This window comes from Bizionia paragorgiae (assembly GCF_900107625.1).
Taxonomy (GTDB): Bacteria; Bacteroidota; Bacteroidia; order Flavobacteriales; family Flavobacteriaceae; genus Bizionia; species Bizionia paragorgiae.
On the sequence record NZ_FNQK01000023.1, the window covers coordinates 1 to 50,939 of the forward strand.

At 35.5% G+C, this 50,939-nt stretch carries 52 protein-coding genes and 1 tRNA gene; 36 read left to right on the forward strand and 17 right to left on the reverse strand.

Annotated features, from left to right (window positions below; all coding sequences use genetic code 11):
• Nucleotides 1–277: transposase (locus BLV64_RS13355; protein WP_245705918.1), on the forward strand; the 277-nt coding region annotated here is incomplete at its 5' end.
• A 258-nt stretch (nt 278–535) separates the two neighbouring features.
• On the opposite strand, the gene BLV64_RS13360 is transcribed toward BLV64_RS13355, so the two are convergent.
• Nucleotides 536–610, reverse strand: a tRNA-Pro gene (locus BLV64_RS13360).
• 115 nt (nt 611–725) lie between these two features.
• Here BLV64_RS13360 and BLV64_RS13365 point away from each other — a divergent pair.
• The 9 genes from BLV64_RS13365 (at nt 726) to BLV64_RS13405 (ending at nt 9,827) form a co-directional block, all read left to right on the forward strand.
• Nucleotides 726–1,835, forward strand: coding sequence for a PQQ-dependent sugar dehydrogenase (locus tag BLV64_RS13365; protein ID WP_092136404.1), 1,110 nt, complete (start codon nt 726–728; stop codon nt 1,833–1,835).
• A 359-nt stretch (nt 1,836–2,194) separates the two neighbouring features.
• The gene (gene udk / locus BLV64_RS13370) at nt 2,195–2,809 is read left to right on the forward strand and encodes a uridine kinase (protein WP_092136406.1); all 615 of its coding nucleotides are present in this window, start codon (nt 2,195–2,197) and stop codon (nt 2,807–2,809) included.
• Entirely contained in the window at nt 2,802–3,104 is a 303-nt protein-coding gene (locus BLV64_RS13375; RefSeq protein ID WP_092136408.1) for an FtsB family cell division protein, read from the forward strand. Before udk ends, BLV64_RS13375 begins: the two co-directional genes overlap by 8 nt.
• On the forward strand, nt 3,097–4,446 hold the full coding sequence (locus BLV64_RS13380) for a methylmalonyl-CoA mutase subunit beta (RefSeq protein ID WP_092136410.1): 1,350 nt from the start codon (nt 3,097–3,099) through the stop codon (nt 4,444–4,446). Before BLV64_RS13375 ends, BLV64_RS13380 begins: the two co-directional genes overlap by 8 nt.
• The gene (locus tag BLV64_RS13385) at nt 4,446–5,144 is read left to right on the forward strand and encodes a hypothetical protein (RefSeq protein WP_092136412.1); all 699 of its coding nucleotides are present in this window, start codon (nt 4,446–4,448) and stop codon (nt 5,142–5,144) included. Before BLV64_RS13380 ends, BLV64_RS13385 begins: the two co-directional genes overlap by 1 nt.
• Complete coding sequence (gene scpA, locus BLV64_RS13390; protein ID WP_092136414.1) at nt 5,144–7,264, forward strand: methylmalonyl-CoA mutase; 2,121 nt, start codon at nt 5,144–5,146, stop codon at nt 7,262–7,264. The genes BLV64_RS13385 and scpA overlap by 1 nt, the downstream gene beginning before the upstream one ends.
• Before the next feature lie 178 nt (nt 7,265–7,442).
• On the forward strand, nt 7,443–8,180 hold the full coding sequence (gene ric, locus BLV64_RS13395; protein ID WP_092136416.1) for an iron-sulfur cluster repair di-iron protein: 738 nt from the start codon (nt 7,443–7,445) through the stop codon (nt 8,178–8,180).
• Nucleotides 8,181–8,239: 59 nt separating this feature from the next.
• Complete coding sequence (locus BLV64_RS13400; protein WP_245705919.1) at nt 8,240–9,394, forward strand: hypothetical protein; 1,155 nt, start codon at nt 8,240–8,242, stop codon at nt 9,392–9,394.
• A complete protein-coding gene (locus BLV64_RS13405; RefSeq protein WP_092136420.1) occupies nt 9,366–9,827 on the forward strand; it encodes a hemerythrin domain-containing protein in 462 nt (153 codons plus the stop codon). The genes BLV64_RS13400 and BLV64_RS13405 overlap by 29 nt, the downstream gene beginning before the upstream one ends.
• A gap of 23 nt (nt 9,828–9,850) precedes the next feature.
• Here BLV64_RS13405 and BLV64_RS13410 read toward each other — a convergent pair whose 3' ends face one another.
• Genes BLV64_RS13410 through nirK form a run of 4 tightly spaced genes read right to left on the reverse strand, consistent with a single transcriptional unit; the run spans nt 9,851 to nt 14,060 of the window.
• Nucleotides 9,851–11,113, reverse strand: coding sequence for an alginate export family protein (locus BLV64_RS13410; RefSeq protein WP_092136422.1), 1,263 nt, complete (start codon nt 11,111–11,113; stop codon nt 9,851–9,853).
• Nucleotides 11,114–11,147: 34 nt separating this feature from the next.
• Complete coding sequence (locus BLV64_RS13415; RefSeq protein ID WP_092136424.1) at nt 11,148–11,864, reverse strand: SCO family protein; 717 nt, start codon at nt 11,862–11,864, stop codon at nt 11,148–11,150.
• Nucleotides 11,865–11,871: 7 nt separating this feature from the next.
• Nucleotides 11,872–12,651, reverse strand: coding sequence for a formylglycine-generating enzyme family protein (locus tag BLV64_RS13420; protein ID WP_092136426.1), 780 nt, complete (start codon nt 12,649–12,651; stop codon nt 11,872–11,874).
• 11 nt (nt 12,652–12,662) lie between these two features.
• The gene (nirK, locus tag BLV64_RS13425) at nt 12,663–14,060 is read right to left on the reverse strand and encodes a copper-containing nitrite reductase (protein ID WP_394332352.1); all 1,398 of its coding nucleotides are present in this window, start codon (nt 14,058–14,060) and stop codon (nt 12,663–12,665) included.
• A gap of 443 nt (nt 14,061–14,503) precedes the next feature.
• Here nirK and BLV64_RS13430 point away from each other — a divergent pair, with 443 nt between their 5' ends.
• The 7 genes from BLV64_RS13430 to BLV64_RS13460 all read left to right on the forward strand — a co-directional run bounded on the left by BLV64_RS13430 (nt 14,504) and on the right by BLV64_RS13460 (nt 20,360).
• Entirely contained in the window at nt 14,504–15,268 is a 765-nt protein-coding gene (locus BLV64_RS13430; protein WP_092136429.1) for a ParA family protein, read from the forward strand.
• A 3-nt stretch (nt 15,269–15,271) separates the two neighbouring features.
• On the forward strand, nt 15,272–16,180 hold the full coding sequence (locus tag BLV64_RS13435; RefSeq protein WP_092136431.1) for a ParB/RepB/Spo0J family partition protein: 909 nt from the start codon (nt 15,272–15,274) through the stop codon (nt 16,178–16,180).
• On the forward strand, nt 16,170–16,772 hold the full coding sequence (locus BLV64_RS13440) for a DUF5683 domain-containing protein (RefSeq protein ID WP_092136433.1): 603 nt from the start codon (nt 16,170–16,172) through the stop codon (nt 16,770–16,772). Before BLV64_RS13435 ends, BLV64_RS13440 begins: the two co-directional genes overlap by 11 nt.
• A 32-nt stretch (nt 16,773–16,804) precedes the next feature.
• A complete protein-coding gene (gene dapB, locus BLV64_RS13445) occupies nt 16,805–17,506 on the forward strand; it encodes a 4-hydroxy-tetrahydrodipicolinate reductase (RefSeq protein ID WP_092136435.1) in 702 nt (233 codons plus the stop codon).
• 89 nt (nt 17,507–17,595) lie between these two features.
• A complete protein-coding gene (lepB, locus tag BLV64_RS13450; RefSeq protein WP_092136437.1) occupies nt 17,596–19,320 on the forward strand; it encodes a signal peptidase I in 1,725 nt (574 codons plus the stop codon).
• Between the two features lie 111 nt (nt 19,321–19,431).
• Nucleotides 19,432–20,052 (forward strand): WbqC family protein, encoded by a 621-nt coding sequence (locus tag BLV64_RS13455; RefSeq protein ID WP_092136439.1) that lies wholly within the window; start codon nt 19,432–19,434, stop codon nt 20,050–20,052.
• The gene (locus BLV64_RS13460) at nt 20,052–20,360 is read left to right on the forward strand and encodes a DUF6122 family protein (RefSeq protein ID WP_092136441.1); all 309 of its coding nucleotides are present in this window, start codon (nt 20,052–20,054) and stop codon (nt 20,358–20,360) included. The genes BLV64_RS13455 and BLV64_RS13460 overlap by 1 nt, the downstream gene beginning before the upstream one ends.
• Nucleotides 20,361–20,370: 10 nt before the next feature.
• Here the strand turns inward: BLV64_RS13460 and BLV64_RS13465 are convergent, their stop codons facing one another.
• The 8 genes from BLV64_RS13465 to BLV64_RS13495 all read right to left on the reverse strand — a co-directional run bounded on the left by BLV64_RS13465 (nt 20,371) and on the right by BLV64_RS13495 (nt 26,905).
• Nucleotides 20,371–21,405, reverse strand: coding sequence for an endonuclease/exonuclease/phosphatase family protein (locus tag BLV64_RS13465; RefSeq protein WP_092136443.1), 1,035 nt, complete (start codon nt 21,403–21,405; stop codon nt 20,371–20,373).
• A 3-nt stretch (nt 21,406–21,408) separates the two neighbouring features.
• Nucleotides 21,409–22,266, reverse strand: a complete 858-nt coding sequence (locus BLV64_RS13470; RefSeq protein ID WP_092136445.1) for a rhomboid family protein — start codon at nt 22,264–22,266, stop codon at nt 21,409–21,411.
• 29 nt (nt 22,267–22,295) lie between these two features.
• Nucleotides 22,296–23,051 carry a rhomboid family intramembrane serine protease gene (locus tag BLV64_RS13475; protein ID WP_092136448.1) on the reverse strand — a complete coding sequence of 252 codons (756 nt, stop codon included), beginning with the start codon at nt 23,049–23,051 and terminating at the stop codon, nt 22,296–22,298.
• Between the two features lie 24 nt (nt 23,052–23,075).
• Nucleotides 23,076–24,932 (reverse strand): DNA mismatch repair endonuclease MutL, encoded by a 1,857-nt coding sequence (gene mutL, locus BLV64_RS13480; protein WP_092136451.1) that lies wholly within the window; start codon nt 24,930–24,932, stop codon nt 23,076–23,078.
• 3 nt (nt 24,933–24,935) lie between these two features.
• Nucleotides 24,936–25,220 carry a riboflavin synthase subunit beta gene (locus BLV64_RS13485; RefSeq protein WP_092136453.1) on the reverse strand — a complete coding sequence of 95 codons (285 nt, stop codon included), beginning with the start codon at nt 25,218–25,220 and terminating at the stop codon, nt 24,936–24,938.
• Between the two features lie 14 nt (nt 25,221–25,234).
• Entirely contained in the window at nt 25,235–25,465 is a 231-nt protein-coding gene (locus BLV64_RS14480; RefSeq protein WP_143034175.1) for a hypothetical protein, read from the reverse strand.
• Between the two features lie 148 nt (nt 25,466–25,613).
• On the reverse strand, nt 25,614–26,099 hold the full coding sequence (gene ribH, locus BLV64_RS13490) for a 6,7-dimethyl-8-ribityllumazine synthase (protein ID WP_092136455.1): 486 nt from the start codon (nt 26,097–26,099) through the stop codon (nt 25,614–25,616).
• 32 nt (nt 26,100–26,131) lie between these two features.
• Nucleotides 26,132–26,905: a tetratricopeptide repeat protein gene (locus BLV64_RS13495; RefSeq protein WP_092136457.1), complete on the reverse strand. Its 774-nt coding sequence runs from the start codon at nt 26,903–26,905 to the stop codon at nt 26,132–26,134.
• Between the two features lie 134 nt (nt 26,906–27,039).
• On the opposite strand from BLV64_RS13495, the gene recF reads away from it, so the two are divergent.
• The 5 genes from recF to BLV64_RS13520 all read left to right on the forward strand — a co-directional run bounded on the left by recF (nt 27,040) and on the right by BLV64_RS13520 (nt 29,717).
• Nucleotides 27,040–28,119, forward strand: coding sequence for a DNA replication/repair protein RecF (gene recF / locus BLV64_RS13500; RefSeq protein ID WP_092136459.1), 1,080 nt, complete (start codon nt 27,040–27,042; stop codon nt 28,117–28,119).
• 124 nt (nt 28,120–28,243) lie between these two features.
• Nucleotides 28,244–28,666: a hypothetical protein gene (locus BLV64_RS13505; RefSeq protein ID WP_092136461.1), complete on the forward strand. Its 423-nt coding sequence runs from the start codon at nt 28,244–28,246 to the stop codon at nt 28,664–28,666.
• A gap of 3 nt (nt 28,667–28,669) precedes the next feature.
• Nucleotides 28,670–28,966, forward strand: a complete 297-nt coding sequence (locus BLV64_RS13510; RefSeq protein ID WP_092136463.1) for a DciA family protein — start codon at nt 28,670–28,672, stop codon at nt 28,964–28,966.
• 217 nt (nt 28,967–29,183) lie between these two features.
• Nucleotides 29,184–29,375, forward strand: a complete 192-nt coding sequence (locus tag BLV64_RS13515) for a cold-shock protein (protein ID WP_028281616.1) — start codon at nt 29,184–29,186, stop codon at nt 29,373–29,375.
• Nucleotides 29,376–29,525: 150 nt separating this feature from the next.
• Nucleotides 29,526–29,717 carry a cold-shock protein gene (locus BLV64_RS13520; RefSeq protein ID WP_092136465.1) on the forward strand — a complete coding sequence of 64 codons (192 nt, stop codon included), beginning with the start codon at nt 29,526–29,528 and terminating at the stop codon, nt 29,715–29,717.
• Between the two features lie 143 nt (nt 29,718–29,860).
• On the opposite strand, the gene BLV64_RS13525 is transcribed toward BLV64_RS13520, so the two are convergent.
• Nucleotides 29,861–32,419 carry a M4 family metallopeptidase gene (locus BLV64_RS13525; RefSeq protein WP_092136467.1) on the reverse strand — a complete coding sequence of 853 codons (2,559 nt, stop codon included), beginning with the start codon at nt 32,417–32,419 and terminating at the stop codon, nt 29,861–29,863.
• A gap of 103 nt (nt 32,420–32,522) precedes the next feature.
• The gene (locus BLV64_RS13530; RefSeq protein ID WP_092136469.1) at nt 32,523–32,942 is read right to left on the reverse strand and encodes a nucleoside-diphosphate kinase; all 420 of its coding nucleotides are present in this window, start codon (nt 32,940–32,942) and stop codon (nt 32,523–32,525) included.
• Nucleotides 32,943–33,029: 87 nt separating this feature from the next.
• On the opposite strand from BLV64_RS13530, the gene BLV64_RS13535 reads away from it, so the two are divergent.
• From BLV64_RS13535 to BLV64_RS13545, 3 genes are read left to right on the forward strand one after another with little or no spacing between them, the layout of a single operon-like run.
• Nucleotides 33,030–34,049 carry a DHH family phosphoesterase gene (locus BLV64_RS13535; RefSeq protein ID WP_092136471.1) on the forward strand — a complete coding sequence of 340 codons (1,020 nt, stop codon included), beginning with the start codon at nt 33,030–33,032 and terminating at the stop codon, nt 34,047–34,049.
• Nucleotides 34,042–34,578, forward strand: a complete 537-nt coding sequence (gene gldI / locus BLV64_RS13540; protein WP_092136473.1) for a gliding motility-associated peptidyl-prolyl isomerase GldI — start codon at nt 34,042–34,044, stop codon at nt 34,576–34,578. Before BLV64_RS13535 ends, gldI begins: the two co-directional genes overlap by 8 nt.
• 7 nt (nt 34,579–34,585) lie before the next feature.
• Nucleotides 34,586–35,722 carry a peptidylprolyl isomerase gene (locus BLV64_RS13545; protein WP_245705920.1) on the forward strand — a complete coding sequence of 379 codons (1,137 nt, stop codon included), beginning with the start codon at nt 34,586–34,588 and terminating at the stop codon, nt 35,720–35,722.
• 172 nt (nt 35,723–35,894) lie between these two features.
• On the opposite strand, the gene BLV64_RS13550 is transcribed toward BLV64_RS13545, so the two are convergent.
• The gene (locus tag BLV64_RS13550; protein WP_092136475.1) at nt 35,895–37,355 is read right to left on the reverse strand and encodes an aminoacyl-histidine dipeptidase; all 1,461 of its coding nucleotides are present in this window, start codon (nt 37,353–37,355) and stop codon (nt 35,895–35,897) included.
• 74 nt (nt 37,356–37,429) lie between these two features.
• Between BLV64_RS13550 and BLV64_RS13555 the strand changes: the two genes are divergently transcribed.
• The 5 genes from BLV64_RS13555 (at nt 37,430) to BLV64_RS13575 (ending at nt 45,140) form a co-directional block, all read left to right on the forward strand.
• Entirely contained in the window at nt 37,430–38,497 is a 1,068-nt protein-coding gene (locus tag BLV64_RS13555; protein WP_092136477.1) for a DUF3810 domain-containing protein, read from the forward strand.
• 96 nt (nt 38,498–38,593) lie between these two features.
• Nucleotides 38,594–41,602 (forward strand): amidohydrolase family protein, encoded by a 3,009-nt coding sequence (locus BLV64_RS13560; RefSeq protein ID WP_092136479.1) that lies wholly within the window; start codon nt 38,594–38,596, stop codon nt 41,600–41,602.
• Between the two features lie 33 nt (nt 41,603–41,635).
• The gene (locus BLV64_RS13565) at nt 41,636–42,934 is read left to right on the forward strand and encodes an amidohydrolase family protein (protein ID WP_092136481.1); all 1,299 of its coding nucleotides are present in this window, start codon (nt 41,636–41,638) and stop codon (nt 42,932–42,934) included.
• Between the two features lie 156 nt (nt 42,935–43,090).
• The gene (locus BLV64_RS13570) at nt 43,091–43,891 is read left to right on the forward strand and encodes a TrmH family RNA methyltransferase (RefSeq protein ID WP_092136503.1); all 801 of its coding nucleotides are present in this window, start codon (nt 43,091–43,093) and stop codon (nt 43,889–43,891) included.
• Between the two features lie 16 nt (nt 43,892–43,907).
• Nucleotides 43,908–45,140, forward strand: a complete 1,233-nt coding sequence (locus BLV64_RS13575; protein ID WP_092136483.1) for a M48 family metallopeptidase — start codon at nt 43,908–43,910, stop codon at nt 45,138–45,140.
• Between the two features lie 26 nt (nt 45,141–45,166).
• Here the strand turns inward: BLV64_RS13575 and BLV64_RS13580 are convergent, their stop codons facing one another.
• Nucleotides 45,167–45,832 carry a M15 family metallopeptidase gene (locus BLV64_RS13580; protein WP_092136485.1) on the reverse strand — a complete coding sequence of 222 codons (666 nt, stop codon included), beginning with the start codon at nt 45,830–45,832 and terminating at the stop codon, nt 45,167–45,169.
• 43 nt (nt 45,833–45,875) lie between these two features.
• Here BLV64_RS13580 and BLV64_RS13585 point away from each other — a divergent pair, with 43 nt between their 5' ends.
• The 6 genes from BLV64_RS13585 to BLV64_RS13610 form a co-directional block, all read left to right on the forward strand.
• A complete protein-coding gene (locus tag BLV64_RS13585; RefSeq protein WP_092136487.1) occupies nt 45,876–46,235 on the forward strand; it encodes a DoxX family protein in 360 nt (119 codons plus the stop codon).
• A gap of 6 nt (nt 46,236–46,241) precedes the next feature.
• The gene (locus tag BLV64_RS13590) at nt 46,242–46,838 is read left to right on the forward strand and encodes an alpha-ketoglutarate-dependent dioxygenase AlkB family protein (RefSeq protein WP_092136489.1); all 597 of its coding nucleotides are present in this window, start codon (nt 46,242–46,244) and stop codon (nt 46,836–46,838) included.
• A gap of 378 nt (nt 46,839–47,216) precedes the next feature.
• Nucleotides 47,217–48,140, forward strand: a complete 924-nt coding sequence (locus BLV64_RS13595) for an alpha/beta hydrolase (RefSeq protein WP_092136491.1) — start codon at nt 47,217–47,219, stop codon at nt 48,138–48,140.
• Between the two features lie 368 nt (nt 48,141–48,508).
• The gene (locus BLV64_RS13600; RefSeq protein ID WP_092136493.1) at nt 48,509–49,774 is read left to right on the forward strand and encodes a DUF819 family protein; all 1,266 of its coding nucleotides are present in this window, start codon (nt 48,509–48,511) and stop codon (nt 49,772–49,774) included.
• A gap of 54 nt (nt 49,775–49,828) precedes the next feature.
• Nucleotides 49,829–50,524 carry a DUF4369 domain-containing protein gene (locus tag BLV64_RS13605; RefSeq protein ID WP_092136495.1) on the forward strand — a complete coding sequence of 232 codons (696 nt, stop codon included), beginning with the start codon at nt 49,829–49,831 and terminating at the stop codon, nt 50,522–50,524.
• A gap of 164 nt (nt 50,525–50,688) precedes the next feature.
• The coding region (locus BLV64_RS13610) for an ISAon1 family transposase N-terminal region protein (protein ID WP_092136497.1) at nt 50,689–50,939 on the forward strand (251 nt) is incomplete at its 3' end.

Below are 50,939 nucleotides of genomic sequence, written 5' to 3' on the forward strand. Positions count from 1 at the left end.
CAGAAATATATTCAATAAGACAACTTCTATACAAATAGCATACACAAAAATGGCACATTGGTACAAAGACGTTGAAAACACCGGCTTCAGGTCATTCAATACAATTGCCAACACTATATCCCTCAATTATAAATCGATCCTAAACTATTTTATAAATAGAAGCACAAACGCATCCGCTGAATCATTTAATGCTAAAATAAAAGCTTTTAGAGCTCAGTTCAGAGGTGTGAAAAATGTAGAATTCTTCCTTTATAGACTGACCACAATTTTTGCATAAACACAACATTTAGGAATGATCCCAGAATTCTTCCCTCTCTTGCATAACGCAACTATAAGAGTAACTATTCAAAAGCTCAGGAAATGGCCTTGATCCTTCAAAAATATAGAATTCTTCCTTTATAGATTGACCACAATTTTTGCCTAAACACAACATTTAGGAATGATCCTTGATCCCCTTCATCCTACATTTTAAAACATTTAGGAATGATCCATAAAAAAAGCCTAAAATCAAATTAGATTTTAGGCTTAATTTCTGTCGGGGTGGCAGGATTCGAACCTGCGACCTCCGCGTCCCAAACGCGGCGCGATAACCGGGCTACGCTACACCCCGAAGTGGTTATCTACAATCTCAAAACGTATCGTTTTTTTTAATTGTGGTGCAAATATAACATAATTCTTAAATATGAACCTATAAATATCGTAAATTGTAAAAACTTTTTTTCAAGATGCTTTTTAATTTCAAAATCCCAGTTTTATATTTTGCTCTTTTTTGTATTGTAACCTCCTGTGCTCAAGACAAAAACCCTATAAACCCAAATACCGATTACGAAATAATCGTACCGGAATTAAATAACCCTTGGGGCTTTGTTTTTTTACCTGACGGCTCTATTTTGATAACTGAAAAGGAAGGAAAACTCATTCATTATAAAAATAAAGTCAAAACAGAAGTGACCGGACTGCCAGAAATAGACGTCCGCGGGCAAGGTGGTCTTTTAGATATCGTATTACATCCCGACTACCACAATACGGGATGGATTTATCTCTCTTACGCCTCACCAAAAGGTAGTGGAGACGGTAGTAATACCGCCATTATACGCGCTAAACTAATGAATAACACCTTAAAAGACGTACAATTACTATATAAAGCTGAACCCAATACAACAAAAGGTCAGCATTTTGGATCGCGGATTGTTTTCGACCAAAACAATTATCTCTACTTTTCTATTGGCGATCGTGGTGAAAGAGACAGCAACCCTCAAGACTTAACACGCGATGGTGGCAAGATTTACAGATTACACGACAACGGCAGCATCCCAAAAGACAACCCCTTTGTTTCTACACCCCATGCCATCACTGCTATTTACTCCTACGGACACCGAAATCCTCAAGGCATGGAACTGCATCCCGAAACAGGTGCACTCTGGTCTCATGAACACGGCCCGAAAGGCGGTGATGAACTAAATGAAATTCAGTCCGGTAAAAATTATGGGTGGCCAAAAGTTACCTTTGGTAAAAACTACTCCGGTACCAGTATTACTAAAAGTGCCACTAAAGAAGGCATGGAACCCCCACTCCACCATTGGACACCCTCCATAGCACCTAGTGGTATGGCCTTTATCACATCAAATGCCTATGGTGATTGGAAAGGCAGTTTATTAGTAGGGTCTCTAAAATTTCAATATTTAAATCGCTGTGTCCTCAAAAATAATAAAGTCATTAAAGAAGAGCGCTTGCTAAATGGAATTGGACGTGTACGCTCTATAAACCAGGGACCTGATGGTATGATCTATGTCGGTGTTGAGCAACTTGGAATAGTAAAATTGAAGCGGTTATAAGGAACATAATGAAACCTAGGAACTTTAATAATACAAGCTACTCGCCTACCATATACCTCAGCTTATTAAACCATTAGAAATGAATCAAAAATATATCCTATTTTAGATTGTTCCTAAGACTAATAAACCTGATAAAGCGGGTTTAGGAAACATAGGAAGTGTTTCCACTAGGTAATTGCTCTAAGGAACAGATGTAACTAAGAACATGCAGACTATGAAGTCACTATCTAAAGATTTATATTACAATCAATTGAAAAAATACAAGCACAAATAATAGTATAAGTCAAGAAGTTTCAATAATTCGGCAATAAAGATTTCTAAAAATACTTAAATTTGCACTCTAATAAACTAATACATTTATGTTAATAATAGGAATAGCAGGCGGAACAGGATGCGGTAAAACAACCGTTGTAAACCAAATACTTAATGAATTACCAGAAGGAGAGGTTGGTATAATTTCGCAAGACTCCTATTATATGGACACGACCCACTTGCCTTACGAAGAACGCGTAAAAATAAATTTTGACCACCCGCGCTCTATAGATTTCGATTTATTAGGCGAGCATTTAAAAGATTTAAAAAACGGTAAAGCAATAGACCAACCTGTATATTCGTTTGTAAAACACAACAGAACTGGCGATACGATAAAAACACTCCCTAGAGAAGTCATGATTGTAGAAGGGATTTTAATTTTAACACATCCGGAAATCCGTAAAATGTTCGATATTAAAATCTATGTACATGCCGATAGTGACGAACGTTTAATAAGACGTTTAAAAAGAGATATTGCCGACCGAGGCCGTGATTTAGACGAGGTGTTAACACGTTACCAAACCACATTAAAACCCATGCACCAACAGTTTATTGAACCTACAAAAGAATACGCAGATATTATTATACCAACAAACAAATACAACACCGTTGCTGTCAATATTGTAAGAACAATAATCAACGAGAAACTCGCAAATGCTTAAGTATTTTAAAAATATATTTGTATTAATTACATTAGGTTTTATTATTTGGATGTTGTTTCTAGATAGCAATTCGCTATTAATTCACAATGACTTAAACGAAGAAATTGAAGAACTAGAAAACGAAAAGGAATACTATCGCAAAGAAATTGTAAAAGACAACAAAGCAATCAAGGAGCTTAAAAAAGAAGATGGTTTAGAGAAGTTTGCTCGAGAAGCCTATTATATGAAGCGCGAAAATGAGGACATTTACATTATTGAATATGTAGATAGCTTAAAAAACAAAAACAATGACTAAAAAATTATTTGAAGACTTTGAAGCTGTAACTTCTAAAGCTTGGAAACAAAAAATACACGTCGATTTAAAGGGTGCTGACTATAATGACACGTTAATTTGGTCCACTAACGAAGATATTAACGTCAAGCCTTTTTATCATCAAGATGACTTGGAGGCCGAAAAACCACTACCTGTAACTTCAAATCCTTGGACGATTTGCCAAACTATATTTGTAGCAGATACTAAACTATCGAATAAAAAAGCCCTCGATGCCATAACCCGTGGAGCCGAAAGCATAACGTTTATTATTCCTAATAAAGATGTTTCGATTAGTAGTTTACTACAAAACATTACTGTTTCGGCTATCCCTCTACATTTTAAATTGCAGTTTTTAGATACCGATTATGTTTCTGAGCTCTATACTATTTCACCTAATCATATTACGGTACATACCGATATTATAGGTAATCTAGCTAAAACCGGAAACTGGTTCTCTAACCATGAGTCCGATGTTAAAGCTTTAGAAACCATTATAAACACCAACCCATCAGCGCTAAGTGTACATGCTGATTTATATCAAAATGCTGGCGCTAATAGTGTACAGCAGCTCGCCTATGCTATAGCTCATGCTAACGAATACCTTAATAGCTTTGGCCATAAACTTACGGCACCAATAACGTTTAATATAGCTGTTGGTACCAATTATTTTTTCGAAATAGCAAAACTCCGAGCGTTGCGAGTGCTTTGGAAAACACTAGCCAAAGAATATGGTGCTAACACCGACTGTCATATTTACGTAACGCCATCAAAACGCAATAAAACCATTTACGATTACAACACCAATATGTTGCGTACGACTACGGAGTGCATGAGTGCTATTTTGGGAGGAGCAAATACAATTTGTAATTTAGCCTACGATGCCATTTACCATAAAGACAACGAATTTGGTGAGCGTATAGCAAGAAATCAACTTCTTATTTTAAAACACGAAAGTTATTTTGACGCCGTAGAAAATGCATCCGATGGAAGTTACTATATAGAAAACCTAACTACGCAACTTGCAGAAAAAGCTCTAAACCTATTTAAAACCATAGAAGATAACGGCGGATTTTTAAGCGGATTGCATTCTGGATCTATTCAGAAAAAAATAAAAGAAAACGCACAAAAAGAATTGGAGCAATTCAATTCAAAAGCACTTATTTTATTAGGAACTAATAAACACCCAAATCCTAATGATAAAATGAAAAGTGAATTGGAGTTATACCCGTTCTTAAAAATGAATACTCGCAAAACACTTATCGAACCTATAATAGAAAAGCGTATTGCAGAAACTGCCGAACAAAATCGATTAAATCAAGAATAATGAAGACTCTCTTGTTTAAAAGTACATTAATACTATTAACGTTAAGCTTATTAGGTTGCCAAAACGAAAGTCGTATCACCTATAAATATACCGAGCAACCCGATTTTATATTATGTGAAATTGACAATAAAAACCTCTATAACGAAGCTATTCATTCATTTGAAGCGGACATCTTTAAATATTTCGACAAATCGAACCGTGCCCCTTTAAGAGCCTATAAGAAATTCACTTCTTTTGCTCTTAACGGAAAACTAAACATTGAAGACATTGCAAGTGAACATAGTTTGTACTTAGCAAAACAATTAAAAAAAGAGGCCCAATTATGGCATAAAACCAAGGCTTCACGAACTCTAAATTATTCAGGAATCTTAATGGAGTGTATTGTGAATAATATTATAGACAAGGATTTAAAAACTACATTTAATGCATTACTATCAACTAATAGCATTCAACGAAACACCATTTTAACTCCTATTAAAAACAATTCCTTTCAACTCCTTACAGATAGTAGTCTAAAGGCTTTTGTAGCTTTTGAATATTATTATTCTGCCTTAATGGATATAGAAGCCTCACAACTTACTGTCAAGGATAAGTCTAATACAGATAGCACTTCAGGTGATTTTAATCATAAGCCCACCCTGGAGTTAAAACAAGAGCCTCATTTAAAAGATATTCACGAAGGACATAATCACGACTAATGCAAAGAAAAAATCTTAAACATATAGAATTATACTCGGAAGAAAAACAGAGAGAAAAAGATGTCAAATCTACACTAACTGCCGAGGATATTACTGTAAAATCACATTACAGCAAAGCTGATTTAGAGCCTGTAGAACACCTTGATTTTGTAGCGGGAATTGCTCCAAATTTACGTGGTCCTTACAGTACGATGTACGTAAGACGACCGTGGACCATTCGCCAATATGCCGGATTTTCTACTGCGGAAGAAAGTAATGCTTTTTACAGGCGTAATTTAGAAGCAGGACAAAAAGGGCTATCGGTTGCATTTGATTTAGCAACACATCGGGGATACGACAGCGATCATGAGCGTGTTGTTGGTGATGTTGGTAAAGCCGGAGTGGCTATTGATAGTGTTGAGGATATGAAAATATTATTCGACCAAATTCCGCTAGATAAAATGTCGGTATCAATGACCATGAATGGCGCCGTATTACCAATTATGGCCTTTTATATTGTGGCTGCCGAAGAACAAGGCGTAAAACCCGAACACTTAGCAGGAACCATTCAAAATGATATTCTTAAGGAATTTATGGTGCGTAACACTTACATCTACCCACCAACGCCATCGATGAAAATTATTTCTGATATTTTTGAATATACGAGTAAAAACATGCCGAAATTCAACAGTATTAGTATTTCGGGATATCATATGCAAGAAGCTGGAGCCACCTGTGATATTGAATTGGCCTACACTTTAGCCGACGGTTTGGAATACATAAGAAAAGGATTAGATGCCGGTATGGATATTGACACCTTTGCGCCTCGCCTATCTTTCTTTTGGGCTATTGGAATGAACCATTTTATGGAAATTGCAAAAATGAGAGCGGCGAGAATGTTATGGGCGAAATTGGTTAAACAATTTAATCCTAAAAATGAAAAGTCATTGTCATTGCGAACACACTGCCAAACATCAGGTTGGAGTTTAACAGAGCAAGACCCGTTTAACAATGTGGCAAGAACTACTATTGAAGCGGCAGCAGCAGCTTTTGGTGGTACGCAAAGTTTACATACCAACGCCCTTGATGAAGCGATTGCTCTCCCAACCGATTTTTCGGCAAGAATAGCACGTAATACACAACTTTTTTTACAAGACGAAACCCAAATCACAAAAACAGTAGATCCTTGGGCAGGAAGTTATTATGTAGAAAAACTAACTCATGATATTGCTCAAAAAGCATGGGCACTTATTGAAGAAGTAGAAGAACTTGGCGGTATGACCAAAGCCATAGAATCTGGAGTGCCTAAGCTAAGAATTGAAGAAGCTGCTGCGAGAAAACAAGCGCGAATAGATTCTAATCAAGATATTATTGTAGGAATTAATAAATATAAGTTAGAAGCCGAGGCTCCTTTACATATTTTAGAAGTTGATAACCAAACGGTACGCAAACAACAACTAGAACAGTTAGCGAAACTTAAAGCGGAAAGAGACACAGATAAAGTTCAACAAACTCTAGCTAATTTAACAGAAGCCGCTAAAACAGGAAAAGAAAATTTATTAGCTTTAGCTGTTGAAGCCGCTCGTGAAAGAGCTACTTTAGGCGAAATAAGTGATGCCCTTGAAGCTGTTTACGGCCGCTATAAGGCACAAATTAAATCTTTTTCAGGCGTGTATAGTAAAGAAATTAAAAATGATGAAAGCTTTAAAAAAGCAAGAGCATTAGCCGATACCTTTGCCGAGCAAGATGGTAGACGACCGCGTATTATGATTGCTAAAATGGGGCAAGACGGTCACGATCGTGGTGCCAAGGTAGTCGCTACAGGTTATGCCGATGTAGGTTTTGATGTCGATATTGGTCCGCTATTTCAAACTCCAGAAGAAGCAGCAAAACAAGCGGTTGAAAATGATGTTCATATTTTAGGTGTATCGTCATTAGCTGCAGGACATAAAACATTAGTCCCACAGGTTATTGAAGCATTAAAGAAATATGGTCGTGAAGATATTATGGTAATTGTTGGAGGGGTGATCCCAAAGCAAGATTACCAATATTTATTCGACGCCGGTGCCGTTGCTGTTTTTGGTCCCGGAACAAAAATTAGTGATGCTGCTATTACAATATTAGATATTTTAATAGACTAATTCATATCTAGTTACCCCGCTAATTTATTTTACAAATTCCATAACGGACAATAGTGTCTTTTATGGAATTTTTGTTTATATTTGTTACAGTCAATACAACACTACTAATATCAATATAAACCGGTTAAAACCTCTGTCAAATTAAAGGACAATTTTATCCGATACTAAATCACTTACTATGGAAACACAAACTAGAAAATCACAACAACCAATTGGCCAATTTGTGGCAGACGATTTTAGAACGGCAGCCGTATTTTACTCTTATGGTATAGACTTTTGCTGCAAGGGAGACCGGACATTAGACGAGGAATGTACTAAAAACAATTTAGATACGGACGAATTATTGTATAAACTAGAAGAGATACACAACCTAAATAATACAAATACGGTAGATTATAAAACGTGGTCCTTAGACGTTTTAGCGCATCATATAGAAAAAACTCATCACCGTTATGTTGAAGAAAAAACGGCTATACTCCTACCGTTTTTAAACAAACTCTGTAAGGTACATGGAGCAAGTCACCCCGAACTATTTACGATAACCGAATTGTTTACAGCTTCAAGCAAGGAGTTAGCATCACACATGAAAAAAGAAGAACTCATTTTATTTCCATTCATAAAAAAAATGGTAACGGCACAAAACACACAAGAAAAAATTGATGCCGCTCATTTTGGAACGGTTAAAAACCCCATCGCTACAATGATGGCTGAGCACGATAATGAAGGTGAACGTTTTAGAGAAATTGAAAAACTAACCAATAATTACACACCGCCTTCTGATGCTTGTAATACGTATAAAGTCACATTTTCTATGCTCGATGCATTTGAGAAAGAGTTACATTTACATATTCATTTAGAAAATAATATATTATTTCCTAAAGCCGCTGAATTAGAAAAAGAACTATTTGACCTTTAATATCTATGTTAAAACACCGTGTTACAACGTGTTTAATTAATTTTTTTATTGCCGCTTTAATGGGATTACTTTTACGGTACACCTTTATAGGCGGCAGTATATTTAATTATCGTTTTTTAACCCATGCGCATTCTCATGTTGCCATGTTGGGCTGGGTTTATTTAATGCTTTTCACATTCTATGTTCATTATTTTGTTCCCGAAAAATCAAAATATTACTCAAGGTTATTCTGGATCACTCAACTAGCGGTTGTAGGTATGATGCTTAGTTTTCCGCTTCAAGGTTATGCTGCCGTTTCCATAAGCTTTTCTACACTGCATATTTTTTGCAGCTACGCCTTTGTATACAGCATTTGGCGAGATATGTCTATTAAAAATCCCACTACAAAAATACTAGTTAAGACCTCTTTAGTATTTATGGTAATTTCCACTCTAGGCGTTTGGTGTTTAGGGCCTGCTGTTGGACTTTTGGGGCAAGCCTCGGCTTTTTACCAAATCGCCATTCAGTTTTTCTTACATTTTCAATTTAACGGTTGGTTCTTAATAGCCGCCATCGCCATATTATTTCATAAACTAAGTATAACGCCTTCTAAACAAACAAAGCTATTTATACGTTTACTTATAAGCTCTACTGTTATAACAATGGCTCTACCCATACACTGGTTTGCCAATCATCCCCTGCTATATTGGTTTAATTTAATCGGAGTCGTTCTTCAGTTAATGGCACTATACTATTTTATTATACTCATTAAATCCCCATTAAAAACTCGGGTAACTCAACACAAATTAAGTTTGAAAATAATCTTTGCTTTCGCCTTGTGTTGTTTCGTATTAAAAATAATACTACAATCCATTTCGCTAATACCTGAATTTGCGGCAACCTTGCATAACCACCACAACTTTGTAATAGGTTTTATTCACCTCACCATGTTGGGTGTTATTAGCGGCTTTCTATTTGCTTTTTTATTTCAATCGAAACTTATCAGAGACAGCAATCTATCAAAAACTGGTGTTTATATTTTCCTATTTGGAATTGTGAGTACCGAAATTATTTTATTTGCTCAAGGGGCTTCCTTATATTTACAACAGGGTTCGCTCCCTCACTATTACATCATTTTATTTATAGCAAGTATTTTATTGCCTTTAGGTATTTTACTTCTTCTAATAAGTTTTAAAACACAACAACATGACCTTAAAACCTTTAAAACGCCATGAGGCTCTAAAACCCCTAAGTCGCGAACACCATCACGGCTTATTATTAGCATGGAAAATAAGATCTGGATTAAGTAAAAACATCCCTTTAGAACGTATAAAAACCTATGCCGATTGGTTTTATAAAAACCATTTAATTCCGCATTTTGAGTTAGAAGAAACTGAGATTTTCACGATTTTAGCCCCTAATCACGACCTTGTTCAAAAGGCATTAGAAGACCATAAAAGAATCCATCACCTATTTTCAAAGGCAGCTGATTTAGATAGCGCTTTACCGGCTATAGAAAAAGCGGTGAATGATCATATTCGATTTGAAGAACGCATTCTGTTTCCAGAAATACAAAACCATGCTACTGAAGCTCAAATGGCTCATATAGAAAAAATTCATCAACCAGAAGATTTTAAAGACAATCTGGATGATGAATTTTGGAAATAAAATAGCACGCTCTGTGTTACTTATTACTGTTTTAATGACGACTTAAACAAACTAGGTTTTACTGTTACCATAGCCCAAGCCCAATTGGTCGTTGCCTTGTGATTACCTCCTTTTAAAACCTGTAATGATTCGGTGCCAAATAACTGAGAGTATCCCACTTGAAAACTAACGTCTTTTTGCCAATTATAAGTCAGCTGTAAATCTATTTCGGTCCCTAAGTAATCGTCCATAACTTGATTACTAGAATTTACAACCTGTGCTGCCGACCAAAACATATGAGGTATAAGGTTGACTTTTAGTTTATTTTTCTGATACTTTAAATTAACATAAGCATCAAGCAATCCTACAGAATTAGAATGGTTACCCACATAAAAATAATCCATAGCGCCATTAAATTTATGATTGGTTCCAAACCACGGTGTAAAAGACACCATATCAGAAGATGTGGTATTCATATCGGTACCCGATAAATACTCTGCCCCAAGACCAGTAGTAAAATGAGCATTTAGTTTATAGTTAAATTGTGCAGCTATATTAACAGCATGTACATCTCTATTTGCAATTTTACCCGTTTGATAATACAACCACCCTTCAGCTTCTAAATTGTTTTCAGAAAATGACAGTTGTGTACCTAGTGTTTGATTATAAGCAACCTCTTCCTTTTGAGGTTCGGCATAGTAAGTTAATCCGTTGTTTAAAACTAAGAAACTAAGTCCTAAATTATTAACTGCCGTATGGTACCACAGGTATTGAAAAGTTTTATAATTATTTAGTGTATAATCCAGCCGTGATAAAGATTCGGAAGATGCATTTAGCGCTAACCCCAATTCAAAATGGTGGTTAGTATTGGGTTTATAAATAGCTAAAACAGCATCATGACTTCTCGCTTGTTGTGCCCATCCCACGCTTCCAAATAGCCGCTGATTGTCGTAAACTATTTCTTGACGTCCCAATTTAAGATCGAATTGCGGTGTTAACCTTAATTTCGCCCAAGCTTCATGAATACTTAGCCCGTTTTTATCGGCGCTGTTTAAAGTAGGTACATCTCCCCAAACACGCACGTCTTGAACACTCAAATACCCCTCGAAATAGGTGTTTTTATAATCAAAATTTAATCGCGTACGCTGTGAAATAAAGGCTGCAGCATCTAAAGAATCTACAGGCAAGGTTTTATATCCATTTCTATATTCAAACCGTGGTCTTAATTCGGCCGACACCCCAAAATCTTGAGCAGACATCCATTGGCTGATAGCTAAGAATAAAAATACTACAACATAATTTTTCATACTATGGTATTTAATAAATATTACTGATGTTTGCTTACGGAGTTACTTCCAAAATAGAAGCAATAGTCTCTTTGTTATTTACTCCTAATCCTTCTTGTTGATGCATTAACTCCCCCTCGGCATTAAAAACCGATATAATGTTAGAGTGTGAAAAATCTATAGGTGATATCTCTTTGTATTTTACCGATAATACGTTGGCAAACTCTCGTACACCCCCTACTGTACCTTGTAAAAATGTCCAATGAGAATCGTCCATTTGATTTTCGATAGCAAAGTCCTTTAAACGCTCAGGTGTATCTACTTCGGGATCGATACTCACCAAAACGAAATCAATGTTTTTTAATTTATCTTTAGGAATTTGAGCTTCAATATTACGCATATCGGCAACTAATCTAGGGCAAGCTGCTTTACACGAGGTGTAAATCATGACCATCACTAAGGTTTTTCCTTTTAATGCTTTCAGCTGAAACTCTTCACCTTCTTCATTACGCCAGGTGGAGGTTAAGTTAAAAATAGACTCCTCAGAAATCTCATCATTATCAGCTTTCACTTTTGCTTCCGTCGATTCTACCTGTTTTAAATCCATTTTACACACAGGGCAAGTCCCTTCTGAATTATAGACTTTATCACCTTCACAAAGCATAGGGCATTGGTACTCAACGGCCATGGCCTGATCTTTTGAATCTGACTTACAACTCTGAAAAGCGACCATAGTGAAGATTAATACTATAGTATATTGTAATATTTTCATTGGATTTTTATTTAGTTACGGGTTTTACACATCTAAACCCTAAGTTTTTCATTGAATACTTTGCTTTTAAGCTACCACGAGTGGCGTAACGCATAAAAGCAGCGTAATTCATTAAATCGGTGGCATTTACCGCCGCACTACCACAAAACAAATCAGTGTCTTTATCCACATCTTTTCTAGATTCTCCAGTAATTAAAACCGAATTAAAATCTAAAGTCCATTCCCAAACTAATCCGTGTAAATCATGTACACCCCAGGCATTTTTAGCATTCATACCAATAGTATTTTCATTAGATCGTGGCGATTCATACCAAGCTAAAATTTGCTTATTATATTCTGGTTTTACACGGGCATCCTTGGTTGTTTCGTCTGCCATAGCCGCGTATTCCCATTCATCTACTGTAGGTAATCGTTTACCTTGATCTTCACAATACGCTTTAGCTGCAAACCAAGACACGTAAGTTACAGGGCTATTGGGCTTGGCTGAAGGCTTAATAGTCTGGTCACTTTCCCAATTGGACAAATACATTTTATCGGTAAACAATTTTAAAGCTTTCGATTTTTGCCAATTCGGGTTCTCTTTAAGAAAATCGCTATATTCTGCATTCGAAACCGGATAAATATCCATTTCAAAATCTTTGATTTCTACGACTGTAGAATCGCGACCATACAACGGAATATAGCGACTACCAGTTATGTAAACCATACCTTCAGACTGTGCAAATAAATTGCTATGCAGCACTAAAGCCATACTAAAAATGAACAGTTTAAAGGTGAGGTCTTTCATTATTATAACTCTTATTTTTGATTTTTAACTTTTTGCACCATCTCTCTTGTAATGACTTTACCAGAGTTCCCCCAACTATTATAAACGTAGGTTAACACATTAGCAACTTCATCAGGAGATAACATTTGACGCGTCATAACACTATTATATTTAACGCCATTTACTGTGATTTCTCCCGTTAAACCATTCACCACAGCACTAATTGCACGATCAACATCTGCGTTTAAGTAATCTGATTTTGCCAATGGAGGGAATGCATTTGGCACACCTTGTCCTTCAGATTGGTGACAAGCGAAACAGTTTTGCATGTAAACTTGTTTTCCAAATTCCATTTGCTCATCAAATGATTTTGCTGGAATATCTGCTTCAACAATCTCATCGGTTGTCGGCATATTTTGTATCCCTGGACCTTCTGGTAAATAGATACCTTCACGGATTTCACCTGAATAGATTTTCTTATTTTCTTCTCCTTCAACTTTTAGCATTCCTAGCGCACCTTTATTAAACGCTCTAAAAATAGAGTGATCTACTAAAACTAAGGTACCGGGAACATCTACTCTAAATTCTACGATTGCAGCACCACCGGCAGGAATTAAAGTCGTTTGAATGTTTTCATTAATTAAATCACCACCTTCAACATAAACTTTGTCAAAGATTTCACCAATGACGTGAAAAGAAGATACTAAGTTTGGACCTCCATTTCCAACAAACAGTCTTACCGTTTCTCCCACTTTAGCAGTAATAGCATTATCTCCTGTTAACGCACCTACACTACCATTAAAAACAACGTAATCTGCATTTTCATCAACAGCTTTCTGCATATCGAAAGGCTGTAAACCACGCTCTCCATTTTTACCTTTAGTATAAAAATCCCCTTGCATGATATAGTATTCTTTATCTACTTCTGGTAAACCACCTTCTGGTTCTACAAGAATAAGTCCGTACATTCCATTAGCGATATGCATTCCTACTGGAGCGGTAGCACAATGGTACACGTAAAGTCCTGGATTTAGTGTTTTAAATGAGAATGTTTTCTCATGTCCCGGTGCTACAAAAGAAGACTCTGCTCCTCCCCCAGGTCCCGTAACGGCATGTAAATCGATATTGTGAGGTAGCTTGTTATCGGGGTGGTTAGACAGTGTGAATTCCACCTCGTCACCAACACGAGTTCTAATAAAACTTCCTGGAACAGAACCACCAAAGGTCCAGTAATTATAAGTTGTTCCATCGGTCATTGTTCCTACTTGCTCTAAGATTTCCATATTAACAACAAGTTTCTTTGCCTTACGACGACCTATAGGAGTTGGAACGTGTGGCGGCGCTGTAAGTTCTGCAAGCATTTCTTGATTTACTGCAATCTCAGCAGGCGCTTTTTCGCTTGTTTCTTTTTCGTTAAAACAAGACACCATTAGTAATGTCGACATAAAAAAGACGGTGCTTTTTATGGCCATTTTCGGGTTTAAATTTAATTTTACTGATTTCATATTGTATTCGAGTTAGTTTAAAGTTATAACTTTTTGATAGTGTAAAATTAAAGGATATCGAGCTCCTTTAATATGACAATTATCATCTTTCTTAAAATTATCTTAAATAATTTTTTAATACTGATGAAACCACGAGGAATTTGGATTAAAACAGATAATTTCAGGATTGTATAGTGCGCTAAATTGCTTGGTGGTGATAAAAAAACATGCTATAAAAAAACTAATATACCCGTTAACCATCAGTGAGTAGGAACTTTAACACGATATCTTCATCGTCTATTTCCCTATTTAAGCACTTGTTAACAAGTTCAATTTTTATTAGTCGTAAATAATTGTATTTTTACGCGTACTAAAATCTAAATAATTTAATGGGTAAAATCATTGCAATTGCCAATCAAAAAGGGGGAGTCGGTAAAACGACAACGTCTGTAAACTTAGCAGCCTCGTTAGGTGTGCTAGAGAAAAAAGTCCTTTTAATAGATGCCGACCCTCAGGCTAACTCGACTTCTGGTTTAGGAATTGATGTTGAAACTGTCGAGATCGGAACCTATCAACTATTAGAACATACCAACAGTGCCCGCGACGCAATAATAAATACCAGCACGCCCAATTTAGATATTATTCCTGCACATATTGACTTAGTGGCTATAGAAATAGAACTTGTTGATAAGGAAAACCGCGAGTATATGTTAAAGAAAGCGCTTGAAGAAATAGTAGACGATTACGATTACATTTTAATTGACTGTGCCCCTTCTTTAGGCTTATTAACTTTAAATGCATTAACGGCTGCTCACTCGGTAATTATTCCAATTCAGTGTGAATATTTTGCATTGGAAGGTTTAGGGAAATTATTAAACACGATAAAAAGTGTTCAAAAAATACACAATACAAATTTAGATATTGAAGGCTTACTACTTACCATGTACGATTCGCGTTTGCGTTTATCTAACCAAGTGGTAGAAGAAGTACAAAAGCATTTTAACGATATGGTATTTCAAACCATCATACAGCGAAATGTGCGTTTAAGCGAAGCCCCTAGTTACGGTGAAAGTATTATTAATTATGATGCTAGTAGTAAAGGAGCGGTAAATTATTTAAGTTTAGCTAAGGAAATCATTAACAAAAACTCCTAAACAATGGCGAAGGCAACGAAGAAACAGGCATTAGGAAGAGGACTTTCGGCCCTATTAAAAGATCCGAGTAATGACATACAATCTGTACAAGATAAAAATGCAGATAAAGTAATTGGTAATATTGTTGATTTAGAATTAGCTTCTATTGAAGTCAATCCCTTTCAACCACGTACAAATTTTAACGAAGAGTCTTTACGTGAATTGGCATCTTCAATAAAAGAGTTGGGTGTTATACAACCTATTACAGTACGTAAATTAGGATTTGAAAAATACCAATTAGTTTCTGGAGAGCGTCGTTTTAGAGCTTCAAAATTAATTGGATTAGAAACTATTCCTGCCTACATCCGTATTGCAAACGACCAAGAGAGTCTAGAAATGGCCTTGGTAGAAAACATACAGCGACAGGATTTAGACCCTATAGAAATTGCTTTATCTTACCAACGCTTAATTGATGAGATTCAATTAACCCAAGAGCAAATGAGTGATCGTGTAGGTAAAAAACGCTCTACGATTGCCAATTATTTGCGTTTGTTAAAACTAGACCCGATTATTCAAACAGGTATGCGCGATGGCTTTTTATCTATGGGTCATGGTCGTGCTATTATTAATATAGAAGACCAAAGCATACAATTAGATATTTACGAAAAAATTATAGCCAATAAATTATCGGTTAGAGAGACTGAGGCTTTAGTTAAAAACTATAATGAAACGAGCCAAGTCGTTGTTCCTAAAAAGAAACCGACTCAAGAGCTCCCTGTATATATTAAAAAGGGAATTAAAGATTTCTCTGAATACTTTGGCAATAAAATTGACGTTAAAGTTTCTAGTAATGGAAAGGGTAAAATCTCTATCCCCTTTCATTCTGAAGAGGATTTTAATCGCATAAAAAAGTTAGTTGAGAGTGCTAAATAAAACCATAATAGCTTGTGTACTTTGTATTGCTTGTACTTTTTCCGCTTTAGCGCAAACAAAAAAAGGCAGTGACAGTACAGCTACAAAAAGTATGGCCGAGCCACTAACGGTAGCTTTAGATTCGACTCAAGTGCGTCATAAAATTAATCCGTTAGCCCCCTCTCGCGCCGCTTTTTACTCCGCTATTTTACCTGGCTTAGGACAGGCTTACAATAAGAAATATTGGAAAATCCCTATTGTTTACGCTGCCATTGGTACTGGAATCTATTTTTATATTGATAATAATAATGAATATAAAAAAGTGCGAAATGCTTACAAGCGCAGATTAGCTGGTTTTAATGACGACCAATTTCAGGGCCGGTTAACCGATGATGGTCTTAGAGAAGCACAAAAAACATTACGCCGAAACAAAGAACTTTCTCTATTGGTTACCGTTGGCTTATACGCCTTAAATATTATTGATGCCAACGTAGATGCGCATTTACTACAATATAATATTGACGATAATTTATCTTTCAAACCGCATTATAAAATTGATGCGTTTGATAACAGTGGGAGTTTAGGTCTTACTTTTAATCTAAAATTAGATTAACATCTTAAAATGTTATAAATCCTTTTATTATAATGAAAATAGCCTTACTAGGATACGGAAAAATGGGTAAAACAATTGAAGCTTTAGCCATTAAACGCGGGCATACCATTGTTTTAAAATGCGATAACGCTAGCGACATTGATTTTAAAGATGCCGATATCGCTATAGACTTTAGTGTTCCTGGAGCTGCTTTTAATAATATAACCACCTGTTTTAAAAATAACATCCCTGTTGTTTCCGGTACAACAGGTTGGTTAGAGCGCTACAATGACGCCGTTACATTATGCCAAGCTAACCATGGTGCTTTTATTTACGCTTCGAATTTTAGCCTTGGGGTTAATGTGTTTTTCGAACTGAATAAAACCTTAGCCAAAATGATGTCGAATTTAAAGGCTTATAATGTAGAGTTAGAAGAAATACATCACACTCAAAAACTAGACGCCCCTAGCGGAACGGCTATTACACTCGCTGAAGGTATTATTGCAAATCACCAAAATTATACACAATGGGAATTAGATACGGCTGGTGCAAACACCCTTCCTATTCGTGCAAAACGAATTGATGCTGTCCCTGGCACGCATAGCATTGCCTATATGAGCGATGTAGATCGTATCGAAATTAAGCACACAGCCCATAGTCGTGAAGGCTTTGCCTTGGGAGCCTTGGTTGCTGCAGAGTGGCTTTTAGATAAAAAAGGTGTATTTACCATGAAAGATGTATTAAATATTGGTTAACAGCCAATAAAAATGTAACATTATAGCATTCATTATTACAAATAGAATTAGTTAAACGTCTAACAGACAATTGTCTTTAAAAATATATTATGAGTTTTACACAATTATTAATTTTCTTCCTAATCATTCAAGTCATACACGGGTTAGCGACTTGGAAATTATATATAAAAGCTGGAAAACAAGCTTGGCAGGCCTTTATTCCTGTATACAACGCTGTTGTATTAATGAAAATTATTAACAGGCCTTGGTGGTGGACTATCCTATTATTTCTACCTATAGTAAATCTAATTATGTTTCCTGTTATTTGGGTAGAGACGGCAAGAAGTTTTGGTAAAAACTCAAATTTAGATACCCTTTTGGCTATTGTATCGTTAGGCTTTTACAACTTTTACTTAAATTATGTAGCCGACGTTACTTATATTAAAGAACGTTCGCTACAACCTCGCTCGGAAGTTGGAGACTGGGTAAGTTCTATACTTTTTGCTATCGTTGCCGCAACCATAGTACATACGTATTTTATTCAGCCATTTGTAATACCTACATCTTCATTAGAAAAAACCTTACTTATTGGCGACTTCCTTTTTGTAAGTAAATTTCACTATGGAGCGCGTACACCACAAACCGCGTTAGCCTTACCAATGGTTCACGATTCTATTCCTATAGTGAATACCAAATCTTATATTTCTGATGACGACAGAACAACACGCGACGCGTCTTGGGCTAACAAAACCTTCCTACCTTACTTTAGGTTACCAGGATTTCAAAACATAAAACGCAATGATATTGTCGTATTTAACTGGCCAGTAGACACCGTTCAAGATTTCTTTAAAGTCCCTAAACGCGGTTTTATAAAGCCTGTAGATAAAAAATCCAATTATGTAAAACGTGCCGTTGGTATTCCTGGTGATTCGATGGCTATCAAAAACGGATACATTTACACCAATGGAAAGAAAAATGAACTTCCCGATCGTGCACGAATTCAATTTTACTATACCGTAACGACCAAAGAGGATTTAGACCAGCAATTTGTAGATAATAACATTCATACACAATTTTGGAGATTTTATAATATCAATCCAAAATACTGGGACGACCCACGCTTACAAGAGTATTTTAATAAAGACAATCGCGCCTATTTAAACGAAGGACAACGAGATTCTCTAAACGTAGAAGTCGTTGGTTTTGTAAGAAACGACGATATGTTGAAATTTAAAATGGAACCGCTTTTAAACAAAATCAATGTCAATTTAACAGAGGAAGAAGCTCAAGCGCTACGCAGTAACCCTAAAGTAGCTTCTGTTGAAAAGTTCGATTACGAGCCACAAAAAGATGTGTTCCCTCATGCCCCTGGTTATAATTGGAGCATTGATAATTTTGGACCAATATACATTCCTGAAGCAGGAAAGACGATAGCACTAAATTTAGATGTTCTACCACTTTACGAACGCATTATTTCGGAGTATGAAAACAATACGCTTTGCGTTAAAGGTAATCAGATACTAATTAATGGCGAAGTTGCTACCTCGTACACTTTTAAGCAAGATTATTATTGGATGATGGGTGACAACCGCCATAACTCACAAGATGCGAGAGCTTGGGGCTATGTGCCTTTCGACCACGTCGTTGGTAAACCTGTTTTAATATGGATGAGTTGGGATACGAATGCCAGTGGGATTAATAAAGTGCGTTGGAACAGATTATTCACCACCGTTCACGGTAGTGGAAAACCCGTGTCTTACTTAATTCCTGTTTTGGTATTAATCGCCTTAGGTTATGGCTTTTCAAAATATAGAAATCGTAAGAAAAACAAATAATAAAATAGATATATAGATCATAAACTCTTTATTCATAAACCCATTTTGAATAAAGAGTTTATGGTTTTATTACGTCCCATTATACGTCGTGATTTTAATAAACAGTTTTAAATGAAACCTATAATTCTCCACCCTACCTATTTCCCTTCTATAGAAACGTTTGTGGCTATTGTTTCCGCCTCTAGCGTGGTATTTGAAATCTGTGATAACTATCAGAAACAAACCTACAGAAATCGCTGTTATATATACGCAGCAAATGGAAAATTACAATTAAGTGTTCCTGTTATTTACACACAAAAAAACCGTCAATTATACCAAGACGTTCAAATAGCAAACACCTATAATTGGCAAGATATTCATTTTAAATCCTTAGAATCGGCTTACAGAACATCACCATTTTACGAATATTACATTGATGACCTTAAACCTTTATTTACAAAACAGTATGACTCTATATTAGAATTTAATTTGGCCTGTTTTGAGGTGATTTGTGACGCTTTACAATTGGACATTACTATTAATAAAACGACCGAATTTAAAAAGAACTATACAGATAATTTAGATCTTAGAGGTTTGGTAAATGCTAAAAAAGACACTGCACCACAATTTGATAATTACACCCAAGTATTTAGTCCCAAACACGGGTATATTAATAATCTAAGTATCTTAGACTTATTGTTTAATGAAGGGCCGAGTGCTCTATCCTATTTAGAAGCTCAACACGCAAACTAATGCTTACAGACCTTATACATTACGGTATTCACATTGGAGGCCCTCTATTGGTGGCTGTGCTATTTTACAGAACCATCTGGATGAAAGCATTTGGTATAATGCTACTAGGCATGCTTATCGATTTAGATCATTTTTTAGCGACTCCACTATTCGATCCCACACGTTGTAGTATCAACTTCCATCCGCTACACTCCTATTACGCTATTGCTATTTACGTTCTATTATTATTTCCAAAAAAAACGAGACTTATAGCTTTGGGATTAGTCATTCATATTATTGCAGATAGTGTGAATTGTCTTATGATGTAATTAGGGCTTGTTAGTCTTCCTTATTAGACAAACTAATTTTAGACATAATTGGGTAATGGTCCGAATAAAGTACATCGTAGGTTTTAAAGCTATTCACAGTAAATTCAGGATCGGTTAAGATAAAGTCTATCCTAATAGGGAAAAACTTAAAATGATAGGTCCTTCCAAAACCATTACCTGCCGCTTTAAAGTTGTCCACCAAATTGTCTTTAATTTCCTTATAAGCATAAGAAAAGGCCGTATTATTTAAATCGGAACCTACTACGGTTTTATAGGGTGATTTATTTTTATGAAGTCGGAAAAGTTCTGCCTGAAACTGTTGTCTTTTAAAGGTATTACCTACGCCCTTAAATAGGCGCTGTGCATCATCTTCGGTTAATTTTTCTAAGTTAGGATCGATTCTAAGGGATTGCAAATGAATATTGTAAAAGCGCAAAGTATCTTTACCTTTAACAACATCGGCGTAAATGGCATTGTTTGATGTATTAGGAAACTCTACAGACCCCGAATTTATAATAGGATACTGTGAAAAAATCGCTTGTCCGTATTTTGTTTTATTTCCAGATAATTTTTCGAACTTGTATTTAAAGAATGACAAATCTACATTTTTATGCGGGTGGTATTCCTGCATTAACAAAACGTCTGGAGCCTCCTTTTTTATAAACTCTTCGATTTTACTTTCTATGCCTTTTTCGGGAATCCACTGGTATAAATTAAACAGTCGCACATTATAGTTCATAACGCTAATCGCTTCTTCGGGTATGTTTGAATTGGATTCTGAAAACTTATAAAGGGATCCAAAAGATAGATAACCTACAACCAAAACGACTAGAGAAAGCAGAAGTTGCTTTTTAATTTTTACCAACCAATACAATAGGAATAAAGCATTAATTACGATTAAAATAGGAACTCCCAAACTCAATACCGAAAATGAAGCGAAGGTTTTAGGTGGTAATAAAGGTAATATATAGGATAGCAATAACAGAAAAGCTGCAATAGAATTGAAGAAGAATACAATTTTCTCGAAAAAGCGAAGGTTTTTCATAATCTATTTTCCAGCTCTAAATAAGAATTCTTTTTCGGCTGCTGTTAAACTCTCATAGCCACTTTTACTAATTTTATCGAGGATAACATCTATTTTCTTTTGGTTATTAAAGAGATTGAATTCGCCTTTGGTAAACCCTCCAACTTTTGATTTATCTTTATGAACCGTTTTTAAATTGGTTTTACTACCTGCTTTAAACCAACTTGCCACTGTATCCATTATGCTTTCAAAACCCCGACCAATATCATTTCCTTTTAGCAATTGTTTAGCATACAGGTAGCCTAAAAAAGCCCCTCCAAGATGTGCTAAATTCCCTCCAGAATTCGTGCCGAAAAGACCTAGTACATCAAAAACAACAAAAGCTGCACCTAAGTACCATAGTTTCACATTGAAAGTAAAAAACTGCACCTCCTTATTGGGCATATACGCGCAAATAAATATAAACAACGCTCTCACTGCCGCCGATGCGCCTACCAAATACGTTGCACCTTTAAAAAAACCAGGTAAAATGGTGTAACCTAAAATAAAAAATACCCCACCAAAAATAGCCCCCAAGAAATAGATGTTCAGAGCCATTTTTGAACTAAACAAGTTTAAAAAAATACGGCCGATAAAATACAACCATAACATATTAAATAAAATATGAAAGAAGTCGAAGTGTAAAAAAGCGTAGGTGAAAATCGTCCACGGTTTAACTAAAAAGCTATTTAATTCACTCGGTAGTTGAAACCAATAGATGACACCACCTAAAACAGATCTTAACACCATCGCTATTAAAAATACAACCACATTAATAGCTATAATTTTTTCCAACACGTTGAGACGTGCCAGCTTGTATTTTATATCTTCAGTTAAACTCATAAAAAGCCTGTTTTTGAATAGTTAATTATTTAATCTATTCTATATTTATTAAACATGTCGTTATCTTTTCTCCAAAAAAGCATAATAATAAAACCAATAAAAGCACCACCAACGTGGGCCATAAATGCTGTGTTACTCGGACTAAAAAAGGATTGTCCGGTTAACGCAGATATAATATCTAAAGCAATAATACCAGGTATAAAGTATTTTGCTTTTATAGGAATTGGTAAAAAAAGAAGCATTAATTCTGCATTTGGATTTAACATTCCAAAAGCGACCAATATTCCCATAATACACCCTGAAGCACCAACCATAGTCGCATTAAACACTGGGAAAATAGCCTTTAAATTTTCAAATTGTTCGGCGGTAATATTACCTGTCACTTGGTTACTTGCCAACATTTCGTATATCTGACTACTCGACAATCCGGAGTTTATTAAACTGTCAAAAACAGGTATGTAGTTAAAATAATAAAAACCGACTTGAAATAAAGCGGCTCCCAAGCCCGCTGAAAAATAAAGAAACAAAAACTTTTTAACGCCAAGACGCTGTTCTACTGCCGAACCAAACATCCATAGCGCAAACATGTTGAATAGAATATGCATAAAACCCCCATGCATAAACATATGAGTAATAATCTGCCATGGTTTAAATGCGTCGCTTTCCGGAAAATATAAGGCAAATAATTCATAGAACAATTTACCTTCTCCCAGGGTTAATGTACCCACAAAAAAGATAGCATTTATAATTATTAAGTGCTTTACTGTTTCTGTTATTCCCCTCATTATTTTCTTTTCTTTAATATAAGTTTAAACGAATTTTTTATCCAATTCGTCTACTGTTGTTGTAATAAAAGTCACCCTATTTGCCGGAGACACGTTAGGCTCTTTACAAGCAAAAAGAGAATTCACTAAATGCTCTTGTTCCATACGTGTTAAACTTTGCCCTGTTTTAATCGCTAAACTTTTTGCCATGGATTTAGCTAGTAAATCGGTAGCACTAAAATGGCTGTCTGGCACTTCATTTTCTACATCGCTGATAAGCTGTTCGAGTATAATAGACACTTCACTTTCGGGAACGCTTACTGGAACTCCTGTGATTTCGACTAATTCTTCACTTAGCGTTTGAAAAATAAATCCAGTATGCTCTAAATCATGCTTTAATTGCTGAATGATTTCTATTTCCTGTGGTGAAAAATGAAGCTGTAAAGGAAAGAGCAACTGCTGACTCATAGCTTCCTTAATCGTCATATTTTTCAAGAAATCTTCATATAACACACGTTGATGCGCACGATGCTGGTCTATAATAAGCATTCCGGACTTAATAGTACTGATAATATACTTATTATGAACCTGATAGGTTGTATGTTTGTGTTCTACTTTATTTGTTTCATCAAAAATTGACGAATTTTTCTCCTCCGTTTCAAAATCAACACCACTAAAATTATCCTGTGATTGTATCTCTTTAGACTCTAAACCTACATACAAACTTTCCCAGTGACTGGCAGTCCCTCCAGACGGTTTATGATAGTTTCGCTGTGGCTGAGAAGACGACATTTTCTCTTCCTGAAACGGATTAAAACTTCTATCGACCTCTACTGTTGGTGTGCCTTTTTGTTTGTAGCTATACGGTGTGTCTAAATTAGCATCACGATCAAAATCTAAAACCGGAGCAATATTAAACTGACCTAAACTGTGCTTTACCGCCGATCTTAAAATAGCATAAAGCGTATGCTCATCGTCAAATTTAATTTCGGTTTTTGTAGGGTGAATATTTATATCTATGGTTTGTGGGTTCACTTTAAGGTTTAAAAAGTAACTCGCATGCGCACCATCTTTTAACAAGCCTTCAAAAGCCGATGAGATGGCATGATTTAAATAGGCACTTTTAATAAAGCGATCGTTAACAAAAAAGAATTGTTCTCCCCTAGATTTCTTTGCGAATTCTGGCTTACCAACAAACCCAGAAATAGTTAATACTTCTGTTTCTTCGTTTACAGGCACCAACTTCTCATTGGTTTTAGTCCCAAAAATATTAACAATACGCTGGCGGTAGTTACTTTCTGGTAGATTAAACGACTCGCTACCGTTGTGATACATCACAAATTCTATATTGGGATGCGCCAACGCGACACGATGGAATTCGTCGATAATATGACGGGTTTCTACAGCGTTAGATTTTAAGAAATTACGGCGTGCAGGAATATTAAAAAACAAATTTTTAACCGCTATCGATGTCCCTTTAGGCGTAACGACCACCTCTTGAGATTGCACCTCACTACCTTCTATCACCAAGCACGTCCCGACTTCATCGTCTTCCTGCTTGCTTTTTAATTCTACATGTGCAATAGCGGCAATACTTGCGAGTGCTTCACCACGAAATCCTTTTGTACTTAACAGAAAAAGGTCGTCGGCAGTTTTTATTTTAGAAGTAGCATGGCGCTCAAAACTTAAACGCGCATCGGTAACGCTCATTCCTTTACCGTTATCGATAACCTGAACAAGTGTTTTCCCTGCCTCTTTTATAATTAGTTTTATAGAGTTAGCTCCAGCATCAATAGCGTTCTCTAACAGCTCCTTAACGACAGAAGCAGGTCGCTGAACGACTTCTCCCGCAGCAATTTGATTAGCTACGTGATCTGGTAATAGTTGAATAATATCTGCCATGTCTTATGAAAAAAAGATAGTCAAATCAAAATCGATTATTAGTAAAAACAAAAAAATAAGCACGATCACAATAATCGATACCCGGCGGTTTACCGCTTTATCCGGTGAGTTTTTAAATTCATCCCAAGCCGAAGTAAATTTTTGTTTCATATTTTTATTGCCGCCAATAGTAGATCTATAGTCGTCAAAACGTTGTTTTATTTCAAATGGACTACCCTCACCCTCATGCTTATAATAGCGTGGTGTATAATTATAGCGTTTATTCTTTTTCTGTTTTAAATACCCCATAGTCTGTAAAAAGATTAACGTAATTTAATATCCAAGTAGTACATGATACCAATAATTAGAGCTAAAAGCAGCAACAGTATTGGTAAGGAAGACTTTTTATTTTTCCTTACGGTACGTCTTGTTTGTTCCCATTCGGATGAAATCTCCTTCTGTTTAGTTGCTTTTAACACCTGCTCTTCACCGTTTTCGTTATCCGAAAATCGAGATTTATAATTAAATTTCTTATTCTTTTTTTGTGAAAACACGATACTTTAGCTACTTAATATTGTCCTTCAAAAGTACAGAAAATACAATAGATTACAGGGTTCTAACTGCTAAAAATTGTTAACAAAAAAAGCATCTAAAAGTATACTGAGATACTAATAGATGCTTTTATTATACGAAGAAGGAACTTTAAGCCAGCTTTTCTAATTGAGCCATTTTTATAGCGGCTACTGCTGCTTCTGTTCCTTTATTTCCATGTTTACCTCCAGAGCGGTCTATAGCTTGCTGTAAATTATTATCGGTAAGCACACAGAAAATCACTGGTGTATCGCGGTTTACATTCAAGTCTTTAATACCGTGAGCTACGGCCTCGCATACAAAGTCGAAATGTTTTGTTTCCCCCTGTATTACACTTCCAATAGCGATAACAGCGTTAACCATTTGCTCTTGCATTTTCTTAGCACCGTAAATCAACTCATAGCTTCCTGGTACATCCCATACCACTATATTGTCGTCTTCAGCACCATGCTCCTTTAAGGTTTCTAAGGCCCCTTTTAACAAGCCTTCGGTAATCTCACTGTTCCATTCTGAAACAACAATCCCAAACCGAAAATCTTTCGCGTTTGGGATTGATGCTTTATCATATTCTGATAAATTATTATTTGCTGTTGCCATAATTATGTTCCGATACTACCGGAAATTTTAAATTAGTTTGACATTGCTTCCGCCTTACCTATAAAGATATCAACTTGATTAGCCTCTGTAGACATTGGGTATTTTTCTTTAATGGTATTAAAGTATCCTAAAGCTTCTTTAGCATTACCAATTTCTAAAGCTGTAATTCCAGCCTTATAGAAATATGTTGGTGCAGAATAACCGTTTTCACGTAATGTTGCTGCTGCTTTATAGTATTTTAAAGCATCTTCATTTTGGTTTAACTGAACAAAAGCATCACCAATCGCTCCTTTAGCCATAGGTGCTAAAATCTCATCTTCGCTAGAAAACTTATCTAAATGCGCAATCGCATTTTTATAATCTTTTAAGTTTAAGTAAGCCATCCCTGCATAATAGTTTGCTAGGTTAGCTGCTGGAGTTCCACTGTACTCATTAATGATATCGATCATTCCATACTTTCCTTCGCTACCGTTTAAAGCCACGTTGTAAAGTGAATCTGAAGACACCCCGTTAACCGCCTCTTCAAAGTTCTTTTGAGCGTGATACATATCGTTCATCGCTTCACTTTGCTTTGGTTCTAGTACAAATTCCTTATAACCTAAAAATCCTAATACGAAAACTGCTACCACACCAATGATGATAAAAATATACTTTTGGTTTTTAGCAACGAAGTCTTCAGTCTTAGACGCCGTTTCGTCTAAAGTATTAAATACTTCTGCCGTTGTTGAGTTTTCCTCAACATGTTCGTGCTCTACTACTTCTTTCTCTGTTTTAGGTTTATAACCTCTTTTCTTATAAGTTGCCATATAGTGTATATTAATGCGCAGCAAAAATAAAATTTTTATCCATATATAAAAGGTTATTTATTTGTTATTTTGTAATAATTTGCAACACTCTAAATAAACGGTCGAAACTTAGGTAGCTTTTAGACTAAATTACTATGATATTAAAATCCCTTTCTTTACTAAATTATAAAAATTTTGACTCCAAAACATTTGATTTTAACGACACGATAAACTGTATCGTTGGTAACAATGGCGTCGGAAAAACAAATATTTTAGATGCCATTTACCACCTCTCTTTTGGTAAAAGTTATTTTAATCCAATCGCCTCCCAAAACATAAAACACGATGAAGATTTTTTTGTGATTAATGGCGACTATGAAAAAGAAGAAAAAGCTGAAAAAATAGTTATTAGCCTAAAAAAAGGTCAGAAAAAGGTAATTAAACGCAATAGTAAGTCGTACGAAAAGTTTAGTGACCACATTGGTTTTTTACCATTAGTCATTATTTCTCCTGCCGATCGCGATTTAATTATTGAAGGTAGTGATACGCGAAGAAAATTTATAGATAGTGTTATTTCCCAAAGTGACAACAGTTATTTAAACACCGTTATTAAATACAACAAGATAGTAGCACAACGCAACTCACTTTTAAAGTATTTTGCTTTAAATAGCACGTTTAACAAGGATACCCTTGAGATTTATAATTTGCAACTGAGTGAATTTGGCGCTATAATTTTCGAAAAACGAAAAGCATTTTTAGACAATTTCATTCCGATATTTAAAGAGCGTTATGAAGCTATTAGTAACGGCAATGAAGAGGTAGATTTGAATTATAAAAGTGATTTATTTGAGTCGGATTTAAACACCTTATTACTTCAAAATATAAATAAAGATAAAGCATTACAGTACACTAGTGTGGGCACCCATAAGGACGACTTACTGTTTAATATTGACGGTCACCCCATAAAAAAATTCGGAAGCCAAGGGCAGCAAAAATCCTTTCTTATAGCTTTAAAATTAGCCCAATTTCAGTTTATAAAAAAACAAAGCGGAGTGAATCCTATTTTGCTATTAGATGATATTTTTGATAAATTAGATGAAGAACGTGTTGCACAAATAATAAAGCTGGTTAACGATGAGAATTTCGGACAGATTTTTATAAGCGACACCCATGCCGACCGGACGGAACGCGCTGTAAAGCAAGTCCATCAATCGTATGAAATTTTTAATATTTAGGATAAATCCTTCCTAAACACATTCAGCAGGTGGTCTGTTTTACAAAAATTTAACAGGTTACATTGCGTATTAATATGTAACTTATAAGTCTCCTAAAATAGTTCAGAACAATTCAATATAAAAAATGAAAAGAATAAGCATACTACTAATTTTTACGCTCATATTTTATGGTTGTAAAAAAGATTCAAACAAAAGTTTAAACTTTATTAACGGCTACTGGGAAATTGAAAGCGCCACCACTGCAGATGGCAAAAAACACGAATACACAATAAGTACGACTGTAGATTATATAAGTATTAATGACAGTTTAACGGGGTTTAGAAAAAAATTAAATCCAACATTAATGGGGACCTACAACACCTCTAAAGATGCAGAAAAGATTACGGTTAAAATTGAAAACGACAGCTTAAATCTTTATTACAACACTCCTTTTGCTACGTGGAAAGAAACTGTGATATTTGCAAATGAGGAACATCTGGAAGTCGTTAATGCCGATAACATGACGTACCTTTATAAACGATTTACCCCAATTAACGTATTAGAATAAATTATGGCAAAACGAAATAATAGTATTTTAAGCTTTTCAGACGCACTAAAAGATTTTGTAGAAACCAATAAACTAGACAAAGGTTTAGACAAAGTTAATGTTCGTGACGCATGGGCTAAATTAATGGGGAACGGTGTTAACAATTACACATCAAATATTGAACTTAAATTTGGCACCTTATACGTGCAATTAAGCTCTAGTGTTTTACGAGAAGAATTAAGCTATGGTAAGAATAAAATTGTTAAAATGCTTAATGAGGAGTTAGGAAAAGAAGTGATTAAAAACGTAGTGTTGCGATAAACATAACAACCTAACACCTAGAAAAGTACCTCAACATTAAAATCAAAACCTGACAAGCCGAATTAAAACAACGCTGACCCTATCGCGCTGAGTTTAGCTCCATAAAAAGCACAGGCATTAGGTTTTATAACAGAAATGAAATAAAAAAAATACTGAAAAAGTTTTTTTAAAGATAAAACACTATATTTGAGGCATTATAAATTTAATTTTTTTTAAAATGGCTCAAGGCACAGTAAAATTTTTCAATGATTCAAAAGGTTTCGGTTTTATAACTGAAGAAGGATCAGACAAAGACCATTTCGTACACATCTCTGGTTTAATCGACGAAGTTCGTGAAGGTGATGTTGTAGAATTCGACTTACAAGAAGGAAGAAAAGGTATGAACGCAGTAAATGTAAAAGTAGTATAATATATATATTCTTTATTTTTTTACAAATTAAGCTCACTTTACGGTGAGCTTTTTTTTATTTCTAACAAATAAAAGGAGTTAAAGCCTTGTAAATTAAATAATGGCATTATCTTTGCCTTCAATTACATAATTAATTTAAAATTTATTACAATGAGTAAAGGCACAGTAAAATTCTTCAATGACACTAAAGGATTTGGTTTCATCACTGAAGAAGGTGTAGACAAAGACCATTTTGTACACGTATCAGGTTTAATTGACGAGGTTCGTGAAGGTGACGAAGTAGAATTCGACTTACAAGAAGGTAAAAAAGGATTAAACGCAGTAAATGTAAAAGTAATTTAATATATACTACATAACTTTTTTTAAAGTAAAAGCCCATACAGATTGTATGGGCTTTTCTTATTTTAATAGTTGACTTACTTTATAATGGTCTAAAAAAAAGTCCCGATATAATATCGAGACTTTTTTAGTAGATAGCAGATTAATTACTGCTTCATAATCTTTATTACTTGCTGACCAGTTTTTGTAGAAACTGTCATAAAATATAATCCTGATGCGACATCAGAGAGATCTATTGATGGCGTTGCAGCATTATTTGTTAAATCTATTCCTCTTACAAAGCGACCGTTAATATCATAAACCTCAGCTTTGATTACTTTTACAGCTTCCGAATTTTTAATTGTAAAAATTCCGTTTGATGGATTTGGAAACACGGTAATACTCAACGCTTCATTAGCAAACTCGCTTGTCGATAATGAATAATCGCAGTTATAAACCATAAACTCATCGACATACCATCCTTCTCTACCGTTACACCCATCGGTACCCATTTCAAATCTAAATTGAATGGTAGAATTCGCGTCTACACCCAATACAGATAAATCAATTACACTTGTTCCCCAGCTTCCTGAAACCGATCCTCCATCTGATCCTGTAAAGGCTGGTTCTCCAGCTAAAGGATTATCATTACCCTCTGAAGCAGGATTAATACTACTATTATAGGCGTTTTCTATAAATGCATTTACTGGTAACAGGGTCCATGTTAAACCATCTAAACTGTATTTAATATTTCCACCGTCCCAATTAGGCTCTGTAGACACAAAATGATTAAAGGCTAAGGTGTACGTTCCAGAAGAAAAATCTGGCATCGTAATTAGTGGACTTTGTAATCGCATAACTCCATTTTCTAAATCAGATCCACAGTCTCCATTTAAAGGATCAATTCCAAAAATAGCACTACCTGTTCTTCCTTGAGGTAAAGAACTTACAACTGTCCAATCTCTATCATCCCAAGACACTGAGTTTACAGGAACCTGCTCTACTATCCAATCCTCAATACCATTCTCCCAATCTTGAAAGTAAATAGGATTGTTCGTTGCGTTATCACATAGGGGAGCAACTTCGGCAAGAATTGGTGTGTACCCACAAGCATCAGGGTTAGTTGCTAACTCTACAGCTAGAACCGTATTTACTACTTGTGCTACATCTGCAGCGGTTATTATTTCTCCCGATAAACCTGCAGGTGTACTCGTTGTAGATAAGCCCTCTAAATTAACTCCTAATAAGTCATTTGCAGAAGCCTCTAATGCATCAGCTAAACTTTGAAAGTTACTTGTTGCCGTTAAATACTGACTTTGTGCTCTCCAGAAAATGTGAGCAGCTTTGGTAAATCCGATTCCATTAATAGTATAACCATTAAAGTTCCCTCCGTCTACAAGCAGTGAATACGCACGATTTGGCACACCACTATTAGAGTGTACACCACCAGCGTCACCTTCTCCACATCTATATTGGAAATCGGTAACTTTACCTGGATCACCATTACAGTTAGGATTCCACATATCGCGTATTGCTCCGTTAAAAGCTGTAGCATCCTCACCAATTCTCCATCGGTCTGAACTATTACAAAACGTTCTCAACGCATGATTATCGTCGTCATCCTCATAGTTATTTAATAAATCTATGGTTTCTCCCCATATATCAGAAAAAGACTCATTTAATGCACCACTCTGGTAGGCATAAATTAACCCACTTGTATACTCGGTATAAGCATGTCCCCATTCGTGAGCAATAACATCATCGGCAGCTGTACCATTACAATAATTCGCAGTATACCCATTCCAATTGGCATTAGGACAAGATATATTTGGATTATTATTAATGGTTCTCATTGTTATACCCGCATTATTATAAGACTCGTAATTAAAAGCATTATTAAAAAAGTGATATACATGTCCTGAAGCTTCCACTTCATTTTGTTGCCAAATCGTTAATGCACCAGGAAAGGCATCCCCTTCTTGCCATACTACATTAAGTGAATTACCTTCAGAAACCCTACGATCTAAAGCGTGAGCCATCCCCGTATATTGTTCTACAATTTCTCCGGTGTATGCATTGACAAACACATATTCTCTAACATCTGTTTTATTTGCTACTTCTATTCTATACGCTAAACGATTTGCCTCAAGAATTCCTTTAACTAAGCCCGTATTAAAAACATAAAGCGTATTAGTCATTGCCTCTAAAGGGACTCCAGAAAAATTCAGGTTTTGATTTTCGATAGTTTGAATTGCAATAGCATCGGCTTGAGCTGCCGTGATAACCGGTGTTGGATTTAATTTTATTCCAGAAATAAAATTCCCATTAACCACTGTTAACTCATTTTTAGCATTAAAATGAAATAATAATTTTCCATCATAAACAGGAACATCATGATACATTTGTTCTAAAACAACACGTTTTAAACCTCTTGAATCCACTTCCTCTTTATTCGTTTTAAAATTTGAAGCTACGCCATCTATATTATAGAGGGCTTTATTTTCCTCTAAAAACTGAAGAGCTTTTGTAGGTAGAGCATTTCCTTTTAATTGTAAACCTTGCCCTTGTTTAAAAGCAATAAATTTAGGGGTTCCTGAACTGGCATTAAGGGTAATCTTAGCCTCATTTTTTTGCTGAAAGTCTGCTATCGCTTTTGTATTACTTTGGGAAAACCCTAAAGCAGTAGTTAACAAAGCAGAAAACAACATTAATTTCATCTTTTTCATCGATTTTTTTTTGATTCCGCTAAACTACCTCATTATGAGACATAAAAAAAGCCTGAAACTGTTAAATTTCAGGCTTAAATGTATATTTTATCAGATGAACTGTTTAAAACATCTCTCTTCCTGAGAAATGAAAAGCACCTTCAATAGCTGCATTTTCATCACTATCACTACCGTGAACAGCGTTTTCTCCAATAGAAGCTGCATATAATTTTCTTATTGTTCCTTCAGCTGCATCAGCAGGATTTGTTGCTCCTATTAATGTTCTAAAATCTTCAACTGCGTTTTCTTTTTCTAAAATTGCAGCGACAATAGGTCCACGAGTCATATACTCTACTAATTCTCCAAAGAAAGGTCTTTCGTTGTGAATAGCATAAAATGTCTCAGCGTCAGCCTTAGTCATTTGAGTTAACTTCATTGCTACGATTCTAAAACCTGAAGCATTAATTTTTTCTAAGATTGCGCCAATGTGCCCTTTTTCAACTGCATCTGGCTTAAGCATTGTAAATGTTCTGTTTGTTGCCATTTTTTTGTTTTTATTTTTTGCAAAAGTAATCTATTTCTAAATAAAAACAATATATTCAGTTATTAAAAAATTGTATATTCGTGCCCTATGAATACACAAGACCTATTAGAAATCAAAACATTGCTTAGTTCTCCGAAACAAATAGCAATTATTCCTCATAAAAACCCTGATGGAGATGCCATGGGCTCTACCTTAGGCTTATTAAATTATTTACTAAAATACAATCATAATGCGGTAGTAATCGCTCCTAACGATTATCCGGATTTTTTAAAATGGTTACCAAACGAAGACCGTGTTTTAAAGTATGATGCAGAACAAGCTGACTGTGATGCATTTATTTCTAAGGCAGATATCATTTTCACCTTAGATTTTAATGCCTTGCATAGAACGGGTAATATGGAACCGGCTTTAGAGTCTAGCAAAGGCATTAAGATAATGATAGACCACCACCAACAGCCAGACGACTATGCTAAATACATGTTTAGTGATGTCACAATGAGCTCTACTTGTGAAATGGTATATCACTTTTTCGATATGCTTGATGCTCTAGACGCTATCGATGCCCAAATTGCAACCTGTTTGTATGTAGGGATCATGACGGACACTGGATCGTTTAGATTTCGATCGACGACTAGTACAACACATAGAATTATTGCCAACCTTATTGATAAAGGAGCCGATAACACCCAAATTCACAATAATGTTTACGATACTAATAGCTACAATCGTTTACAATTATTAGGATGTGCTTTAAGTAATTTAAAGGTGCTCCCAGAATATCGAGCAGCTTATATTACACTTTCTCAAAATGAATTACAGAAATTAGATTATAAAAAAGGGGATACCGAAGGCTTTGTTAATTACGCCTTATCCCTAGAAAACATTGTGTTAGCTGCCATTTTTATTGAAGACAAAAAGCAAGGTATTATAAAAATATCTTTACGTTCTAAAGGAGACTTTTCGGTGAATGAATTATCGAGACAGCATTTTGGCGGTGGTGGTCATACCAATGCAGCTGGAGGAAAAAGTGAAACCGATTTACAATCTACGGTTGATAAATTTATTAGTATATTACCCCAATATAGCAGCACTCTAAATAATGAATAAACCCCTTTTACTACTTTTAATACTCCTTGCTTTTTCGTGTAAAACACCGGAAGCCCGCAAACCTGTTAGCGTTAAAACCGGCTCTTCTATTAAGGAGTCCGTACAACGAAACATCAAATTGTTCAATCAGGAAAAGGAACATATTCAGGCTTTAATAGATTCGTCTCCAGAATCAGAATATATCGCTTCTGAAAATGGGTTTTGGTACACTTATATTAATAAAGTAGAAAACGACAGTCTTCAAACACCTGATTTCGCAGATATTATCAACTTTAATTATAATGTTTCACGGTTAGATGGTAGTGTTATTTACACTAAAGAACATTTAAAGACGCGTAATTACGCCATGGATCAAGAAGAACTTTTTAAAGGTTTACGAGAAGGATTAAAACTTATGAAAGCCGAGGAAACCATTAAGTTTATTTTCCCTTCTCAAATGGCTTACGGCTATTATGGTGATGATAATAAAATAGGCCGAAATACGCCTATAGTTTGCGAAGTAACGATTAACACAATAACAAAAAAATAATTATTAAATGATGAATACAATTAAACAAACGATGAAAATTTTCATTTTAGCGCTAATGGCAACGCTAACTTCTTCTTGCCAAGAAAATAAATACCCAGATTTAGAGGACGGCTTATATGCCGAATTTGTAACTAACAAAGGAACTATGGTTGCTAAGTTACATTACGATTTAGCCCCTGTAACTGTAGCTAACTTTGTATCGTTAGCAGAAGGAACAAATACAAAAGTAGATTCTACTTATGCTGGTCAAAAATTTTATAACGGAACGACGTTTCACAGAGTTATAGACCAGTTTATGATTCAAGGTGGAGACCCAACAGCAACAGGATCGGGTAATCCAGGATATAAATTTAAAGATGAGATTAACGAAGCTAAACACGATAAGCCAGGTATTCTATCTATGGCAAACTCAGGACCTGCAACTAACGGATCTCAGTTTTTTATTACCGAAAAACCTACTCCTCAATTAGACCCTAAGCATACCGTATTTGGAGAACTTGTGGTTGGATTAGAAGTTCAAGATAGTATATCTAATGTTAAAACAGCTCGTGGAGACAAGCCTGTAAACGATGTTATCATTGAAGAATTAAACATTATAAGAAAAGGAAAAGACGCTAAAAAGTTTGATGCTCCAAAAGTATTTGACACTTATTTTGTTGAGTTAGAGGAAGAAAATAAAGTTGCTGCTGAAAAACTTGCAAAAGCTAAAGCTAACTTTTTAGAGAAAAATGAAGCTTTAAAAGCAAATATGAAAACATTCCCTTCAGGATTAGGGTTAACAATAATAAGTGAAGGTAGCGGTATTGAGCCAAAATCAACAGACAAAGTTATTATTGCTTACGCTGGATATTTAGCCGATGGGACTTTATTCGATACGAGCTATGCTGAAATCGCTAAGGAATATGGTACTTACGACGAAAGAAGAGCCGCTCAAAATGGATACCAACCATTTCCTATGGTGTATAACGAAACAGCTACATTAATCCCTGGATTTAGAGAAGCTATGTTAAACATGAAAGTTGGAGATAAAGCGAGAGCATTTATCCCTGCAGCTTTAGCTTATGGTGCTCGTGGTGCTGGTCGAGTGATCCCACCAAATTCTGATTTAGTATTCGATTTAGAAATTGTATCTCTTCAAGAGTAATCTCTAGTTAGAGAGAATTATAAAGGAGCCTTCAGAAATGAAGGCTTTTTTTATTTTTAATAATAGTCCGTTGACAGTAGAACTCTGTTATAAACATAAAAAAGCCTGCAAAATGCAGGCTTTTTTATACTTAATATCAGTATTCGTAATACATTTTATTCCTTACTAAGAATTACTTTTTAGGAATATGCTTTAAAATCTCTAATACAAATTTCCAGTATTTTTGAGCTGAAGAAATACTAGCACGCTCATCTGGAGAGTGCGCTCCTTTAATTGTTGGTCCGAAACTAATCATTTCCATCTCTGGATAATTTTGACCAAGAATTCCACATTCTAATCCAGCATGACAAGCCGCAACGTGTGCTTTTTCCCCGTTCATTTTTTCGTATAAACCATCTAAGACTTTAAGAATAGAAGAATCCATATTCGGAGCCCATCCTGGGTAATCTCCAGAACACTCAACCTCACATCCTGTAAGTTCAAAAGCTGCACGAAGTGTATTCGCTAAGTCAATTTTAGAACTCTCTACCGAGCTACGTGTTAAACAAGCGACCTTAATAGTTCCTTCTTTAACCACTACTCTAGCGATATTGTTTGATGTTTCTACCAAATCAGGAATATCAGCACTCATTCTATACACACCATTTACGGCGGCATAAATAGCGCGTGTTAATCCTTCTTGCACGCCTAAGTCCATCATTTTCTCTGGAGTCTCACAGGCCTCAACCACAATCTGTAATTCAGGCTCCATAGTTTTTAACTCCGTTTTAATAGTCGTTGCTAACTCTTCCATTTCAGCTTCAAACACCTCTTGGTGGATGGCATCAATAGCAACAGTTGCCTTACTTTCTCTAGGAATAGCGTTACGTAAACTTCCTCCGTTAATTTCAGAGATTCTCAATCCGAAATTTTCAAATCCGTCAAATAACAAACGGTTCATTATTTTATTGGCGTTTCCAAGTCCTTTATGAATATCCATTCCAGAATGCCCACCTTGTAAGCCTTTAACTGTAATTGTATATCCAGTTTTAAACTCTGGAGTCTCTTCTTCGGTATACGTGCGCGTTGCTGTAACGTCTACACCACCAGCACAACCTACACCAATCTCATCGTCTTCCTCTGTATCTAAGTTTAACAAAATACCACCAGAAAGCAATCCGCCTTTTAAGCCCATCGCTCCAGTCATTCCTGTTTCTTCATCGATAGTAAAAAGTGCTTCAATAGCAGGGTGTTCGATTGTTTTACTTTCTAAAATAGCCATTATTGTCGCTACTCCCAATCCGTTATCTGCACCTAAAGTTGTCCCTTTAGCACGAACCCAGTCTCCATCAACATACATTTCAATACCTTGAGTATCAAAATCAAAATCGGTATCCGCATTTTTTTGGTGTACCATATCTAAATGCGATTGCATAACAATAGTTACACGATCTTCCATCCCCGGAGTTGCCGGCTTTTTTATTATAACATTTCCTACTTCGTCTTCTATAGTTTCAAATCCTAATTTAGCGCCAAAGTCTTTCATAAATGCAATCACACGCTCTTCTTTTTTTGAAGGTCTAGGTACCGCGTTTAAATCTGCAAATTTGTTCCAAAGTTCTTGAGGCTCTAATGCTCTAATTTCAGTGTTCATTTCTATATATTTTTAGTTTTACAAAGGTAATTAATACAACAGCAATTATGTAAACATTTTCTTAAATTTGAATTATGTTTAAAAACAAAAAACTCCTTGTCGCCTTATTACTCATTCCCGCTATTATTGGTGTCAAAATAGCGGCTTATTTTCCAGAAACTATAGAATCGGTGTACAGTACCGGCGTTTACCCTATTATCTCGACACTTTTGCGATACACCTTAGGGTGGATTCCCTTTTCTTTTGGGGATTTAGTTTATGGATCTGCAGGGATTATCATAATCCGCTGGTTTATTCTTAACCGTAAACGCATAGTGTCGGATTTTAAAGGGTGGATTATCGATATTTTAGCAGGGGTCTCTATAATATACATCAGTTTTCACTTGTTTTGGGGGTTGAATTACTACCGACTACCTTTACATCAAAACTTAAATTTAGAAGCCGATTACACCACAGAAAGCCTATTAGTCGTAACGAAAAAACTGATTAATAAAACCAATGCCTTACATTTAGAACTCACAGATAACGATACCCTTCGTGTTGTGAGTCCCTATACCAAAGCGGAAATTTTAAAAATGGTTCCTGAAGGCTATACCTTATTAAAAGAGAAGTTCCCTCATTTAGAGTATAAAGCCAAAGCGATAAAAACCTCTTTATTTAGCCTCCCTTTAACCTATATGGGATTTAGTGGTTACCTAAATCCTTTGACTAATGAAGCTCAGGTTGACGGATTAATCCCGGAGTTCAAATTCCCTACCACAGCATCTCATGAGGTGGGCCACCAATTAGGCTATGCTGCCGAAAACGAGGCGAATTTCATGGCCTGTTTAGCAACGACTACGCACAGTGATTTGTATTTTAGATATTGTGGTTACGCCTTTGGTTTACGTCATTGCTTACACGAAGTTTACCGACGTGACCCGGCCTTATACAATGAATTGATTTTAACTTTAAATACTGGAATCCTAAAAAACTATCAAGAAGTTAGAGATTTTTGGGATGCCCATAAAAACCCTACCGAGCCTTTATTTAGAAAAACCTACAACACCTATTTAGAGGCAAACAACCAAAAAGGAGGCATGGACAGTTACAGCTATGTGGTTGCCCTATTAGTCAATTATTTCCAGGACCAAACACTTTAGTCAATACGACTACAAACGTTAAAATAGCTTTGCTTTGGGTTTAATACTATTAGATTATTATCTTTAAAACTTTTTAAATTTTTATTTCACGAACTTATGATTAGACACGTTTTTTTTCTCGCTGTATTTTTATGTAGCACGACTCTTTTTGCTCAAGAATACATCCCTAAAAACGACGGTGTAAAAACCGCGACTTCACATTACACCGCATTAAAACACGCTACGATTCATTTATCTCCTACTGAGACCATCGAAAATGGTACTTTGGTTTTTAAAGATGGTAAAATTGTTTCGGTAGGCAAATCGGTAAACATCCCTAAAAACAGTATAATTATCGACGCGACTGGAAAAACTATCTACCCGTCGTTTATTGATCTTTATTCAACTTTTGGAGTCAAACAACCAAAAAGAGAACCTAACCATTCCCGCTCACCACAGTACGATGCCAGCCGCGAAGGTTATTATTGGAATGATCATATTAGACCAGAACAAAATGCAGTAGACCATTTAGATTACGATACAAAAAAGGCAACGGCATTACACAAAGCAGGCTTTGGTGTTGTAAACTCACATATCGACGATGGAATAATTCGTGGAACAGGGGTTTTATTAGCATTAAATAATGAAGGCACATCGGCTAATATTATCCTAGAAGCACAGTCGGCGCAATATACAGGAACCTCAAAAAGCAAATTATCAAGACAGGCCTACCCTACTTCATTAATGGGAGCTCTAGCTTTATTAAGACAGGTTCATTTAGATGCCGATTGGTATGCCCAAGGATTAAGTAAAGAAAAAGACCGCGCCTTAGAAGCATTAATACAAAACAGAACTAAGGTTCAAATTGTAGAAGCGGGTAGTAAATTGAACGCGCTGCGTTTAGATAAAGTTGGTGACGAATACAACACACAATATGTTATTGTTGGTGGTGGCGACGAGTACGAAGCAATTCAAGATATTAAAGCGACACAAGCAAAGTTTATTATACCGGTAAATTTCACAGAAGCCTATGATATGGAAGATCCATTTTTAGCAAGATCTGTAAGTTTAGCCGACTTACGCCAATGGAATCAGCAACCACATAACCCAAGAATTTTAGCTGAAAACAATGTAGAGTTTGCGCTGTCGACTTACAAATTAGAAAAAGAAGCTGACTTTTTACCTCAACTTATAAAAGCTATTGAAGCGGGGTTACCTAAAGAGAAAGCCTTGGCTGCCTTAACCACAGTTCCAGCAGGAATTATAGGTCAAAGCAACACCTTAGGAACACTTAAAGCAGGAGCTTATGCCAACTTCCTAGTGACTTCTGGTGATATTTTTGATAAAAAAACAACGATCTACGAAAACTGGGTAACCGGTGTAAAAAATGAATTAGAAGTAGCTCCCAAAGACATTCGAGGATCCTATGCCTTTAACTTAGAAAATGAAAAGTATACCCTTAATATTTCAGGAACTTTAGACAAGTTAAAAGCTAAAACAAAAACTGACAACACGACATTAGGTACAAAGTTAAACGTAACTAACGACTGGTTACAATTAACCTTTTCGACTGTAGATACCACCAAACAGGAATTTATTCGCGTGGTTTCAAACTTAGACGATACGCCTGTTTTAACAGGTAAAGCCTATTTACCTAACGGAAAAGAACTTCCTTTTAAAGCTGTAAAACAGACTGCTGACACAACGACTTCGGACGATAAAAAGGATGATGATGATGATGATGATGATGATGATGATAAGGAAGAAGAAACACCTGCAACAGTGGATAACTTTTTTCCTGTTACCTATCCAAACCTAGCTTTTGGTTTTGAAAACAAGCCACAACAAGAAACGTTACTATTTAAAAACGTAACAGTTTGGACCAATGAAAAAGAAGGCATCTTAGAACAGACAGACGTCCTTATTAAAAACGGTAAAATCGCAAAAATTGGCATGAACCTAAATGCTAAGAATGCTAAAGTTATTGATGGTACTGGCAAGCATTTAACCGCAGGAATTATAGATGAACATTCTCATATAGCAACCTCATCGGTTAATGAATCTGGTCATAACTCTACTGCCGAAGTTAGCATTGAAGATGTACTAAACCCTGACGATATTAATATTTACCGCAATTTAGCTGGTGGTGTAACCTCTATTCAAGTGCTACACGGATCGGCAAACCCTATTGGGGGCCGCTCGGCAATCATTAAATTAAAATGGGGTGAATCGGCTCGAAATTTAATCAATCCGCATGCTCCAAAATTTATCAAATTTGCCTTAGGTGAAAACGTAAAACAAAGTAACTGGGGTGATGCTGCAAAAACACGATTCCCGCAAACTAGAATGGGTGTAGAACAAGTGTATATTGATTATTTCCAACGTGCAAAAGAATATGAAGCTTTAAAAACTAGTGGAAAGCCCTTCCGTAAGGATATCGAAATGGAGACACTCTCTGAGATTATAAACAAACAACGTTTTATAAGCTGTCACTCGTACGTTCAAAGTGAAATTAATATGTTAATGAAGGTTGCCGAGCAATTCAACTTTAACATTAATACTTTTACACACATTTTAGAAGGTTATAAACTGGCAGATAAAATGGTAGAACACGGTGTTGGAGGCTCTACTTTTAGTGACTGGTGGGCTTATAAGTACGAAGTTAATGATGCGATACCTTACAATGCCGCAATTATGCATAATGCAGGAGTGACAGTAGCTATTAATAGTGATGATGGTGAGATGTCTCGCCGACTAAATCAAGAAGCAGCAAAAGCTGTTAAGTATGGTGATGTTAGCGAAATTGAAGCGTGGAAATTCGTGACCTTAAACCCAGCAAAACTATTACACATTAGTGATCGTGTAGGGAGTATAAAAGTCGGAAAAGATGCCGATGTGGTGTTATGGAGTGATCACCCATTATCAATTTACGCGAAAGCAGAAAAAACAATTATTGAAGGGGTTACCTATTTTGATATTAATCGCGACAAAGCATTACGTGAAGCGGTTGCTAAAGAAAAAAATGAATTAACCACTTTAATGCTTCAGGCAAAAAATAAAGGCTTGAAAACAAAACCGATTGAGAAAAAAGAAAAAGCACATTTTCACTGTGACTCTAACTTCTAATAACTTTCTCAATCCTTATAAAATACACATGTTATGAAACTCTTAAAATATAAATTACTCGGTTTAGCAGTATTACTTTCAAGCGTTCTACTCGCACAACAAACCCCTGCACCGAAACAAACTCAAGCCATTTCTATCGAAGGTGCTACGGCACATCTTGGAAACGGAAAGGTTATAGACAATGCATTAATAATGTTTAATGATGGCAAACTTACATTTGTTGGCAGTGCCCTAACAAAAATTGCACGCCAAGGCACAATTATTAATGCCAAAGGCAAACATATATACCCTGGATTTATTGCTCCTAATTCGACTTTAGGTTTGGTAGAAATTGATGCGGTAAGAGCTACAGAAGACGAAAACGAAGTGGGTACTATGAATCCGCATATTCGCAGTTTGATTGCTTATAATACGGAATCCAAAGTTGTAGAATCTATGCGAATTAACGGGGTATTAATGGGGCAAATCACACCTCGTGGCGGACGTATTTCTGGTACCTCATCGGTGGTGCAATTTGATGCCTGGAATTGGGAAGATGCGGTAATTAAAGAAGATGACGGCATCCATATAAACTGGCCTAATCCTTTTTCTCGCGGACGTTGGTGGTTAGGAGAACCGGCAACCCTAAAAGAGAATAAAAATTATAACAAGCAAGTCGATGAACTTAACACTTATATTAAAGAAAGTGCGGTTTATCAATTAGGTCAAAACACAACAAGGCACCTCCCTTACGAAGCTCTAAACGGAATTACCACAGGAGACAAAACCGTGTATATTCACGTTGATGGTGAAAAGGGAATTACCGACGCCCTAAGATTTAAACAAGCACACAACATCGATAAATTAGTTATTGTTGGCGGTTACGAAGCGCATTTGGTTTCTAATCTTTTAGTAGAACAAAACGTACCTGTACTTTTACAACGTGTTCACAGTAAACCAAACAACGATGACGATGATTATGATTTGCCTTTCACTCTAGCGAACCGCTTGGTTAACGATGGTGTTTTAGTCGGACTAGAGAACGCTGGAGATATGGAGCGAATGAATACGAGAAACCTTCCTTTCCTAGCGGGGACTTGCGCTGCTTACGGGTTAGATAAAGAAACAGCCTTAAGTTTAATTACATTAAATACAGCTAAGATATTGGGAATTGATGATATGGTAGGCTCCTTAGAAGTTGGAAAAGACGCCACTCTTTTTATTAGTGAAGGCGATGCCTTAGATATGAGAACCAATAAAATCGATAAAGCTTATATTCAAGGTCGTGATGTGATTTTAAAATCGCATCAAACAGAATTGTACGAACGTTATAGTAACAAGTACAAAAAATAAACAGTAACGCTTTAAAAACAGTATAGAAAAGACGACCAATGGTCGTCTTTTTTTTGTGATGCATATCAATAATAGCTGCTAATTATTTATCGTTTTGGATTTGATGAAAAGAAATCGTTTTGAAAACTCTAAATTTGCAGATATAAAATGAATACCATGCCTATAAAACATATTAGTAGCGTTCAAAATGCATTAATAAAGCACGTTGTTTTATTAAAAGAGAAATCTCGTGAACGTAAAAAGTCGGGTCTTTTTATTGTTGAAGGTATTAGAGAAATTGAACTTGCGGCTAACGGAAATTACGATATCGACACCCTATTATTTTATCGTGATTTAATTTCTAAAGAGCAGCTTAACGCTTTAAACCTGCAAGCACAGGACGTTATTGAAATCTCTAAAGAGGTCTATCAAAAGATAGCCTACCGTGAAACAACGGAAGGTGTACTAGCCATTGCTAAAAGTAAAGAGCACAGCATTAATCAACTATCATTTAAATCTGACAGTCCTTTAATATTAATAGCTGAAGCACCAGAGAAACCAGGAAATATAGGCGCCATTTTACGAACTGCCGATGCTGCGAATGTAGACGCTGTTATTATTGCAAACCCTAAAACGGATTTGTACAATCCTAATATTATCCGCTCTAGTGTCGGTTGTGTGTTTACCAATCAGATTGCAATGGGCACAACCGATGCTATTATTGCCTTTTTAAAATCGAAAAACATTGCTATCTACGCTGCTATTTTACAAGATGCCGTTCCCTATCACACACAAAACTTTACGTCTCCCACAGCTATAGTTGTTGGCACAGAAGCTACTGGCTTAAGTGAAGAATGGCGTATCGCTTCTAAACAAAATATAATTATCCCAATGCAAGGAGCTATCGATTCTATGAATGTTTCTGTAGCAGCGGGTATTCTAATTTTTGAAGCTAAAAGACAGCGAGATTTCAAATAAAATTCATTTCATTTTTATGACTGCCACTACCCTATTTTATATCATTATAGCTTTAATAGTTATCAGTTTTATTATCGATAAAATTTTAGATGCATTAAATGCTAAACATTATAACGATCCGATTCCAAAGGAATTAAGTGATGTTTATGACGAATCAGCATATAACAAGTCGCAACGGTATAAAAAAACAAATTATAAATTTGGGTTGCTAAGTTCTACATTTTCACTTTTACTGACTTTAGGATTTTTCTTTTTTGACGGCTTTGCGTATGTAGATGCACTCGCTAGACAGTGGTCGTCACACCCTATAGTAATAACATTACTGTTTTTTGGAATTATTATGTTGGGTAGCGATATCTTAACAACACCATTCTCCTATTATAAAACATTTGTAATCGAAGAGCGTTTTGGATTTAATAAAACTACGAAAGGCACTTTTATATTAGACAAGGTTAAAGGCTGGCTCATGTTACTAATTGTTGGAGGTGGTATTTTAGCGCTTTTAACTTGGTTTTATCAAACTACAGGTGATTTATTTTGGATATACGCTTGGGCACTTATAACAGTATTTACGCTCTTTATTAATTTGCTTTATAGCCGACTCATAGTTCCCATTTTTAATAAACAATCGCCTTTAGAGGACGGTGACTTACGTACGCAAATATCTAATTACGCCGAAAAAGAAGGTTTTAATCTCGATAAAATATTTGTGATCGACGGCTCTAAACGCAGCACAAAAGCCAACGCCTATTTTTCAGGTTTTGGTAGTCAGAAACAAGTTACACTTTACGATACACTAATCAATGACTTAGAACCAGAAGAAATTGTAGCCGTTTTAGCTCATGAAGTGGGGCATTATAAAAAGAAGCATATTATATTCAATCTTTTCGCTTCAATTATACTTACTGGTGTAACCCTATTTATCATGTCTTTATTGATTTCTAATACTTTACTTTCGGAGGCTTTAGGGGTAGATACTCCCAGCTTTCATATCGGGTTAATCGCTTTTGGTATTTTATACAGTCCGATTTCGGAAGCCACGGGTTTAATCATGAATTGGTTTTCTAGAAAATTTGAGTACCAGGCCGATAATTTTGCTAAAACGACCTACAAGGCAGAGCCTTTAATTAGCGGACTTAAAAAACTATCGAAAAATAGTTTGAGTAACCTAACACCGCATCCGGCTTATGTTTTTATGCATTACTCGCACCCTACTTTATTACAACGCATCACTAACCTAAAAGGATAATTAACCAGACCGATAGGCACAACTACTTACTCTACAACAAAATCAAAATACTGATTGCGGTAAGGTTCATTTCTTAGGGTAAAGTGCCACCATTCTTTAGGGTAATTCCTAAAGCCATTGGCTAGCATTAGTTTTTGTAAAAGTTGTCGGTTTTCTATTTGTTCTTTAGTCAGCTCTTTATTTGCGACCCAAGACGCTTTACCAAAGAAATCGAAAGGCGATCCCATATCTAATTCTTCTCCGGTCTTTTTATCTATAATGGTTATATCCAAGGTACTCCCGCTACTATGTCTAGATTTAGATGCAATATAGCCAGAACTAAATAAGTGCTGTTTGTTTACTTCTGGGTAGAATTGAGATTTCATAACCGTATCATTAACTGCTTTTGCCCATCTTACAAAATGATTAACTGCACGCTGAGGACGGTAAGAATCATAAATTTTTATGCTTAAGCCTTGTTTTCTTAATTCCTTTTGAACCGCTTTTAAAGCTTCAGTAGCCTCGGCAGTTAAAATGGCTACATGTTCCTCATAGCCGTCAACATTTTCACCCACAAAATTATTATTGTAGCAATATCTTAGCTCGACTTCTATATCAGGAATACTATCTTTTACATACACAAAACCTTTTGGTAATTGTGCAACTACCGTATTTAAAAAGAATACTAAAAAAAAGGTGATACTAATTTTCATGGTCTCTATTTTAAAAGCTAATTTAGATAAATAAATAAAACTTATGACTTTTCCTTGGCATCTTTATCTTATGGCAGCGGTATATATTTTCGCTGGTATCATGCATTTTATTAAACCAAAAGCTTATTTACGGATTATGCCACGCTATATACCACAACCTAAATTAATGGTTAGCCTTAGTGGAATCACCGAAATTCTTTTAGGGATAGGTTTGTGTGTTCCTGCACTAAAAAACCTATCGATTTACGGTATAATCGCTATGCTTGTTGTGTTCTTATTAGTACATATTTATATGCTTTCTGGAGAAAAGGCTTCGGCAGGAATACCAAAATGGATTTTAATTTTACGTCTTCCCTTACAATTCGGGTTGATGTATTGGGCTTATTGGTATCTTCAATTTTAAAAATGCATGCTATTCCCTTCTGAACACATACCACTAGAATTACCTAATGCGGACATTACGTATTATCCAAACTTTTTTAGTAGCGAAGAAGCGCTTAAGTATTACAATACTTTACTACAGGAGACACCTTGGCAGCAAGACGACATTACAATTTTCGGAAAAACCCACAAACAGCCGCGTTTAACGGCTTTATTCGCCTCGAATAATAAGCCGTTACATTATTCGGGGATTACCATGTTTCCAAAAACATTTACACCAAGCCTGCACACTATTAAATTAAAAGTTGAATCTGTTTGCAATACAAGGTTTACCACATGCCTTGCTAATTTATATCGCCACGGACAAGATAGTAATGGTTGGCATGCTGATAATGAAAAGCAATTAGGGGAACACCCTATAATTGCATCGGTTACTTTTGGTCAACCACGCTTTTTTCATTTAAAGCATCGCACCTTAAAAGAACAGCGTCACAAAATACTACTCGACAACGGAAGTTTACTACTCATGAAAGGAGAAACACAGCAGTATTGGCTTCATCAAATTGCTAAAACGAAACGCCCTATAAACCCTAGAATAAACTTAACGTTCAGGGTCATTCAATAAAGTTGTAAAAAGAAAAAACTGAGGTCCCTCAACCTCAGTTTTAAAATAATTTACAATTTTGTTCTGATTAGATTTAGGGCCTAAATAGTGTATAAAATTGTAAATCTTAATTTAATTAATCCATTGAACTAATTCATGTATTATTAGTACGCCCTAAATATATCACTAATCATTAAAAATCAAGATTAAACACAGTAATATTCGATGAAAAGCATTTTATTTTAACATACATAAGAAAAAAACCTGATTTATTTAGTAGTTTTTTTCATACATGAATAAATAGTGCTTATTTCTTTGTGATTTATACTTAAATTTGTGTCTAAGCGTTTTAAGTTAGACACTTGTATTAAGTGCATTAGCTGATTATATTTTTAAATTATGAAAACACAATTCATTATCTTTTTTTTATGTATTACTTGTATCGTTACGGCACAAGATAATAACCACAAGTCAAGCGAGGTGGTAATCAACAAATTTATAGAAGGCACGTTATTACTGCCCAATACTGTCGAAAAGCCGAATCTAGTTATAATTATTGCTGGCTCTGGTCCGACCGATCGCGATGGAAATCAGAATTTTTTAAAAAATAATGCCCTAAAAAAATTAGCCGTTGGATTAACCAACAGAAACCTTGCCACATTTCGTTACGATAAACGTATTGTAAAGCAAATACGTAAAGGAAAGGTTGATAAAAACATGTTATTTGAAGATTTTATAACTGATGCGATTTCAGTCAGAGATTTCTTTAAAAACCAAGATGCTTTTAATAAAATTTATATTGCTGGACATAGCCAAGGTAGCCTCGTAGGTTTAGTTGCCGCGCAAGAAAGAGCGGATGGGTTTATTTCTCTCGCAGGTGCGGGACAACGCATAGATCATGTTATAATGGAGCAAATTACTAAAACAGCACCTATGTTTACTGAGGATGCAGAAAAAACGTTCGCGGTATTAAGACAAGGTAAAACGACTACGGAATATCCAAAAGCATTGGAAGCGATATTTAATAAGGAGTTACAACCTTTTATTTCCAATTGGATGCAGTATGATCCTCAAACAGAAATTCAAAAATTACAAATTCCTGTTTTAATTATTAATGGCACTAAAGATTTACAAGTTACCGAAGCCGAGGCTCAAATTTTACACCAAGCTTCACCAGAATCGGAAATTAAAATCATTGAAAACATGAATCATGTTTTGGTAACAATAGAAGGCGGCACCTTAGAGAATTCAAAGTCCTACAATGAATCTGCACGTCCCCTATCACCAGAAGTTATAGATGCCATTGTGGAATTTATTAAATAGAAAAAGCACCCACAAAGGGTGCTTTTTCATACTAACCAACCAAAAATATGATAATTACTACTCGTATTTTAAAAGTAACCACACTCTCAAATAGTCATCATAAGTAATTACTTTAAAACATATTTCAATCTTCGTGCCAAAATGAAATGTGTCGCTTTTATTCCCGTGTATTTTAGAAACATTTAACAAATTACGACATGCTTTTTTTACATGCGGATAAAATCTGTCTTATCACGAACGGAGTCTGACATTATTTACATAAAGATTCCGTTGATGTAACACGTTTGGTAGTCGTTTCTATTAAAGTAAAACCTAGCTTTTTTTTTAAAGCAGAAAATCGCTATTTTGCGGGAAATTAAAACTAGAAAATGGAAAACACATTACCATTTAGCAATGATGCTATCGTATTTGGAATATTAATGCTTTGTTTAGGCGTTGTTTTTTTTACTGAAAATTTAAAAGGCAAATTCTGGACTACCTTTTACAAATTTGTTCCCGCACTTCTAATGTGTTATCTATTGCCAGCCATTTTCAATTCTTTAGGAATCATTTCGGCAGATACCTCAAAAACATATTTTATTGCCAGTCGTTATTTACTACCCGCTTCATTAGTTTTATTTACAATAAGTATTGATTTAAAAGCTGTATTTAATTTAGGCCCTAAAGCCTTAATAATGTTTTTAACGGGAACCATAGGTATTATTATAGGTGGTCCTTTAGCGATATTATTAATCTCTACATTTTCTCCTGAAACCGTTGGTGGCGCTGGATTTGATGCCGTTTGGCGTGGACTAGCAACCCTGGCAGGAAGTTGGATTGGTGGAGGTGCCAATCAAGCTGCCATGTTAGAAATTTACGAATATAACCAAGAACTTTACGGAGGTATGGTATTGGTTGATATCGTGGTTGCTAATATTTGGATGGCTATTTTATTATTAGGAATTGGCAAGCGTAAAAAAATCGACAAATGGTTAAAAGCTGACAATTCGGCAATTGATGCCTTACAAGAAAAAGTTCAAAACTTATCTGAGAAGATAACTCGAAACCCGACGTTAACCGACTTGATGGTGATTTTATCTATTGCCTTTGTAGCTGTAGGAATAGCACATCTCGGATCGGATGTGATTTCTAAATATCTATCAACAAATTTCGAATCTGTTAGCGATCCTAAAAGTGCCTTATCTTCTTTTGGAAGTGGGTTTTTCTGGCTTATTTCTATAGCTACACTTATTGGTGTATTATTATCCTTTACCAAAGTCAAAAACTATGAAGGTGCAGGAGCTAGTAAAATTGGAAGTGTCTTTATTTATATTCTTGTAGCTACTATAGGAATGAAAATGGACTTGGGAAAAATTTTAGAAAACCCAGGACTTATATTTATAGGTTTGGTTTGGATGGCAATTCACGCGGGATTACTCATATTAGTCGCTAAATTAATAAAAGCCCCATACTTTTTCCTTGCTGTAGGAAGTCAGGCAAACGTAGGAGGAGCAGCATCGGCGCCTGTTGTAGCAGCAGCCTTCCACCCTTCTTTAGCTACGGTAGGTGCATTATTAGCTGTCTTTGGATATGTTGTAGGAACCTACGGCGCCTTACTTTGTGCAGAATTAATGAGAATAGTTGCTACACAGTAATTTTTAACAAAATTTTTAGCATATTTGCGCTCTATCAAAAACCCCTATACTCTAATGCGAAAAATAATAGCACTATTAAGTTTAAGTTTACTGTTTAACTGCGGTAACTCTAACGACTCTCTAACTGTTAAAGGCCAGGTAAAAGGCTTAAAGAAAGGGACCATTTATTTAAAGAAAGCCAACGATTCAACACTAATCACAGTAGATTCTGTAGTTGTAAATGGCGAAGCTCCTTTTGAATTAAAGAGTAGCATAGACGAACCTCAAATGTTCTTCTTATATCTTGATAAAAACGATGACCATAAAGATAGAATTCCATTTTTTGCAGACAAAGGGGTATCGGAGATACACACTACTTTAAAAAATTTCGCATTTGATGCTAAAATTAAAGGATCTAAGCAACAAGATCTTTTAAATGATTACCTTCTTATGATGTCAAAATTCAACAATAAAAACCTAGAACTTATTAAAGCACATTTTGATGCTTTAAAAGAGAATGACACACTTTTAGCTTCAGAAAAAGAAACAGCTTTTAAAAGTCTTCAGAAAAAGAAATATTTATACACAACGAATTTTGCCTTGAATAATAAAAACAGTGAAATAGCGCCTTATTTAGCACTTACAGAATTATATGATGCTAATATAAAATTATTAGATACTATAAATAATGTCTTAACCAAAGAAGTTAAGTCTTCATTATATGGAAAAAATTTACAGCAGTTGATTGAAATTATTAAAACTGAAGAGTAAACATCTATAATTTATACCCACAAGAAAAGCTTCACTCATTAAGGTGAAGCTTTTTTTATACTATTTATTTTTTTTACTACGAAAAGCATACTCTAATAAGGGATCAATCTCAAAAGTTGTGTGTGAATTGAAATAAGATTACGATTTTTGTAAAAAAAATAGCCGTGGACAATTATTTAGAATTACTGAAACTTATTCTCCCTGAATTTTTAATTAATCATTTCGATTTAATAAAAAACACAAAAAATGGTGAAGTAATGCACCTTTATTTTGAAGAGCGCAATGTGATTCCTAAAGAGGAGAAATCCAAAATGCTTGTTGCTCATGGTTTTCACAAAGAAGTCACTATTCAAGATTTTCCACTTCGAGGTAATACAGTCTATCTTCACGTAAAACGTCGCAGATGGTTAGATAA

Bases quoted from the DNA above. Each gene is read 5' to 3' on its own strand.
- BLV64_RS13575 (WP_092136483.1), top strand. From the start codon at position 43,908: ATGACTGCCACTACCCTATTTTATATCATTATAGCTTTAATAGTTATC.
- BLV64_RS13415 (WP_092136424.1), bottom strand. From the start codon at position 11,864: ATGAAAATATTACAATATACTATAGTATTAATCTTCACTATGGTCGCT.
- BLV64_RS13525 (WP_092136467.1), bottom strand. From the start codon at position 32,419: ATGAAAAAGATGAAATTAATGTTGTTTTCTGCTTTGTTAACTACTGCT.
- BLV64_RS13420 (WP_092136426.1), bottom strand. From the start codon at position 12,651: ATGAAAGACCTCACCTTTAAACTGTTCATTTTTAGTATGGCTTTAGTG.
- BLV64_RS13510 (WP_092136463.1), top strand. From the start codon at position 28,670: ATGGCAAAACGAAATAATAGTATTTTAAGCTTTTCAGACGCACTAAAA.
- BLV64_RS13505 (WP_092136461.1), top strand. From the start codon at position 28,244: ATGAAAAGAATAAGCATACTACTAATTTTTACGCTCATATTTTATGGT.
- gldI (WP_092136473.1), top strand. From the start codon at position 34,042: ATGAATAAACCCCTTTTACTACTTTTAATACTCCTTGCTTTTTCGTGT.
- udk (WP_092136406.1), top strand. From the start codon at position 2,195: ATGTTAATAATAGGAATAGCAGGCGGAACAGGATGCGGTAAAACAACC.
- BLV64_RS13535 (WP_092136471.1), top strand. From the start codon at position 33,030: ATGAATACACAAGACCTATTAGAAATCAAAACATTGCTTAGTTCTCCG.
- BLV64_RS13430 (WP_092136429.1), top strand. From the start codon at position 14,504: ATGGGTAAAATCATTGCAATTGCCAATCAAAAAGGGGGAGTCGGTAAA.
- BLV64_RS13380 (WP_092136410.1), top strand. From the start codon at position 3,097: ATGACTAAAAAATTATTTGAAGACTTTGAAGCTGTAACTTCTAAAGCT.
- BLV64_RS13590 (WP_092136489.1), top strand. From the start codon at position 46,242: ATGCTATTCCCTTCTGAACACATACCACTAGAATTACCTAATGCGGAC.
- lepB (WP_092136437.1), top strand. From the start codon at position 17,596: ATGAGTTTTACACAATTATTAATTTTCTTCCTAATCATTCAAGTCATA.
- BLV64_RS13455 (WP_092136439.1), top strand. From the start codon at position 19,432: ATGAAACCTATAATTCTCCACCCTACCTATTTCCCTTCTATAGAAACG.
- mutL (WP_092136451.1), bottom strand. From the start codon at position 24,932: ATGGCAGATATTATTCAACTATTACCAGATCACGTAGCTAATCAAATT.
- BLV64_RS13555 (WP_092136477.1), top strand. From the start codon at position 37,430: ATGTTTAAAAACAAAAAACTCCTTGTCGCCTTATTACTCATTCCCGCT.
- BLV64_RS13400 (WP_245705919.1), top strand. From the start codon at position 8,240: ATGGGATTACTTTTACGGTACACCTTTATAGGCGGCAGTATATTTAAT.
- BLV64_RS13405 (WP_092136420.1), top strand. From the start codon at position 9,366: ATGACCTTAAAACCTTTAAAACGCCATGAGGCTCTAAAACCCCTAAGT.
- BLV64_RS13520 (WP_092136465.1), top strand. From the start codon at position 29,526: ATGAGTAAAGGCACAGTAAAATTCTTCAATGACACTAAAGGATTTGGT.
- BLV64_RS13385 (WP_092136412.1), top strand. From the start codon at position 4,446: ATGAAGACTCTCTTGTTTAAAAGTACATTAATACTATTAACGTTAAGC.
- BLV64_RS13585 (WP_092136487.1), top strand. From the start codon at position 45,876: ATGACTTTTCCTTGGCATCTTTATCTTATGGCAGCGGTATATATTTTC.
- BLV64_RS13560 (WP_092136479.1), top strand. From the start codon at position 38,594: ATGATTAGACACGTTTTTTTTCTCGCTGTATTTTTATGTAGCACGACT.
- BLV64_RS13485 (WP_092136453.1), bottom strand. From the start codon at position 25,220: ATGGGGTATTTAAAACAGAAAAAGAATAAACGCTATAATTATACACCA.
- BLV64_RS13545 (WP_245705920.1), top strand. From the start codon at position 34,586: ATGATGAATACAATTAAACAAACGATGAAAATTTTCATTTTAGCGCTA.
- BLV64_RS13470 (WP_092136445.1), bottom strand. From the start codon at position 22,266: ATGAGTTTAACTGAAGATATAAAATACAAGCTGGCACGTCTCAACGTG.
- ribH (WP_092136455.1), bottom strand. From the start codon at position 26,099: ATGGCAACAGCAAATAATAATTTATCAGAATATGATAAAGCATCAATC.
- BLV64_RS13600 (WP_092136493.1), top strand. From the start codon at position 48,509: ATGGAAAACACATTACCATTTAGCAATGATGCTATCGTATTTGGAATA.
- BLV64_RS13410 (WP_092136422.1), bottom strand. From the start codon at position 11,113: ATGAAAAATTATGTTGTAGTATTTTTATTCTTAGCTATCAGCCAATGG.
- BLV64_RS13595 (WP_092136491.1), top strand. From the start codon at position 47,217: ATGAAAACACAATTCATTATCTTTTTTTTATGTATTACTTGTATCGTT.
- scpA (WP_092136414.1), top strand. From the start codon at position 5,144: ATGCAAAGAAAAAATCTTAAACATATAGAATTATACTCGGAAGAAAAA.
- BLV64_RS13435 (WP_092136431.1), top strand. From the start codon at position 15,272: ATGGCGAAGGCAACGAAGAAACAGGCATTAGGAAGAGGACTTTCGGCC.
- BLV64_RS13515 (WP_028281616.1), top strand. From the start codon at position 29,184: ATGGCTCAAGGCACAGTAAAATTTTTCAATGATTCAAAAGGTTTCGGT.
- BLV64_RS13565 (WP_092136481.1), top strand. From the start codon at position 41,636: ATGAAACTCTTAAAATATAAATTACTCGGTTTAGCAGTATTACTTTCA.
- nirK (WP_394332352.1), bottom strand. From the start codon at position 14,060: ATGGTGTCTTGTTTTAACGAAAAAGAAACAAGCGAAAAAGCGCCTGCT.
- BLV64_RS13475 (WP_092136448.1), bottom strand. From the start codon at position 23,051: ATGAGGGGAATAACAGAAACAGTAAAGCACTTAATAATTATAAATGCT.
- BLV64_RS13460 (WP_092136441.1), top strand. From the start codon at position 20,052: ATGCTTACAGACCTTATACATTACGGTATTCACATTGGAGGCCCTCTA.
- BLV64_RS13495 (WP_092136457.1), bottom strand. From the start codon at position 26,905: ATGGCAACTTATAAGAAAAGAGGTTATAAACCTAAAACAGAGAAAGAA.
- BLV64_RS13605 (WP_092136495.1), top strand. From the start codon at position 49,829: ATGCGAAAAATAATAGCACTATTAAGTTTAAGTTTACTGTTTAACTGC.
- BLV64_RS13580 (WP_092136485.1), bottom strand. From the start codon at position 45,832: ATGAAAATTAGTATCACCTTTTTTTTAGTATTCTTTTTAAATACGGTA.
- BLV64_RS13530 (WP_092136469.1), bottom strand. From the start codon at position 32,942: ATGGCAACAAACAGAACATTTACAATGCTTAAGCCAGATGCAGTTGAA.
- BLV64_RS13570 (WP_092136503.1), top strand. From the start codon at position 43,091: ATGCCTATAAAACATATTAGTAGCGTTCAAAATGCATTAATAAAGCAC.
- BLV64_RS13550 (WP_092136475.1), bottom strand. From the start codon at position 37,355: ATGAACACTGAAATTAGAGCATTAGAGCCTCAAGAACTTTGGAACAAA.
- BLV64_RS13465 (WP_092136443.1), bottom strand. From the start codon at position 21,405: ATGAAAAACCTTCGCTTTTTCGAGAAAATTGTATTCTTCTTCAATTCT.
- BLV64_RS13365 (WP_092136404.1), top strand. From the start codon at position 726: ATGCTTTTTAATTTCAAAATCCCAGTTTTATATTTTGCTCTTTTTTGT.
- ric (WP_092136416.1), top strand. From the start codon at position 7,443: ATGGAAACACAAACTAGAAAATCACAACAACCAATTGGCCAATTTGTG.
- dapB (WP_092136435.1), top strand. From the start codon at position 16,805: ATGAAAATAGCCTTACTAGGATACGGAAAAATGGGTAAAACAATTGAA.
- recF (WP_092136459.1), top strand. From the start codon at position 27,040: ATGATATTAAAATCCCTTTCTTTACTAAATTATAAAAATTTTGACTCC.
- BLV64_RS13375 (WP_092136408.1), top strand. From the start codon at position 2,802: ATGCTTAAGTATTTTAAAAATATATTTGTATTAATTACATTAGGTTTT.